Origin of the sequence: Psychrobacter sp. P11F6, assembly GCF_001435295.1 — a bacterium.
Taxonomy (GTDB): Bacteria; Pseudomonadota; Gammaproteobacteria; order Pseudomonadales; family Moraxellaceae; genus Psychrobacter.
The window spans coordinates 2,788,931-2,846,601 of the sequence record NZ_CM003594.1 but is presented as its reverse complement, the minus strand read 5'-3'; the positions used below and the strand labels follow the sequence as shown (position 1 = coordinate 2,846,601).

General features: G+C 42.7%; 49 protein-coding genes (1 of these 49 cut by a window edge). 33 read left to right on the top strand and 16 right to left on the bottom strand.

All coding sequences use genetic code 11. The features are described 5' to 3' along the window. Window positions 1-34 precede the first annotated feature (34 nt). The 10 genes from AK822_RS11735 to lpxC all read left to right on the top strand — a co-directional run bounded on the left by AK822_RS11735 (window position 35) and on the right by lpxC (window position 12,383). Entirely contained in the window at window positions 35-1,033 is a 999-nt protein-coding gene (locus AK822_RS11735; protein ID WP_060491768.1) for a hypothetical protein, read from the top strand. Window positions 1,034-1,094: 61 nt separating this feature from the next. After that, window positions 1,095-1,817 carry an orotate phosphoribosyltransferase gene (gene pyrE, locus AK822_RS11730; RefSeq protein ID WP_372886432.1) on the top strand — a complete coding sequence of 241 codons (723 nt, stop codon included), beginning with the start codon at window positions 1,095-1,097 and terminating at the stop codon, window positions 1,815-1,817. 58 nt (window positions 1,818-1,875) lie between these two features. After that, the gene (gene gshB / locus AK822_RS11725; protein WP_060491767.1) at window positions 1,876-2,859 is read left to right on the top strand and encodes a glutathione synthase; all 984 of its coding nucleotides are present in this window, start codon (window positions 1,876-1,878) and stop codon (window positions 2,857-2,859) included. A 338-nt stretch (window positions 2,860-3,197) separates the two neighbouring features. Continuing rightward, complete coding sequence (gene murG, locus AK822_RS11720) at window positions 3,198-4,283, top strand: undecaprenyldiphospho-muramoylpentapeptide beta-N-acetylglucosaminyltransferase (protein ID WP_060491766.1); 1,086 nt, start codon at window positions 3,198-3,200, stop codon at window positions 4,281-4,283. An 83-nt stretch (window positions 4,284-4,366) separates the two neighbouring features. Then, complete coding sequence (gene murC, locus AK822_RS11715; RefSeq protein WP_060491765.1) at window positions 4,367-5,806, top strand: UDP-N-acetylmuramate--L-alanine ligase; 1,440 nt, start codon at window positions 4,367-4,369, stop codon at window positions 5,804-5,806. Between the two features lie 26 nt (window positions 5,807-5,832). Further along, complete coding sequence (locus AK822_RS11710; protein ID WP_228139023.1) at window positions 5,833-6,840, top strand: D-alanine--D-alanine ligase; 1,008 nt, start codon at window positions 5,833-5,835, stop codon at window positions 6,838-6,840. Window positions 6,841-7,401: 561 nt separating this feature from the next. Then, a complete protein-coding gene (locus AK822_RS11705; RefSeq protein WP_060491764.1) occupies window positions 7,402-8,196 on the top strand; it encodes a cell division protein FtsQ/DivIB in 795 nt (264 codons plus the stop codon). Window positions 8,197-8,359: 163 nt separating this feature from the next. Beyond that, window positions 8,360-9,652, top strand: a complete 1,293-nt coding sequence (ftsA, locus tag AK822_RS11700) for a cell division protein FtsA (RefSeq protein WP_198329470.1) — start codon at window positions 8,360-8,362, stop codon at window positions 9,650-9,652. A gap of 235 nt (window positions 9,653-9,887) precedes the next feature. Next, the gene (ftsZ, locus tag AK822_RS11695; protein ID WP_045454113.1) at window positions 9,888-11,093 is read left to right on the top strand and encodes a cell division protein FtsZ; all 1,206 of its coding nucleotides are present in this window, start codon (window positions 9,888-9,890) and stop codon (window positions 11,091-11,093) included. A 372-nt stretch (window positions 11,094-11,465) separates the two neighbouring features. Beyond that, window positions 11,466-12,383: a UDP-3-O-acyl-N-acetylglucosamine deacetylase gene (lpxC, locus tag AK822_RS11690; RefSeq protein ID WP_055124715.1), complete on the top strand. Its 918-nt coding sequence runs from the start codon at window positions 11,466-11,468 to the stop codon at window positions 12,381-12,383. Window positions 12,384-12,681: 298 nt separating this feature from the next. On the opposite strand, the gene AK822_RS11685 is transcribed toward lpxC, so the two are convergent. Further along, window positions 12,682-13,197, bottom strand: coding sequence for a hypothetical protein (locus tag AK822_RS11685; RefSeq protein WP_060491762.1), 516 nt, complete (start codon window positions 13,195-13,197; stop codon window positions 12,682-12,684). A gap of 263 nt (window positions 13,198-13,460) precedes the next feature. Between AK822_RS11685 and AK822_RS11680 the strand changes: the two genes are divergently transcribed. Next, a complete protein-coding gene (locus tag AK822_RS11680; RefSeq protein ID WP_045444182.1) occupies window positions 13,461-14,189 on the top strand; it encodes a CHAP domain-containing protein in 729 nt (242 codons plus the stop codon). Window positions 14,190-14,303: 114 nt separating this feature from the next. On the opposite strand, the gene AK822_RS11675 is transcribed toward AK822_RS11680, so the two are convergent. Together AK822_RS11675 and AK822_RS11670 are read right to left on the bottom strand one after the other, a co-directional pair. After that, a complete protein-coding gene (locus AK822_RS11675; protein ID WP_060491761.1) occupies window positions 14,304-15,035 on the bottom strand; it encodes a DOMON domain-containing protein in 732 nt (243 codons plus the stop codon). A gap of 223 nt (window positions 15,036-15,258) precedes the next feature. Continuing rightward, complete coding sequence (locus AK822_RS11670) at window positions 15,259-15,567, bottom strand: YhbY family RNA-binding protein (RefSeq protein ID WP_045444184.1); 309 nt, start codon at window positions 15,565-15,567, stop codon at window positions 15,259-15,261. 343 nt (window positions 15,568-15,910) lie between these two features. Between AK822_RS11670 and AK822_RS11665 the strand changes: the two genes are divergently transcribed. The 7 genes from AK822_RS11665 to AK822_RS11635 all read left to right on the top strand — a co-directional run bounded on the left by AK822_RS11665 (window position 15,911) and on the right by AK822_RS11635 (window position 23,551). Next, window positions 15,911-16,543: an RlmE family RNA methyltransferase gene (locus tag AK822_RS11665; RefSeq protein ID WP_045444188.1), complete on the top strand. Its 633-nt coding sequence runs from the start codon at window positions 15,911-15,913 to the stop codon at window positions 16,541-16,543. Window positions 16,544-16,944: 401 nt separating this feature from the next. Further along, complete coding sequence (ftsH, locus tag AK822_RS11660; RefSeq protein WP_060491760.1) at window positions 16,945-18,840, top strand: ATP-dependent zinc metalloprotease FtsH; 1,896 nt, start codon at window positions 16,945-16,947, stop codon at window positions 18,838-18,840. A 171-nt stretch (window positions 18,841-19,011) separates the two neighbouring features. Then, window positions 19,012-19,908, top strand: a complete 897-nt coding sequence (folP, locus tag AK822_RS11655; RefSeq protein ID WP_060492302.1) for a dihydropteroate synthase — start codon at window positions 19,012-19,014, stop codon at window positions 19,906-19,908. Window positions 19,909-19,937: 29 nt separating this feature from the next. Next, window positions 19,938-20,219: an FAD assembly factor SdhE gene (locus AK822_RS11650; protein WP_060491759.1), complete on the top strand. Its 282-nt coding sequence runs from the start codon at window positions 19,938-19,940 to the stop codon at window positions 20,217-20,219. A 92-nt stretch (window positions 20,220-20,311) separates the two neighbouring features. Continuing rightward, entirely contained in the window at window positions 20,312-20,755 is a 444-nt protein-coding gene (locus AK822_RS11645; RefSeq protein ID WP_060491758.1) for a protein YgfX, read from the top strand. A 302-nt stretch (window positions 20,756-21,057) separates the two neighbouring features. Beyond that, window positions 21,058-21,786: a YidB family protein gene (locus AK822_RS11640; RefSeq protein WP_060491757.1), complete on the top strand. Its 729-nt coding sequence runs from the start codon at window positions 21,058-21,060 to the stop codon at window positions 21,784-21,786. 307 nt (window positions 21,787-22,093) lie between these two features. Further along, window positions 22,094-23,551: an anion permease gene (locus AK822_RS11635; protein ID WP_060491756.1), complete on the top strand. Its 1,458-nt coding sequence runs from the start codon at window positions 22,094-22,096 to the stop codon at window positions 23,549-23,551. A gap of 63 nt (window positions 23,552-23,614) precedes the next feature. Here AK822_RS11635 and AK822_RS11630 read toward each other — a convergent pair whose 3' ends face one another. From AK822_RS11630 to trmB, 3 genes are all read right to left on the bottom strand, one after another. Continuing rightward, window positions 23,615-24,733, bottom strand: a complete 1,119-nt coding sequence (locus AK822_RS11630) for a regulatory protein RecX (RefSeq protein WP_060491755.1) — start codon at window positions 24,731-24,733, stop codon at window positions 23,615-23,617. Window positions 24,734-24,790: 57 nt separating this feature from the next. After that, the gene (gene recA / locus AK822_RS11625; protein WP_055124705.1) at window positions 24,791-25,843 is read right to left on the bottom strand and encodes a recombinase RecA; all 1,053 of its coding nucleotides are present in this window, start codon (window positions 25,841-25,843) and stop codon (window positions 24,791-24,793) included. Window positions 25,844-26,873: 1,030 nt separating this feature from the next. After that, entirely contained in the window at window positions 26,874-27,725 is an 852-nt protein-coding gene (gene trmB, locus AK822_RS11620; protein WP_060491754.1) for a tRNA (guanosine(46)-N7)-methyltransferase TrmB, read from the bottom strand. Between the two features lie 298 nt (window positions 27,726-28,023). On the opposite strand from trmB, the gene AK822_RS11615 reads away from it, so the two are divergent. After that, a complete protein-coding gene (locus AK822_RS11615; RefSeq protein ID WP_060491753.1) occupies window positions 28,024-28,953 on the top strand; it encodes a pilin in 930 nt (309 codons plus the stop codon). 79 nt (window positions 28,954-29,032) lie between these two features. On the opposite strand, the gene AK822_RS11610 is transcribed toward AK822_RS11615, so the two are convergent. The 8 genes from AK822_RS11610 to gmk all read right to left on the bottom strand — a co-directional run bounded on the left by AK822_RS11610 (window position 29,033) and on the right by gmk (window position 40,529). Next, a complete protein-coding gene (locus AK822_RS11610) occupies window positions 29,033-30,919 on the bottom strand; it encodes a monovalent cation:proton antiporter-2 (CPA2) family protein (RefSeq protein WP_055124702.1) in 1,887 nt (628 codons plus the stop codon). A 75-nt stretch (window positions 30,920-30,994) separates the two neighbouring features. Next, entirely contained in the window at window positions 30,995-31,699 is a 705-nt protein-coding gene (locus tag AK822_RS11605) for a hypothetical protein (protein ID WP_060491752.1), read from the bottom strand. 575 nt (window positions 31,700-32,274) lie between these two features. Continuing rightward, window positions 32,275-33,465, bottom strand: a complete 1,191-nt coding sequence (locus AK822_RS11600) for a cation diffusion facilitator family transporter (protein ID WP_087945646.1) — start codon at window positions 33,463-33,465, stop codon at window positions 32,275-32,277. Window positions 33,466-33,683: 218 nt separating this feature from the next. Continuing rightward, window positions 33,684-35,969, bottom strand: coding sequence for a primosomal protein N' (locus AK822_RS11595; RefSeq protein ID WP_060491751.1), 2,286 nt, complete (start codon window positions 35,967-35,969; stop codon window positions 33,684-33,686). A 233-nt stretch (window positions 35,970-36,202) separates the two neighbouring features. Continuing rightward, window positions 36,203-36,583, bottom strand: a complete 381-nt coding sequence (locus tag AK822_RS11590) for a RidA family protein (RefSeq protein ID WP_055124699.1) — start codon at window positions 36,581-36,583, stop codon at window positions 36,203-36,205. 250 nt (window positions 36,584-36,833) lie between these two features. Then, window positions 36,834-39,032, bottom strand: a complete 2,199-nt coding sequence (locus tag AK822_RS11585; RefSeq protein ID WP_060491750.1) for a RelA/SpoT family protein — start codon at window positions 39,030-39,032, stop codon at window positions 36,834-36,836. Window positions 39,033-39,444: 412 nt separating this feature from the next. Next, window positions 39,445-39,705 carry a DNA-directed RNA polymerase subunit omega gene (rpoZ, locus tag AK822_RS11580; RefSeq protein WP_045444217.1) on the bottom strand — a complete coding sequence of 87 codons (261 nt, stop codon included), beginning with the start codon at window positions 39,703-39,705 and terminating at the stop codon, window positions 39,445-39,447. 197 nt (window positions 39,706-39,902) lie between these two features. Then, window positions 39,903-40,529: a guanylate kinase gene (gmk, locus tag AK822_RS11575; protein ID WP_055124697.1), complete on the bottom strand. Its 627-nt coding sequence runs from the start codon at window positions 40,527-40,529 to the stop codon at window positions 39,903-39,905. Between the two features lie 482 nt (window positions 40,530-41,011). Here gmk and ispH point away from each other — a divergent pair, with 482 nt between their 5' ends. From ispH to AK822_RS11515, 12 genes are all read left to right on the top strand, one after another. Beyond that, a complete protein-coding gene (gene ispH / locus AK822_RS11570) occupies window positions 41,012-41,968 on the top strand; it encodes a 4-hydroxy-3-methylbut-2-enyl diphosphate reductase (RefSeq protein ID WP_045444223.1) in 957 nt (318 codons plus the stop codon). 52 nt (window positions 41,969-42,020) lie between these two features. Beyond that, the gene (locus tag AK822_RS11565) at window positions 42,021-42,266 is read left to right on the top strand and encodes a hypothetical protein (protein WP_055124696.1); all 246 of its coding nucleotides are present in this window, start codon (window positions 42,021-42,023) and stop codon (window positions 42,264-42,266) included. Window positions 42,267-42,280: 14 nt separating this feature from the next. Then, complete coding sequence (locus tag AK822_RS11560) at window positions 42,281-43,099, top strand: thioesterase family protein (RefSeq protein WP_060491749.1); 819 nt, start codon at window positions 42,281-42,283, stop codon at window positions 43,097-43,099. Window positions 43,100-43,511: 412 nt separating this feature from the next. Further along, the gene (locus AK822_RS11555; RefSeq protein ID WP_205628087.1) at window positions 43,512-45,032 is read left to right on the top strand and encodes a catalase; all 1,521 of its coding nucleotides are present in this window, start codon (window positions 43,512-43,514) and stop codon (window positions 45,030-45,032) included. A 275-nt stretch (window positions 45,033-45,307) separates the two neighbouring features. Continuing rightward, window positions 45,308-47,311 carry a molecular chaperone HtpG gene (gene htpG, locus AK822_RS11550; RefSeq protein ID WP_060491747.1) on the top strand — a complete coding sequence of 668 codons (2,004 nt, stop codon included), beginning with the start codon at window positions 45,308-45,310 and terminating at the stop codon, window positions 47,309-47,311. Window positions 47,312-47,657: 346 nt separating this feature from the next. Further along, window positions 47,658-49,139, top strand: a complete 1,482-nt coding sequence (locus AK822_RS11545) for a C13 family peptidase (RefSeq protein WP_060491746.1) — start codon at window positions 47,658-47,660, stop codon at window positions 49,137-49,139. A gap of 228 nt (window positions 49,140-49,367) precedes the next feature. Beyond that, entirely contained in the window at window positions 49,368-50,258 is an 891-nt protein-coding gene (gene fghA / locus AK822_RS11540) for an S-formylglutathione hydrolase (protein ID WP_060491745.1), read from the top strand. Window positions 50,259-50,561: 303 nt separating this feature from the next. Then, window positions 50,562-50,843, top strand: a complete 282-nt coding sequence (locus AK822_RS15210; RefSeq protein WP_372886402.1) for a TIGR03643 family protein — start codon at window positions 50,562-50,564, stop codon at window positions 50,841-50,843. 110 nt (window positions 50,844-50,953) lie between these two features. Beyond that, the gene (gene rpe / locus AK822_RS11530; RefSeq protein ID WP_060491744.1) at window positions 50,954-51,646 is read left to right on the top strand and encodes a ribulose-phosphate 3-epimerase; all 693 of its coding nucleotides are present in this window, start codon (window positions 50,954-50,956) and stop codon (window positions 51,644-51,646) included. A 120-nt stretch (window positions 51,647-51,766) separates the two neighbouring features. Further along, entirely contained in the window at window positions 51,767-52,144 is a 378-nt protein-coding gene (locus AK822_RS11525; protein ID WP_227676610.1) for a hypothetical protein, read from the top strand. Between the two features lie 120 nt (window positions 52,145-52,264). Beyond that, entirely contained in the window at window positions 52,265-52,576 is a 312-nt protein-coding gene (locus AK822_RS11520) for a hypothetical protein (protein WP_045444243.1), read from the top strand. A 185-nt stretch (window positions 52,577-52,761) separates the two neighbouring features. Continuing rightward, window positions 52,762-53,073: a hypothetical protein gene (locus AK822_RS11515; RefSeq protein WP_045444246.1), complete on the top strand. Its 312-nt coding sequence runs from the start codon at window positions 52,762-52,764 to the stop codon at window positions 53,071-53,073. Between the two features lie 165 nt (window positions 53,074-53,238). On the opposite strand, the gene rpmG is transcribed toward AK822_RS11515, so the two are convergent. Further along, window positions 53,239-53,394 (bottom strand): 50S ribosomal protein L33, encoded by a 156-nt coding sequence (rpmG, locus tag AK822_RS11510; protein ID WP_045444249.1) that lies wholly within the window; start codon window positions 53,392-53,394, stop codon window positions 53,239-53,241. Between the two features lie 133 nt (window positions 53,395-53,527). Then, on the bottom strand, window positions 53,528-53,764 hold the full coding sequence (rpmB, locus tag AK822_RS11505; protein ID WP_010201401.1) for a 50S ribosomal protein L28: 237 nt from the start codon (window positions 53,762-53,764) through the stop codon (window positions 53,528-53,530). Window positions 53,765-54,249: 485 nt separating this feature from the next. On the opposite strand from rpmB, the gene AK822_RS11500 reads away from it, so the two are divergent. After that, window positions 54,250-56,760, top strand: coding sequence for an Ig-like domain-containing protein (locus AK822_RS11500; RefSeq protein WP_060491743.1), 2,511 nt, complete (start codon window positions 54,250-54,252; stop codon window positions 56,758-56,760). Window positions 56,761-56,944: 184 nt separating this feature from the next. Further along, on the top strand, window positions 56,945-57,671 hold the 5' portion of the coding sequence (gene purU, locus AK822_RS11495; protein WP_087945720.1) for a formyltetrahydrofolate deformylase. It continues 203 nt past the right edge of the window; 727 of the gene's 930 nt are visible here — the first part of the coding sequence; its start codon is at window positions 56,945-56,947; its stop codon lies off the right edge, out of view.

The following is a 57,671-nucleotide window of genomic DNA, read 5'->3' as shown; positions in this document are numbered from 1 at the left end:
ATTGTTTTTATATTTTATAGTCTATGGAGATTTCATGACCCAGCCTTCTACTTCTGACACTCATTTACCCAGTGCTGATTTTACAGCAGCAGGCGGTACAATTTCAGAAGGCAATGCTGAGCAGTCGTCTATTTTGCCAGATAGTACCCAACCTGCGATTGTACATCCTAATTTTGACCCGAGTCGCTTGGCACTTGATCCTGCCAGACCCTTGAGCGATATTCCAGAACCTGCTAGGCGCTTAAATGGTCAATTGCAACGACTCTATGGTCGCTCTGCGCGTTTTTATCAGCCTAAAGAACACAGCTTGTCAAAATGGTCGCTGATTGCTTCAGAAGTATTGGGCGAGCATCTGTCATTACTGCGGGCAGCAGAGCTTGTCGAGTTTCCAGACAGCTTTTATCACAATCACAGCACGCAACCATTATTATCATCATTAAATGGTATGACTTTGCTCGACATGGCTGATATTCAGCAGGCGCTTCGTGCTTATCCAAAACTGCATCGTTACGGTTTCATACTGAATGGCTCTTCTATAAGTACCGATACGGGCGTTAGTAGTAATGCTAAAAACAAACAGGCTTCTTTCCGTGCATTGACCAAACGTTATAACCCAGATGAGTTGCTCAACAGTGTTTATGCCGAAGATTGGCAGGTGGTGTTGCAGCCGCAGCAATTTGAGACAGGCGAGGGCAGTTTGGCTACTGACATTATGGCGTGTAGCGTCGCTGTCCATGCATTGAGGCAGTGCGAGACACGAAAAAGTATCAATCACAGCTATAGCGCCGCGCAAATCTGTCAGCACATTCGCAGTTATCTGTTGAGTCAAATCGTTTGTGAGCCATCGCAGCGTCATGCATACCGTCAAATACGCATTTTCACAGGACATGTTATTGTTGCCGCGTATCATTTAGGGTGGGAGATACAAGTGAGTGATGACGGTCAGTGTTATTTTAATCTCTCATCGCGCAGTGGCCTATTGACTCGTTATCCTAACATGCAGGATTACGACATCAATGGTTGGTCAAGCTGATCAATAATGCGTACAATAACGCCAATTTTTTGCTCTTCTTTTTGTCAATAGGAACGCTTCCATGCTTAATGCCTCAATGCCTAATGCGCAACACCCTTCTTTCTCCTCACATCAATTTATCCAACTGGCTTTAGACAATCAAGTTCTCAAATTTGGCGAGTTTGTCCTCAAGTCTGGTCGCATCAGTCCGTATTTTTTTAATGCAGGCTTGCTGGCATCGGGTGAGATGTTGTCGTTGCTTGCGTGTGGTTATGCTGATGCCTTGGCTGAGCAAATGGCTGCTAGTCATAACGGTACAGATGAGCAGGAGCTGGTGATCTTTGGGGCAGCGTATAAAGGTATTCCTTTTGTGGCAGCAACCGCGCAAGCCTTATGGATTCATCATGGTATCAATGCCAAGTGGGGCTATAATCGTAAAGAAGCCAAAACTCATGGCGAAGGTGGCAACTTAGTAGGCGCTGACGTTAGTGGTAAAGCAGTCTGGGTACTCGATGATGTCATTACCGCTGGTACGGCGATGCGTGAAGTGGTTGAGATTTTAGAGCAAGCGGGCGCTAGCGTTGCTGGTATTATCGTTGCCCTTGACCGTAAAGAAAAAGGGCAGGCTGAGCATTCTGCTATTCAAGAGTTGGCGTCGACATTAGAGGTACCAGTGCGTGCACTCGTCGATATCGATGATTTAATCAGTTATTTGGCAGATGACCATGGCGTACAAAGCGGTCAGCATAAAGATGCGACCCAACTTGCCAAGATGCAACATTATCGCGCGCAGTACGGCGTATAGTTGGGCACAGAGTTCGAAGCTGTTCTACATTAATAATATAACGTAAGTGAGCTTTATCATGAGCCAAGAAAATCAAAAAAAATCGTTAAACATACTCGTTATTATGGATCCTATCGAGCAGGTTAATTATAAAAAAGACACGACCCTTGCGATGATGTGGTCGGCACAAGACCGTGGGCACAGCCTTGGCTATTGTCAGATTCATGATTTGTGGTTGGATCGTGGGCAACTGATGGTTGATACGCAGTCAGTGACCGTCAAGCGCGATCCTGAAGATTTTTATACATTAGGGGATAAAGCGACAGCGCCAATCAGCGACTATGACGTGGTGTTGATGCGTAAAGATCCGCCGTTTGACATGCGTTTTATTTATGCCACTTATATGCTTGATCATGCCAAGGCGGCAGGTGTGCTAGTGGTCAATGACCCACAAGCGATACGTGATTGTAATGAAAAGCTATTTGCCACGTGGTTTAGCGATTATATGAGCCCAACGATTGTGACCAGTAAACAGGCGCATATTCGCAAGTTTATCGCTCAGCAGCAAGACGTCATTGTTAAGCCATTAGATGGTATGGGCGGTACGGGGATTTTCCGTTTGACCGCAGATAGTCCAAATATCGGCGTCACGCTTGAGATTTTAACTGAGCTTGAAACCTTGCCGATTATGGCGCAGCGCTATTTGCCAGAGATTAAGGAAGGTGATAAGCGCGTGTTGATCGTCGATGGAGAAGTGGTCGATTATAGCTTGGCGCGTATTCCCACCAAAGGCGAAACCCGTGGTAATCTTGCGGCGGGTGGTAGCGGTGTTGCGATGCCGCTCACCGATATCGAACGTCAGGTGGCCCAAGTAGTCGCACCTATTGTTAAAGAAAAAGGTCTCATGTTCGTCGGGCTCGACTTAATCGGCGGTCGTATTACCGAGATTAATGTCACCAGCCCAACGTGTGTACGTGAGATTGATGATCAATGCGGTACAGATATTGCGACCGATTTTATCATCGCCATTGAGAATAAAGTAGCAGTTTGCGCAACACTGTAAGGATAGAGTGATTTATCACTAAGCTATGAGCACAATACTCAAAAAACAGTGTGCTAAGATAGATTGATAAACAGCATCTTTTCATAGCGCATAAAAAGGCGATAAAACGTCATTTATAAACGATGCTTTTATGATTTTTCGATAGTATTTATAAAAGCCAAGTCGTGATTGCTCGCGGCTTGGATTTTTGTTATTGACAGTGCATAAAGTGCTATATATCAGCCAACGATTTACACTATACTATGCGAGATTTTATAGGGTCATTATTGGCTGATGACTAAGATGATCATAGGATAATAAGTCCTTCATATAAATAAAGAAAAGATAGGCAGGCGTTCATGAAAGCACCGCATATATTAATGATGGCCGCGGGTACTGGTGGGCATGTGTTCCCAGCGCTGGCAGTGGCTGAGGAATTGACTCAGCGTGGTGCGGTTATTCATTGGCTAGGAACGCCAAATGGTATGGAAAACGGCTTGGTTGCACCGACTGGTTATCCTTTTCATGCGATTGAGATGCAGGGTTTACGCGGTAAAGGAATCGGGCGTTTATTGAAGTTGCCAGTGACTTTATTGTCAGCGACGATGGCAGTTATAAAGGTGATTCGTAGTAATCAAATTGACATAGTTGTCGGTTTCGGTGGTTATGTGACTGCACCTGGCGGCATCGCCGCACGTCTGACCAATACGCCTCTGATTATCCATGAACAAAATGCCATTGCAGGCATGAGTAATCGCTACCTATCCAAGATTGCAACCAAGGTGCTGCAAGCATTTGAGGATACCTTTGCCAATAGTGCACAGGATGCTAAGCTTGAAACGGTGGGTAACCCAGTACGCAATGCCATCACTGGTGTCTCTGAACCGACGGTGCGTTATGATGTTAATGACAACTCACCGCTCAAATTGTTGGTGGTGGGTGGCTCACTTGGTGCACAAGCCTTAAACGACACTGTGCCAAAAGCGCTGGCATTGCTCAATCAGCCTTTTGAAGTGCGTCACCAATGCGGGCGTAACAATGAGGCTGCCACACAAGCGGCTTACGATGAGCAGGACTTGAGTATGCACAAATTTGTGGTACAGCCTTTTATCGACGATATGGCTGCCGCTTATAATTGGGCAGATGTTATTGTTTGCCGAGCAGGCGCATTGACGGTTACGGAAATCCAGAACGTTGGTATTGCCGCAATTTTTGTACCGCTGCCGCATGCGGTAGATGACCATCAGACTGCTAATGCCCGCACTTTAACCTCACACGATGCGGCGATTTTGTTACCGCAGTCTGAGTTGACAGCGCAGCGTTTGAGCAATGAGCTTGCTGCCCTTAATCGAGAGAAGTGCCTAGCGATGGCCAAAAAAGGCCATGCCCTTGCCAATCGAAGTGCGAGCAAGCAAGTTGCTGATATTATCTGGCAAACGCTGTAGCCTACATTCTTATAGCTGACTGTTTTTATTACCAATTATTTTGATACACTAAATTTTATTAGCCTTTAATAAAGAGAAGCCCTATGTCTAACCCTGCGAAAGCTTTACCTAAGCGTTTGATTGAAATACCAGAAATGCGTCGTATTCAGCATTTGCATTTTGTCGGTATTGGTGGCTCGGGGATGTGCGGTATCGCGGAGGTGATGAACAATCAAGGATATGAGGTTAGTGGTTCTGATATTGCTGAGAGCTTAGTGACCAAACGTTTGGCACAGATTGGTATTGATATTGCGATCGGTCATGACTCCAAAAATATTGCCAATGCTGATGTCATCGTTGTATCGTCAGCAATTGATCGCAGCAACCCTGAAGTTAAGGCGGCATTAGAAGCGCGTTTGCCAGTGGTACGCCGTGCCGATATGCTGGGCGAGTTGATGCGTTATCGTCATGGTATCGCTGTTGCTGGTGCTCATGGCAAAACCACGACGACCAGTTTGTTGACTACCATGATGGCAGAAGGGCAACTCGATCCTACCTACGTGATTGGCGGTAAGCTGAATGCATCTGGTAAAAATGCTGCGCTAGGTAGCAGTCGTTTCTTGGTGGCAGAAGCCGATGAGTCTGATGCGTCATTTTTATCGTTACATCCGATGGCCGCGATTGTCACCAATATCGATCAAGACCATATGGAAACGTATGAGAATAGTTTTGATAAATTAAAAGCTGCTTATATTCAGTTTTTACAAAACATGCCATTCTATGGTTTGGCGGTGGTCTGCGGTGACGACCCAGAATTGTATGCCATGATTGATGATATTGGTCGTCCCGTACTGACCTTTGGACTTGAGCCTTTTAACGACGTTCAAGCCATCGACTTAGTGACGGAAGGCACGAAAACTCACTTCACGGTACTGCGCCGTGACCGTGAACCTTTACGTTTGACCCTCAACATTCCTGGTACTCACAACGTTTACAATGCGCTTGCTGCTATTACCATGGCGACTGATGAAGGGGTCGATGACGAAGCGATCAAACGCGCTCTGCAAAAATTTGAAGGCGTTGGTCGCCGTTTTGAGCAGCATGCCTCTGTCAGTCTTAATGATGGTAATGTTTTATTGATTGACGATTATGGTCATCACCCAAAAGAAGTCGATGCCACCATTAAAGCGGCGCGTCAAAGTTTCCCTGAACGTCGTTTGGTAATGATGTTTCAGCCGCACCGTTATAGTCGTACCCGTGATTGCTTCGATGATTTCGTTGAAGTACTCTCCAGCGTTGATGAATTATTATTATTAGACGTATATTCAGCAGGTGAAAGCCCAATTACTGGCGCTGATACCAAATCATTGGCACGTAGTATTCGGTTGCGCGGTGAAGTTGAACCGACGATTATTGACAAGGACAATTTAGCTCCTGTCATGCAGCGTTTATTAAAAGCCAATGACATGCTCATTACTCAAGGTGCAGGTAATGTAGGGCAGATCGCTGTCGACTTGGCTGCCAATAACCTTTACATTAAGTAAGCTAAAAAATTCTAGGAACGATCTTCATGACGACTGATACTAAAGAAAATACCAGCACTCAAAATTCAGATAATTTAGAGAGCAATAATACCACTCTAAACACGACGACCAGTGATGCAAAAGATGCCAGACAGTTTGGTAAAGTGGCGGTTGTCTATGGCGGCAGTAGCAATGAACGCAGCGTATCGTTAGACAGCGGTGCTGCCGTATTGCAGGCGCTACAAAACCAAGGCGTTGATGCCACTCATTTCGATCCTAAGCATCAAGACATCACAGAGCTACGCGAGTATGACCGCGTGTTCAATGTGTTGCATGGTCGCGGCGGCGAGGATGGTTTGTTGCAAGGTGTGCTGCAATGGTTTGATATTCCACAGACAGGTTCAGGCATTCTGGCATCAGCGCTGGGTATGGACAAGGTTCGTACCAAGCAGTTGTGGCAGGGTTGTGGGTTAGCAACCGCGCCATTTTCATTGTTAACAGCTGAGACTGACTGGCAGCAAGTGGTCAACATGCTAGGTTTACCACTTATTATCAAGCCCGTTCATGAAGGATCGAGTATTGGTATGACTAAGGTCAACAATCTGGACGAGTTGCCAGCGGCTTATGCAACGGCGGTACAGTGCGGTGACGCGGTCATGGCTGAGCGCTGGATTACCGGTCGCGAGTTCACAATCGTCATTATCGATGATGAAGCCTATCCAGTCATTCGTCTTGAACCTGCTGATATTACCAACTTCTACGATTTTGAAGCCAAGTATAATCGTAATGATACCAGTTACTATATCCCCTGTGGTCTGAGCGCTGCTGACGAAAAGCATTTACAAGATCTGAGCCTTGCAGCGTTCCGTGCCGTTGATGCCAAAGGCTGGGGACGCATCGATGCTATGCAAGATGAAGCAGGTAACTTCTGGTTGCTTGAAATCAATACGGTACCAGGCATGACCAGCCATAGCTTGGTTCCGATGGCAGCCAAGGCTCGAGGCATGGACTTTGATGCATTGTGCTGGCATATTTTAGCGCAGACATTAGAGTGATTAGTGTAGCAGTCATTGCTTAAACAGTGATTTAGCAATGCTACTTTTTAATATTGTTCATTCTTTAGTATTGCTCATTTTTTAGCATTGTTCATAATGCTATTGATATTTATTGAGACAGTTGTCATTGATAAGCTGTCTTAATAAACCAGTGATAAAACTTATGAATGTTTAGATTTGAATTTTTCTTATAGCCTGAGAATACTACTAGACGAGAACGGGTTAATGTATCACTAGAGCTGCTATACCACAGCGTCATGTAAACTTGTGTAAATTCGTTGTCACTAGTAGGGGTTAAGCTATTGTTTAACCATAAAATACGTTAATATTGTAATTATAGGTCTGTTTTAGTGATATTTCTGTTTTCTATGAATTTAGCCCATAAGTTATTCATAAATTAAGAAAAATGTTACGTTTAAATGAGCATAATGTCATCCTATAAATCGTTTTAGTAAAATATTTTGATAACATGTCAACTTAATAGGCCTCTGCAAAAATATGCAGATTTACATTTATAAATAGCATGATCAGTTTTATGCAAATATAGGGACAAAGGTCGTTATGGCTCAAACTGTCAACGAGGTAACTGACTTGATGAGTGATAAAACCCGTCGCCCAAACTCTAAGTTCCAAGTACCGACTTCGCTCAAATATTTTTTTATGGTATTGGTACTAGGGTTGCTCGTACTGATATTGATAATGGGTGGAAAAGCGTTGCGTGATGCACCGCCAGCTTCTATCCATGTGAATAATCAGGGTTTGACAGTTACCCAGTATCGCGCATTGCAACAGGTTATGAATCAACAAAAGGTAAGCAGCTTTTTTACCTCTGATTTGCAAGCGTTAAGAGATATTACGACGGGTATGGCTTGGGTTGATCAGGTCAGTATTTCTCGTGATTGGCAACGGGGCATAGTCGTTACCGCATTACCTAAGCAAGCGGTTGCTAATTTTGGTACAGAGCGTTTGGTGGATGCAAAAGGTGCGGTTTTTGTCCCTGCTGATAGTAAAGATCTGACGCAAGAACGCTTTGCCACCTTACAAGGTGAGATAACGCAAGCCCCAGTTATCATGCAGCAAATGCAGCAAGTTAACGACTGGTATGCGCCACTTGGTATGCAAGTCGAAGATATTATCCTGTCACCAAGAATGACTTGGCTGATTCGTTTTGACAATGGACTGCGTGTGATTGTTGATAACGAGAATACTGCGCAAAAGCTGCTGAGTTTAAGTCAGCTGCTCGGCAATCAGTTAAGTGAGCGTCGAGGCGAAATACAGTCTGTAGATTTGCGCTATAAAAATGGTTTTACCATTGCTTGGGATATGGCACAGCCAAAAATTGATGAAGCAGAATAACGATAGATAGCATAAGCAAAAACTGGTTAGCATTTTAGTTTGAGCTATTTTGATAGCTTGTAGCACGGAATATACAACATCATAGCGTGTTGATAACGCTTTTTTTAATGATCTAATGGAGACGTCATTTGTTCTCCTGTTTAGCGATAATTTGTCTGGTACCATGAAAAATACTGAAAATCTGGTTGTTGTCCATCTAAGTGCCACGGCAGTCTATGTCGTCATTGGTAACGTTGTCTCTGCAAAAGACATCCGTATTCTGGGCGTGGGACAAGTCAAAAATAGCGATTTTTACCAAGGTCAAATAAAACACCGTGAACGTCTACAAGGTGCTATCAAGCAAGCCATTCAAGAAGCAGAAGATACTGCCAATTGCCGCGTGCACAGTGTGTGGTTGACCCTAGCAACACCGGAGTTATCGAGCAAAAATAGTGCAGGCGAGGTACGTGTAGAAGATGAGGCGGTACGTGCCAAAGATATGGTGCAGGCGTTGTCTAATGCCAAATCACGCGATCTATCATCAGACTATTATCTAATGCATTGCTGTCAGCAGGGTATCTATGTTGATGATCAAGATTTCATGGTGGATGATGCGATCGAAATGATGGCGCATAATATTACTGTGATGTACCACATGATGATGATGCCCGTTGCTAGCCGTCAAAATATCCAAAAATTACTGCAAAGCTGTGATGTTGGTATTGACCACATTGTATTTGATGCAGTGACGAGTGCTGAATATAGTTTGATGAGTGACGAGCGCCAGCAAGGGGTTTGTTTGGTAGATATTGGTGCTAGTACGACCAGTATTTGCGTTTATAAAGAAAACAAGCTGATATTTACCCATTGCATCGCGACAGGCAGCCACGAAGTAACGATGGATATCTCAGCTGATTTTGGTATTTCCATGATTGAAGCTGAAAAGCTGAAAAAAACCCATGGTACTGTCGATGTCAATAGTGTCGATCCCAGCTCGTTCTTTATCTTTAAACCACAAGGAACAGGTGACGAGATTAATATTGGTATCTATAATCTAGCCCGTATTATTGAAGCGCGCTATGTGCAGATATTTACGGAAGTTGCTCGTCAATTACATGAGGCTGATCTCATCGGCTATATCGACAAAGGTATCGTACTCACAGGTGGCGGTACGGCGATTAAAGGTATGATACCCTTTACCAAAAAATTGCTCAAAATGCCCGTAGTATTAACCAACACTCATCCTGCTATTAGTGCTCATAATCATTTTGATAATGATGAGTCATTTAAGCAGCTAAACAGTCAAGTAAATGATCGTGCTTATCAAACGGCATTTGGTACACTATTATATAGTCAAAGCGAGCAGTTTCGCCGTAGTGAAAAAAGCGAGCCTGAAGCGATTCAGAAAAATCGAGTCACTGGTGTTTTTCAAAGTGCAGGGCAGCGTTTTGCTAGTGTACTCAAAAAGATATTATAATCTGTTAGCAAAACATACTTATATTAAGCAGCATAAGAGTATGCAGCTATATAATAGGCAAGAATACGAAAAGTAACACCCTATACCATACTGGCATATTTTGGCTAGCACAATTATCTAAGCCATTGCCCTGTTTTATTTAAATACAATTATATATAGTAAGTCGATAGCGCGCCATATAAGTGTGTTACCAAGTATCGACCATCACGCTATCTGCAACTGGAGAAACCTTTTTATGTCAAAATACACCATGCCAGATGATAACCAGCCTCAAAATAACGGCCAAGCAAGCTTCACTGTATTCGGTGTTGGTGGTGGTGGCGGTAATGCGGTTGAACATATGGTACAACAAGGTATTAGAGGTGTAACGTTCGTCTGTGCTAATACGGATAAACAAGCGCTTGATCGTTTAACTGCACCGCATAAATTGCAACTTGGCGCAAAAACGAATCGCGGTTTGGGCGCAGGGGCGAACCCAGAAGTTGGGCGTGAAGCAGCAGAAAGCGAAGAAGAAGCCATCCGTGCATTACTCGAACATTCAGACATGGTGTTCATCACTGCTGGTATGGGTGGTGGTACGGGTACGGGTGCAGCGCCTGTAGTTGCTCGTATTGCTAAAGAAATGGAGGTATTAACAGTTGCGGTCGTGACTACGCCATTTAAGTTTGAAGGTGGCAAACGTATCAAGGCTGCTAAAGCTGGTATTGAGCAATTGACTAATTTCGTTGATTCTATCATTACGATTCCGAATGATAAGTTGATGAGTGTCTATGGCAATATCTCTATGCAAGATGCCTTTAAGAAAGCGGACGATGTGTTATTACATGCGGTTCAAGGTATTGCTGAAACTATCGCTAGTGAAGGTATGATCAATATCGACTTTAATGATATCCGCACTGCTATGACTGCCAAAGGTCATGCGATGATGGGTATCGGCCGTGCTAGCGGTGATGATCGTGCGCGTCAAGCAACTGAGAAAGCCATCAGATCACCATTACTTGATGACTTGCGTTTAGAAAATGCAAAAGGTCTGTTGGTTAACGTAATTTCTTCTGAATCACTCTCATTGGATGAGATGAGCAAAATCAGTGTTATTGTCGAAGAAATTACAGATATTGACGATGCACATATTTTCTATGGTTCAGTGATTGATGAAAAAATGGGTGATGACTTACATGTCACTGTTATTGCAACGGGTCTGACTTTAGATGAAAACGCTGGGCAAGAGCCAGAAGTAGTCGAGGCACCAGTTCCTTCTGTCAATAGCACTCAGCCTGTTGACCCTAACGTGCATACCAGTGCTTTAAACAGCCAGAAGCAATCGCAAGCTCAGATGTATCAAGAAACGGCTAGTGCTACTCGCTCAAGCGCGCCTCAAGAGCAGGCGAAAACCAAAACCAATAGCATTCAAGACTATTTAAAACGTCAACAAAATAAATAATATTTTCAGATGCTTGGAATAAAAAAAGCCAGTACTAAGTTGCTGGCTTTTTTGTGCCTGTAGAAAATGTCCATATATTAGTAAGCTGATTCAGCTATGAGAGCGCTCTATGTATAAGAATCGCCTCTCAATACGAAAGTAATCATTAATAAATAGGCGTATAAAACAATTTATGATTGTAACATTTGGCTGTTATTTCCCTGTGTTAACAGAGGCAGTGTGATCAATAAGACATGAAAACCATCAAAATTTATTGACGATAAGTGTTATCAATCAAGGAGATAAGGAAATTAGCGAGTTTTAACTATGGCGAACTAGGGGCGGGTAATGATACACTATGGCAATTGTAACAAAATATGTGAGAAGACAGCCATGAACCAAAGAACCATAAAAACTGCGATTGCTGTTACAGGTATTGGTCTCCATAGTGGTCAGCCTGTTGACTTAGAGTTTCATCCGCAACCTATTGATACGGGTATTGTTTTCGAGCGTTCTGATATCGAAGGCAGCCAGCCGATTCCAGCCAGTGCTTTTTTAGTGCAAGACACTATGATGTCGTCAAACCTAGTGTTTGGTGGCACACGTGTGGGGACGGTCGAGCATTTGCTTAGTGCCATTGCAGGACTTGGCGTGGATAACCTTTTAATTCGTGTATCGGCCTCAGAGATACCGATTATGGATGGTAGTGCCGCTCCTTTTGTAGCGTTGCTGCTTGACGCAGGATTCTGCGAGCAAGACGCTTTAAAGAAGTTTATAAAAATCGTCAGACCTGTAAGAGTAAAAGTAGACGATAAATGGGCAGAACTGCGTCCTTATGAAGGGTTTGAGCTGAATTTTGAGATTGATTTTGATCATCCTGCTATCGACAAAGATTTTCAGCATGCCCAGTTGCAGTTTTCGACGCAAAACTTCATTGAGCAACTGAGTTCAGCCCGTACTTTTGGATTTTTACGAGATATAGAAGCCTTACGTCAGAATAATTTGGCGTTAGGAGGCAGTATGGATAATGCTATTGTTATTGATGAGGCAAATATTCTTAACGAAGAAGGTCTGCGTTTTAATGATGAGTTCGTTCGCCATAAAATTTTGGATGCTTTAGGTGATTTATATTTGATTGGCTATCCGATTTTGGGTCGATTTAATGCTTATAAATCTGGTCACGCGTTAAACAATTTATTGGTACGTGAGATACTATCTGACCATAATAATTTTGAAATTGTAACTTTTGATGACAATGTAACATGCCCAATTCAGTATTTACCTCTCGAAGGTTTGACTGTTGAAGGATGAATACAGGAATATACACGAAGTATCGAAACATTTACGCAATATTACATAATCCAGCAGTAATTACATTCTAATAATATTCGTTTTTTTGAATGTATTGTTTAGATTATTTTAACAATTCTGCTCTAGAGTAGAGAATATCAAAGCTGTGGATAGTTTTTCAATCATCTGTTGGTGACGTTCATAATGTGAACGGAGCTAGCAGGTGATTTTTTTTGTTTGCGTCATTACAAAATCGCAGCGTTATCAGCTGATTTTTACGGTTTTGTTTACACAACTTTACATAGTAACATTAGTAATTTCAATGATTTGCCAGACGTAAAAGTGCTTTTTTGAGATTTTCATCAGTGGTGACATGCTCTGCGGCCTGTGATATAGTCCGCTTTGTGTTTTGGCTAAGAGCCTGATTTTCATTGGCTTTACTAGATTTCGACAAAGTTGATGATACTGCTAATAGTTGTTTAGATGAATGATTATCAGCTGAATTTTTAGCTACGACGACGCGAATTTGCTTGAGTTGTTTAAATGTAATTGACTGCTCTTTTAAGACTTGCAAATAAGCGCTCTGTAAATAGCGAATATGATTGGCAGCAGTCATTGAGCCCACACTGAGTATTAATTGCTCAGAGGTGAGGCCTACGACCCAACAGGTATTAAGAATTTCTTCAGGTAGACAATCTACCAATAGCTCTTTTACCTCGTTGGTCGCTTCTATGTATAGCCGCATATTGTCAGCAAGCGTTCGGGGTAGTGCGCTACCAGCAAAAGCTTGATGGTCGATAAGTTGGGCAAGCCGATTTGGCTGTTTTTTTGACATCGTGATGACTCATGTAATAGGTGACAAAATCGATATTCATAATTGACATGCTAAAAGCAATTGATACTGAACGATTTGCGAGACAGTGAACTAAGCGGAATAGGGTATTAACAGATAATACCAGCATTAGTCACTACAGAAGAAATAGCGGGCTGTTTTAACAAGGATTTTATCATGTTTTTGTAATGATCATCTCCTCTAAACTAATTGATGCTTTGTCACGGATGACGAGCGGTCTTGTATTAATAATAGGTAGTAAATTTATGAAACAAGCTTTATTAATTTTGTCAGTATTGGGAATGGGTATAGCACAGACAAGTGGTGCTGTCGAAACAACCTTTCAACCAAATAATACCTTGAGTCATACCATCACTAACATCTCTGCTTCTGCGAACTACGGTTCTAGCCGCAATATCTATAGCACTAACAGTGGTGCTCATGTATATAGCAATGATGAGATCAGTCAAGCCATTGACAATTTAAGTGCGCATGCCAAGCAAAAAGAATACCAGCTTGCTTCGCTTACCAGCCGTTTGTCTTATGAGCAGCGTCAGCAGCAATCAAGCCGCGCTCCTGATCGCAATTCTGCTCCTGCTATCGCAGCGGCAAGTGCATCGCGAGTAGCGTTATCTAGAAGCTCTGGCTACTGTGCTCGCTATGTACGTAAAGCGCTACAATCAGCAGGTTACGAATTTACGCCTAACCCTTCAGCTTATCAGTATGCCTCTCGCGGCACACTTGCTCAAGCAGGTTTTACCAAGATTAGTAATGATATGCAGCCACAAGTGGGTGACGTCGTTGTCTATAATCGTACGTCAAACCGTCCACATGGTCATATCCAGATCTTTGATGGTAACGATTGGGTATCTGATTTCCGCCAAAACAGCATTAGCCCATACAGTGGCACTTACAGCTATACGACATGGCGTGATTCGCAATATGTCGATGATGCATCAGACCGCGGTATTTACCTCGCGATGGCTGACAAATAGTAGCCAGTTAGATGTAACCTAAGTTAAAAGTTTTCTCCAAATCCAGTAATGCTCTTTATAGCGTTGCTGGTTTTTTTTGCGCTTTGAGTTGTGATTCTTAAGTTAAAAGTAGAGTTAAAGCTCAAATTTCGACCAGTGGCTACGATTGTGAAAGTCAGGCGGGGAGGCGTGGTTTGGGGCAAAATATAAAGCAATCTCACCAAACCATAAAATAACGCAAGGATGTATTTGCTCAATCACAGTATTTGCGATGGTGTACTGCTTATTGGATCGTTGGATTACTGGTACATTAAAGCTGCGCTCATAATAATGATGAGGTTTATTTGCGACTGATGGATCATTAAATAAAGGATTCTCTACGTACCTTAATGTTGGCTTTACATTATTTATCCAATTAATAGACGCGCGCGCTTGTCCATCAGCTGCATATAAGGGTGTTGGCGGCAAGGTGGCAGGATTACGATAGCTCTCAAATTGATATAGCGCGTAACGACCGTCTGGATTGGCGTTAATCTCGATATAGGGCGTTGCCTTTTGAGCATCCGTTAGATTTTCATCATTTATCAGACGACCAGCGATAAAACACTCAAGGCAAGTCTCTTCCCACAAGTAATCATCGAATTTTACTTGCGCTTGCTGCCACATTGACCAGTTTAGCTGCTTTGCTAGCATTTGGTTGGGCAGGGTGAGTCGATAGGTTAGCTGTAAGTGGAGTGATGGCTGTCTAATAATCTGAGCACTCACATTTATACAGATGCGCTGTAACTCATCCAATGTTACACCCAGTTGCTGTGCATCGTTTGCTATGGTTTCGGTGGCCACACAGAGATTGAATGATTGATTCATAATTTAAGACCCGACAATAAAAATATAGAAGTAACTATAAGAAAAATTGTACCGACTAAGCGAGCTAATATTACACGCTAAGTAAATCTAAAACGAGCAGACAACATAAAAGCCGCGAGCAAGATGCATCGCGGCTTTTACATTTATCGTCGCCATGTGGCTATGATTTGAGTTGATATGGCATACCATACCATCACTCAAACCAGCTGGTCATCACATATTATTATGCATGACGTGCTAAATTAGACAATTTTGGGTTGGCGTTTGGATTTTTACGTAGTAACAATGCCATACGACCAATAGAATGAACCAAAGACGCGTTAGCCGCTTTGGCAAGTTCCGCACCGATGACATCGCGCTCTTCTTTTGTGCCGGCAGGCAGTTTTACTTTGATGAGCTCATGATCTGATAGCGCGCGATCAATCTCTTCAGTAATGGTTGGGGTAATACCTTTATTGCCAATCATGACGATAGGTTTGAGGTCGTGACCAATGCCTCTTAGGCGTTTGATGGTAGCGTTATCGAGTTGCATAGAATTCCTAGGTGTTGGTAAAAATAAAAGACAGTGCTATTAAGAGCAGTTGACGACCATTATAGATAATCTGTGGTCATCTTGCATGAGATCAGCAGGATTTTGCACGATTTTACGTGATGAAAATGTTAAACTGAATGTTTGGGCACATTATAAACGCTACTGTCTGATAAATCAGTGTTTTAACCAATAGAATTTAGTCAGTTTAAGACTGCAAATGTATAAAGATCTTGATTGATAGTATATTCGAATGAATTTAAACCATATCGAAAGTGCTTCATAAATCTTTTAGCTACTTCAGTAATATGTATGAATGTTTTGCAAAGCAATAGGAGCAGGTATTTTGGCCACGCGTATCGAAAATAAAAAACTGTCAAAGAGTAGTAGCGCTTGGATGAAAGAGCATATTGACGATCATTATGTGCAAAAAGCGCAAAAAGATGGCTATCGTGCCCGTGCCGCCTATAAACTATTAGAAATTAATGAAAAGACCAATATTATTAAAAAAGGCATGACGGTCGTAGATTTGGGCAGTGCTCCAGGCAGTTGGTCTCAAGTGGCAGGTCAGCTAGTAGGCGAAAAAGGTATTTTGATTGCCTCTGATATTCTGCCGATGGATACATTGCCTGATGTGACCTTTATTCAAGGCGACTTTCGCGAAGCAGAAGTGTTTGATGCAATCATGGCAGAGGTTGGTGATAGGCAGGTCGATGTAGTGCTGTCCGATATGGCACCAAATACGGCAGGAAACAGCGCAATCGATCAGCCACGTATGATGTATTTATGCGAGCTGGCAGTGGACTTCGCGCTTGCAACCTTACCAGAAGGTGGCGCACTTATTATGAAAGTGTTTCAGGGTGAAGGCACACAAGAATTACGCAAGCAGATGCAGCAGGATTTTAGTAAAATCCGTAGTATCAAGCCAGGTGCATCACGACCACGGTCAAAAGAGATGTTTTGGATAGCGATTAAATAATCATAACGTCGTTATGTCACAGCCATTGTAAGCGAGATAATGTGTCACCATAACATAGTCTCATGAGCGCATTGAACCCGCTACAATCGTTAACTGAATAATAGCGAAACCTGCTTGAATTATGCAGGTTAGCACCACATATCATGGTATATTAACTTTGTTTCAAGCATATGTTTTAGGCAAAGTCGTCTGACAATAAGCGCCTGATGTGCTCATCTACGATAGATATATAGGTCATTGATATTTATAACTTGTGAAAACAGTCCCCATGCAGCATTTGAGTTGTATGAGTCTGAATCATAAATTTTGGCTATCAATATATCTACTAAAAAATGAGCGATACGTTTATAGACGTCACGTGTTTAATAAACACACCAATAAGTAAGGGATGGGAATAACTAGTGAGCGACATGGTAAAAAATACCTTATTGTGGCTGGTGGTAATCGGCGTTTTGGTGCTGGTGTTTAGCGGCTTTGATCAATCATCCGAGCCGGATAGCCTTAACTACTCTGAGTTTGTGACCGCCGTGTCAGAAAACCAAGTAGCCAGCGTTGAAATCGATGGCGAGCAAATCACCGGCGAAAAGAAAAATGGTTCATCATTTGAGACCATTAGACCAGCTGTGTCAGATGATGAGCTCATGCCATTGCTGCGTGAGAACCAAGTCGAAGTCCAAGGGACTGCCCCAAAACGCCAAAGCGTGTTGATGCAATTACTGATAGCCAGTTTCCCAATTCTATTGATTATTGGTCTGTTTTTATTCTTCATGCGTAACATGCAAGGCGGCGCTGGCGGTAAAGGCGGCGGCCCTATGAGCTTTGGTAAGTCAAAAGCTAAAATGCTGACTGAAGACCAAATCAAGGTGAACTTTGAAGATGTGGCTGGTTGTGAAGAGGCCAAAGAAGAAGTGGTTGAAGTGGTCGAGTTTTTACGCGACCCTGATAAATTTACCAAACTGGGTGCGACGATTCCACGTGGTATCTTAATGGTGGGTCCTCCAGGTACTGGTAAAACCTTGTTAGCAAGAGCCATTGCTGGTGAAGCTAAAGTGCCGTTCTTCTCAATCTCAGGTTCTGATTTTGTTGAAATGTTTGTCGGTGTCGGTGCCTCACGTGTACGCGATATGTTCGAACAGGCTAAAAAGAGCGCGCCTTGCATCATATTTATTGATGAAATTGATGCAGTCGGTCGTCATCGTGGCTCTGGTATGGGCGGCGGTAATGATGAGCGTGAGCAGACATTGAACCAATTATTGGTCGAAATGGATGGTTTTGAAGGCAATGAAGGCGTAATCGTCATTGCAGCGACCAACCGTGCGGATGTGCTTGATAAAGCGTTACTGCGTCCAGGTCGTTTTGACCGTCAGGTACAAGTGGGCTTGCCAGATATCAAAGGCCGTGAGCAAATTCTTAAAGTGCATTTGAGAAAGCTGCCGAATACTATCGGTGTGGATGCCAATGCATTGGCTCGCGGTACACCAGGTTTCAGTGGTGCGCAGCTGGCCAACCTTGTCAACGAAGCGGCATTGTTTGCAGCACGTCGCAACAAGACCAGCGTTGATATGAATGACTTTGAAGATGCAAAAGACAAGCTATATATGGGTCCTGAGCGTAAATCAATGGTCATCCGTGAAGAAGAGCGCCGTGCGACCGCTTATCATGAAGCAGGTCATGCCTTAGTCGCTGAGCTACTACCAGGTACCGATCCCGTGCATAAAGTAACGATCATGCCGCGTGGTTTTGCGCTTGGGGTTACTTGGCAGTTGCCAGAGCATGACCAAACCAGTATGTATAAATCAAAAATGCTGAGCGATATTGCTATCTTATTTGGCGGTCGTATCGCTGAAGAAGTCTTTATCAATCAAATGTCGACGGGTGCTTCTAACGACTTTGAACGTGCAACCAAGATGGCTCGCGCCATGGTAACGAAGTACGGTATGTCTGATGCGCTTGGTATTATGGTTTATGAAGATGAAGACAGCTCGCAAGGCTATTTTGGCTCTAGCAGTCGTACGATTTCAGAAGCCACGCAGCAAAAGGTCGATGAAGAAGTTCGCCGTATGTTAGAGGAGCAATATGATATCGCGCGTGAATTGATTGAAGGCAATCAAGAAAAAATGCATGCGATGGTAGATGCTCTAATGAAGTGGGAAACCATTGACCGTGATCAGTTGCAAGATATCTTAGCAGGTGAAGACCCACGTCCACCTAGAGTTTATCAGCAAAATGAAGTCAACTTATCGAAAAATGATATCAAAACAACCAACTCAACACCGCCACCGTTACCAGCGATGTAGTTGTCAGTTGATTCATATCCAATAGAAAAAGCCCTTTATCATAAAGGGCTTTTTTGTTGTCCATATTTCGTGAAGGGTTTAGTACAGAATAGAGTTTACTGGTATCATAAGCAAAGCGCATAACAAGCAAAGCGCAATAATTAGAATGTTTTAATGAGAGATAATTTGGTTATGTCCTTATTTCAGCCCTTACCCAGCTATAAGATATCAAGTCGTGATAAAACACTAGATCTATCGCAGCCTCATATTATGTGTATTCTTAATGTCACACCCGATTCGTTTTCAGACGGTGGACAGTTCAACGTGGTAGATAAAGCAGTTGCTCATTGCCAGCAGATGATAAAAGAAGGTGCGACTATTATCGACATTGGCGGTGAGTCTACTCGCCCCAATGCGGATGCTGTGGGCACTGCTGAAGAGATGCAGCGTGTTGTGCCAGTGGTTCGAGTAATTAGGCAGCAATGCGGGGAGGATATTTGGCTATCCATTGATACCAGTAATCCAGAGGTTATGAAAGCGGCTTTTGACGCTGGTGCTGATATTTGGAATGATGTACGCGCACTCAAACGCGAGGGTGCAGCAGTACTAGCGGCTGAGCTGGATATACCAGTCATGCTCATGCATATGCGCGGCGAGCCAACAACGATGAATAATTTGGCACACTATGACGATGTCATTAGTGACGTAAGGGCTGAGCTATTATCGCGTATTGACGAAGTAACAAGAATCGGTGTTAAGCGTGAGAAAATCATTATCGACCCAGGCTTTGGTTTTGCGAAAGATTATGAGCATCATTGCGCACTATTAAGCCAGCTTAGCAGGCTACAAGTGCTTGGTTTACCGATGATGTTTGGTATTTCACGCAAGCGTTTTTTAGCGGAAGTATTGAGCAAGAGTGGCGTCGAAGTCGTTACTACTACTAACGCGGTAGATCGTGATGTGGTAGGTACGGCGGCTGGTATCTTTGCCCTACAGCAAGGCGCTGGCATTATACGCACCCATAATGTGGCGATGATGCAGCAAGCAGTCGCCTTATGGCGTCAATTATCTGCGCATAATTATCCTTAATCCCAATTTAAAATAATGAGAGTACTTTTATGACCACCCCGATTAAGCCAGAACCAACCAATGAACAGCGCCGCATTATCTATCAAGCACGCCGCGGATTAAAAGAGTTAGACTTTTACATTGACCTTTATGTCAAAGAGATTTACTTAACGGCAGAGCCTGCTGAACAAGAGACGTTTGCAGAAATGCTGACTCATGAAGACCCTGATTTGTTGGATTATTTCACCAATCAAAATCGTCCAGAAAATGAAGAGATATGGGCATTGGTCAATAAAATTAAGACATGGCGTCATACCAAAGATTTGACTTAAAAACTGATTTAGATATAAAAAATGGTTGTCCAGAGCTGGCATAGCTAAGCTTGAGCAACATAATGGTCTGCCGTTTTTTTTGGTGATAAAATATGACCTTGGCAAATTCGTTGCGTATTGATACGGCTATTCGGCCTGCCAGCTATTTTCGTTTGCTGCTTTATAGTGGGTTGACCGCCGTCATGGTTGTACTGGCATGGCTTGCTTCTTTACTGTTATGGCAATATGTGCTTATTTTAATCGTTACCGCCACGGTGATTATTTATTTGACATTATCACGACCCATACTGCTGCACCTGAGCCAACCACCACTTAGCCATCGTATCGATCAACATTGGCAGCTACTGCTCCGTACGGGTCGCGGTGATGAGCTATGGCAGGCACAATTAATCGTTGTCTCTGGATATCGATGGGCGATAAGCTTTGAATTCAATGTTATAGAGCCTTATCAGCGCTCTTTATCAGTGACCATCTTTCGAGATCAAGTGAGCCCTGAACAATGGCGAGAGTTGAATATTTTGGCTAGATTGTATTGAATACTTATAAATAGTGCTTATTAGTACCATGGTTGAATGTTCAATATGCCTAACATAAACGCCGAAAATACGAGTTAAGGAAGTATTTTTTTATAGTTTCCAATGAGAGGTTTTTTCCACGAATTTACGAACGCCTACATGTCATAACAAAACACCTATCTGGATAGCGAAAGAGATTTGTTATATTGCAAAAGAATTGTGAATCGCATAAGTAAATCGAGATGTTACTTACTATATTAAATTAGCAGCGAAGTTTTTAGCGGTTTATAGATAATAAATAATATGACAAAAAGGAATCGAGAATGAGCTTATTAGGGAATTTGGTTAGTCAGGTGGCCCGTCGTGCGATGGATCCTGAAGATGCGCAGCGTAATCCTGTAAATCAACGCATTGATCCACGTCGTACAGGTGGTCTTGGGGATATATTGGGTAGCGTGCTAGGCAGTGGTAGTCAAACTGGTGGCTATAATCCACGCCAGTATGATCGTCAACCAGACAATGGTTTTGGCTTAGATGATATTCTCGGTGGGTTAACAGGCGGTGGACTTACTGGTGGCAATCAACGTGGCGGTGTCAATTCTAATGCTGGTGGTCTGGGCGATATTTTAGGCAGCGTATTGGGTGGTCAGCGTACCAAAGGCGGATTCGGTGGTAAAGGTATGCTAATCGCTGCACTTATGCCAATGGTACTAAGCTGGATCAAACGCAATGGTGGCTTGAGTGGTGCATTATCGAAAATCACAGGCATGGGTTATGAAAACCAAGCGCGTTCTTGGATGAGTAACCAGCAAGACAATGACAACCTTGATCCAAATGATATCAGTCAGTTATTCGATGAAAATGAGATTCAGCAGGTTGCAGCACATACTGGTGCTAATGACGTAGAAGTCCGTCAAGGTCTTGCTGAGTTGCTGCCAGAAGTAATGAATCAGCTGACACCAAGTGGCAATTTGGATAATGAATCTGAAGCCAATGAAGAGATTGATCAAATCATTAATCAACTATCTAGTCGACTAGGTGCGTTAAAATAAATTTATCTTTTAAAGAAAGTCGCAATCGTTAATGCCAAAAAGTTAATACCATAAAAAAGAGTACGTTATCCAACGTGCTCTTTTTTATGGCTGTTAGTTTAACCCTACTATTGGTACTAAATTAGTGAATATTTACTCTTTATTCTAAATAGATATGTTAAAAATGGTGAATAATAGAAAAATAATTCTATAAATCTTATAAGATGGTCATATGATTCATTGAGTCTTTTGTCGCCGTGGTTACTTTGATAATCCGTTATATAATATGACTGCGTGATGGTATAAGCATTTATAAGGATAGTTAATCATGCCATTTAAGCCTATTCAAGCAGCGGTTGCCATTTTGGTCGGCTTGATCATTTGGTTTGTGATACCAGTGCCTACTGGCGTTACGCCTGAAGCATGGCACATGCTGGCGTTATTCATCGCCACTATTGTCGCCATCATCGGCAAAGTATTACCCATTGGTGCCATTGCTATCATTGCCGTCACCCTAGTCGCACTGACAGGCGTGACTAGTGATAGCCCAGCACAAGCCATTAGTGATGCACTATCAAGCTATTCAAGTCCATTGATTTGGCTAATTGGTATTGCAGTCATGATATCGCGTGGCTTGATAAAAACGGGTTTGGGTCGACGTATTGCCTATTATTTTATTTCTATTTTTGGTAAAAAAACCATCGGCGTGGCTTATTCTTTGACTGCGGCTGAATTGATGATAGCACCCATTACGCCCTCTAATACGGCGCGTGGCGGCGGTATTATTCATCCTATTATGAAGTCTATCGCGCAAAGCTTTCATTCGACGCCAGAAGAAGGTACTCAAAATAAAATTGGTCGCTATTTGGCGATGGTGAACTACCACGCCAATCCTATTACCTCTGGGATGTTTATCACGGCTACTGCGCCCAACCCTCTGGTTGTAGATTTGGTGAATAAAGCCACAGGCGGTGATATTCAGCTGTCATGGACTACTTGGGCGGTGGCGATGTTTGTACCTGGTATGCTATGCCTGCTTGTGATGCCGTTAGTCATTTATATAATTTATCCACCTGATGTTAAAATCACGCCCGATGCAAAAGGTTTTGCCAAGGAAAATTTGGCAGAAATGGGAAAAATAAGTAGCCAAGAAAAAATCATGCTCGGGGTATTTGCTCTGATGCTGTTATTGTGGGCGAATATTCCCGCATTGATGTTAGGTGAGCAATATAGCGTCGATGCTACAACCACAGCATTTATTGGTTTGACGATCTTAATATTGACTGGGGTACTGACTTGGGACGATATTTTAAAAGAGAAGTCAGCATGGGATACCATTATTTGGTTTGGCGCCCTTATCATGATGGCCGCTTATCTTAATAAGCTTGGACTGATAAGCTGGTTCTCCGGCAATATCGAATCGATGATTGGCACGACTGGGCTTGGCTGGATAGGCGCTGTGACTATTTTGACCCTAGTGTACTTATATATTCATTATTTCTTTGCTAGTACCACGGCTCATATTACTGCACTATTTGCAGCATTTTATGCGGTGGGTTTAAGCTTGGGTGCACCGCCGATGTTATATGCGCTGATCTTAGCCGCAGCGGGCAACATCATGATGACGCTTACGCATTATGCAACCGGTACTGCGCCAGTCATTTTTAACTCTGGTTATGTGACGTTAAGAGAGTGGTGGAGTATTGGTGCAATAATGAGTGTGGTCAATTTAGTCATTTGGATCGGTGCTGGTTTGATTTGGTGGAAAGTGCTCGGCTATTATTAATAGATCGCTCAAGTCATATTGTCTTATTTACAGATGGATGTTTTTAAAAAAGGTAAGGGTGGGTTAAAAGCGCTCATCTAATGTGTCTAATGTATAATTGAGCGCGGCAAAACAGATATCGCTCTGAAAGCCTCGATATTGCAAAAACCGTAGCTGCTTTGCTTTGTCTTTTTGTTCAGTGGGTATGTCATCGCCGTACTTCTTAGTGCGCGCTGTGACCGCCAGTTTGAGCCAATCGACACCATCTACCAGATTATCTGCACTATCATCTACAAACTCCCTAAACTCTTCTGACTCTGCATTTGCCATATCGATTAACTCATCGATATTACTGGGCAGGGCAATTTTTTTACGATAAAACTCCTGCTTGATACGTCCGCGTCCCCGACCTTTACGGATATTTTCACGAATGAGCATGAGCGTCGTGCGATAATCACTTTGGTAGCCTTTTTCCTCAAACTCATCGAGTAGCGCATCAATTTTATCTGGGGCTTGCTCTTTATCAATAAGCTTTTGCTTCAGCTCAGCCTTGCCGTACTCACGGCGCGATAAATAATAAAAAGCTAACCAACGTAAACGACTTTCGGCTTTGATCTCATCTATTTCTGCTTGTCGTTGTTCAGGCGTGCGCAAATAGGCTTTGAGAGCAGCAGGTAGGTTATCCCTCTGACTGTCGACTGTGCTGTGCGCAGAAGTGTTGGTAATGGCAGTATCGGTTGTATACTGTGATTCTTTGTTAAATTCATCATCAGTAGCCGCGCTATCGTCTGGTTCATCATGAATATTTTGTTTAACTTCAGCCAGCATCTCTTTGATACTTTGCGCTTCGGGTTGCTGATAAGCAGGCACGTCACTAGGCTCAGGGCTAAAGTTAGCTGCTGGGTGAAAACGCTTTTTATATTTCTTGGTTTTAGCAGAATTTTTATTGGTAGAAGAGTGAGCCTCAACGGATTCTACTGAAAAGTCAGCATCGTCAGATAATGAATGGTCTTCACGAGAGTAGGTTGAATGCTTACGTGTCTTAGCCGTTTTTTTAGGATTGCCTTGATAGGAATGCTGAGAAAATTTGGAGGATTCAGAGTGTTTGGAAGATTTGGAAGGTTTTTTTGATTTGATAGTCGGACTACTCGCTGAATCGGCATCGGATTCAGCGAGTATTTCAGCTAAGGTTTTAATGTTCATAACAATTTAATTTTCATAACAAGTCATGATTATTGATAACGGTTAATCATTGCGCCGTTATTGTACAGGGTCAGAGACCAACGCTTCATTGGCTTTATCTTCGGCTTTGGTCTCTTTCTTTGATCCAAGCTTTTCTTCACGGATTTTAGCTTCGATTTCTTGCGCAATCGCAGGATTTTCTTTTAAGAACAGCACAGAATTGGCTTTACCTTGACCGATTTTTTCGTCGCCATAGCTATACCAAGAGCCTGCTTTGCCAACTGCACCAATTTCAACACCCAAGTCAATCACTTCGGCTAAGTGGTTGGTACCTTCACCATAAGTTATTTCAAACTCTGCTTGGCGGAAAGGCGGTGCCATTTTGTTTTTGATGACTTTGACACGGGTTTGGTTACCGATGATTTCATCACCATTTTTGACCGCACCGATACGGCGAATGTCCATACGCACTGAGGCGTAGAATTTGAGCGCGTTACCACCAGTCGTGGTCTCAGGGCTACCAAACATCACACCAATTTTCATACGAATTTGGTTGATAAATACCACCATACAGTTTGAGCGTTTGGCATTACCGGTAATTTTACGTAGGGCTTGGCTCATGAGCCGTGCTTGCAAGCCCATATGTGAGTCGCCCATCTCGCCTTCAATCTCTGCGCGCGGCGTCAAGGCAGCAACTGAGTCAATGACGATCATATCGATAGCACCAGAGCGCACCAACATGTCGGTGATTTCAAGTGCTTGCTCACCATTATCAGGCTGAGAAAGTAATAGCTCGTCAGTGTTTACGCCAAGTTTGCGCGCATAAACAGGGTCAAGCGCATGCTCAGCATCAATAAAGGCGCAGGTGCCGCCCTGTTTCTGACACTCTGCAATAGCTTGTAGCGTCATGGTGGTTTTACCAGAGCTTTCTGGACCATAAATCTCTACGATACGGCCTTTTGGTAGACCACCAATGCCAAGTGCAATATCCAGACCCAACGAACCTGTTGATACTACATCGACATCCATAATAGCTGAGTCGTCACCTAAATGCATGATGGTATTCTTACCAAACTGCTTTTCGATTTGACCGAGTGCTGCTTTAAGGGCTTTGGCTTTATTGTCGTCCATACTGGATTCCTTGTCTTCAATCATTGGTTAAAATTATAAATTTGGTATGATAAATAAAATGTTTGTAACTACGAAGGTTAACGGCTCAATAGTGCTGATGGCTATCTAAATAATAGGCAGCGTTTGTTCAGTGTCTATCTAATATGAATGGGTTAGGGTATCGATGATGTAGACAGTGATATTAGATATATCAGGTTACTATACAGTAAAATCAAATAACGATAAAAGTAAAATTAAGTTCGTAATTAATGGCAACAGGTGTAATTTGTAGGTAAAATTATGCTCGTTAAGCCTTAACTGTTTTCTAAAGTGCGGTTGATTAGATAAGATGATTATAACAAAAACCAAGGAGCATATAGAAGATTAGATGATGCTAAACGACACTAACTGTCGCATTGTATATAAGTGATAACTTGTGTAATCTAGTTGCTGAATACATCCTATTTTTGGATAGGATAATGTCGCCCTTTGTCAATAGCATTAAAAGTTGTCCACAAGAAATAAAGCGTCTAAATTTAGCTTTTGTGAAACATCAGTGAGGATTAATTTAATTTAAAAATATATTAAAAATAAATTACAGTATTATGAAATACCGCTTAACTTACTGATTTAAAAAGTTTTTTAAATTGTATAAAAAATGAACGATTTTACCTCATCCTTTGAGCTATCTAGGGAAATTGTTGTCAAGTGCGTACTTATGCACAGGGTTATCCACAGCTTATGGGGAGAACTCATGAATCCCTTATACTATCAATGTTTGAGTAGGTAGGTGACCTGTGAGTATGGCGCTGGAATATATTTTTTACCCCTATATGTAGCGTTATTTATTTAAAAATTTTATGAAAATAGACGATGTTTCACGTATTAAAAAAAATTTATTATTTTTAACAAAAATACTTATAGCTTGTCTATTAAGGGTTGTAGCTGAAAAAAATCAAATAATATTGTCATTAGATAATTTGCAAGCACAAAAAAGCGGCTAAATAATTTAGCCGCTATGCAGAAGTCACCGAAGATAAGTGAGCCAAATCTAGTCTTTAATATAGATTAAATCCCAAACGCTATGCCCACTATTTATACCGCGGCGCTCAAATTTGGTCATTGGACGAAAGTCAGGGCGGTCGGTGAAGTTACCTGCGCCTGCTTGATTGGTTAAACCAGTAAAACCGTCTAAAACTTCAACCATCCAAAAGGCGTAATGCTCCCAGTCGGTTGCGGTATGGAACCAGCCGCCTTGCTTTAGACTACGAGTCACAATCGCCATACGTTCAGGGCTGACGAAGCGGCGCTTGTGATGGCGCTTTTTTTGCCATGGGTCAGGGAAGTAAAGCTGGATACGATCAATATGGTTTTCTGGTAGTTGCTTGAGCAGTTGAATAGCGTCACCGTTAATGATTTTGACGTTATTTAAATTTTGCGTGCCAGCCATATAAGCGCATTTACCGATACCTGGCTCGTGCACTTCGACGCCGACGAAATTGCGGCTAGGTTCTGCTGCTGCCATCTCAATGAACGAATCACCCAGTCCAAAACCAATCTCTAAAGTAAGCGGTGCCTCACTACCGTTAGGGCTATCAGCGAATAGCGTTCGTAGATTGTCGATACCATCAAGATCGCCATCACCGAAACTGTTATTGACCAGATACTCAGCAAATTCTGGCGCGGTTAGTGCCAGTTCGGCATTTTTATTCATGTGCGTACGTCGTTTCATAAAAGTATTGACGATACGTAGATGTTTGCTTTCTTCAGGCTTACTCTCATTACTAATACTGGCTTCAATGTCAATATCAGTATTGCTTTCGGTGTTAGTGCTGAGGACTTTTTGCTCATCAGTAGTATTCGTACTATCGATGTTATCATTAATATCAGGATGTTGACTCATAGGATTGACAAGGCTTAATAAAATGGGTGATGTATGCTTATTATAAGTTAAATCTATACAGCTGTGAACGCACAATCCTTTTTTAATATTGTTATCGCTGATCCAGCATAAAAGAGTGAAAGCGTTGACCTTGTTTGACGTATCACATATGGATTGCCATTCGGCTGCCTTGACGCTCTTTTACATTGAATTAGCGGTATTTATCTGTCGTTTTACTGTTCTGCACATCGGTTTTGGCGTTATCATATAAAGTGAGTAATGGATTTAAATTTTTCTTCATCGTTAATAGGGGTCATCTATGCTATTTATCGAGACGGATTCGCCGCCCCCTTTTTACCAAGAACAGCTGACTCCTGCTAAGCGTACACAACTTGATAAATGGTTTATCGGTCACCGTAGCCAGCATTATTATCTGAAACGTTTTGAGCAGTTCGATGCGCAAGGTTATCTGTCGCCAAAATGGCATTGGGCAGCATTTTTTGTGACGTTTCCTTGGCTCCTCTATCGCAAACGCTATATGGATGCGATTGTCTATAGCGTGGCTGGCTGGTCGTTTATTCAGCTCAATGTGGCACTGGTATTGGTTGCGTTTGAATTTTTGGCAATGTCCTTCATCCCTGATGCTTACCACATGGCGACACGCATAGGTATTGCCGCGATCATTTGGTTATTTTGGTCGTTCATGGTGGCGCGTTGGACGGATGCGTATTATTACCGCATGGCGCGACGTGAGATTGCAGATGCTATCGATGATTATCCGCGTGATGAAGCAGCGCAAAAGGTGCATCTGCGCCGAGAAGGTGGGGTCAGTTTATTTGGGTTAGGATTGGGGTTTGGTATTTTTGCCTTTGCTTTAATGGTTATTAAGATACAGTTTTTACCAATTATTGCCAAGCCAAAAGCCAATGAAGTACTGTTCGATGCGTATGATACAGCCAAAACGGCACAAAATCGTGTGGCACTGATTTATCAACAGACAGGGCAATGTCCGATTCATTTGCCTATTGATACAGGCACTCAGCAGATACGAATTGATATCGATAAAGAGGCCGCTGGCGTAGTAGAAACGGATTGTGCAGTCATTGCGACCATCCAAAACGTTCAGTTCCCTATCCGCTATCTAAATCAGCAGACACTGGTTTTTTACCATGTGCCAGACAGCGATAGTTGGAACTGTACAAGTTCACTAAATAAGAAACTGGCACCAGCAAGCTGTATGCCCGATTAGGGCATGTTTGATGATCTAACGATGACACTGACAGTGCCTATTTGTGAATCATCAAATACGCTTTAAAATATATAAATATTTAGGTGTTAGAGTCAGTTGCAACGTCGTCCTTTTTATCAACGGGTGTTGCTTTACTTTTCAACGCGTCATAGAAATCCGTTAAGTCCATTTTTCGGGCTTTATCAATGTCTTCATCAAACAAGCTTTCTAGCTCTGCCATCGCTGATTGTGCGGATTCAATCATGCTGGCTTCATCATCATAGATCGCTTGCTGACGTTCAATCAAGTCATCGTCGTAATCGCGGAAAGTTTGCACCGTCTCGCGCGCTTTTTCTGGTGAGATGCCAAGCAGTTGTAGCGATTCACGCGACATATCCAAGGACGATAGGTAAGTCTCACGCCAAATATGACGCACACCGACCTCACGCAACCGATAATAATGCTGACGGTCACGTGCCCGTGCCAAGACAATCAAGTCTGGATAGTTTTTACGTAAGTATTGAGCCGTGGTGATAGAGCGCTCTAAATCATCGATGGCTAAAATAAACACACGGGCTTTTTTAATACCAGCCGCGCGCAATATCTCAGGGTTTTTTGGGTCGCCGTAATAGACTTGGTTACCAAATTTACGAACGAAATCGACACGATTCGCTGAGCGTTCAATGGCGGTAAATTCGATGTTGTGCATGCGTAGTACACGACCGATAATCTGACCGACGCGCCCAAAGCCAGCAATAATGACTTGATGTTCATGATCGGGGATGGCATCGTATTCGCGGCTGGGTTTGCTTTTGGCAAATAACGGCTCACCGATTTTCTCAAGTAACAAAAATGCCAACGGTGTGAGTGCCATGGAGATAGTGACGATAAGGTTCAGGGTGTTGGCAAGCTCAGGTCGCAACACATTTTGAGCAGTAGCAACACTGAATAAAACAAAAGCAAATTCACCACCTTGAGCGAGTGTCACACCCAGTCTGATACTGGTTGGCCAGCGATTGCCTGATATCTTTGCAATGGCGGTAATGACACCAAATTTGATAGCCATCAATGCCATTGCACAGCCGATGATAAAGATAGGTTTTGCCAAAATGAGTTTGACATCAGTCAGCATACCGACCGACATAAAAAACAAGCCAAGTAGCAATCCTTTAAACGGCTCAATACTGGCTTCCAGCTCATGGCGATACTCAGAATCTGCGAGCAGTACCCCTGTCAAAAAAGCACCCAATGCCATCGATAAACCAATTTGGCCCATCAAAATCGATACACCCATCACGATAAATAGCGCAACGGCGGTCAGTAATTCTGATGCACCACTAGACGCTACAAACTTAAAGAAGGGACGAACGACATAACGACTAGCAAAAATCAGTCCAGCAAAAACCGCAAAAACTTTGCCAAAATAAATCAAATCATAACTTTGTTCGCGCACCCCTGATAGGAAAGGAATAACAGCTAACAATGGAATGACCGCAATATCTTGGAATAATAAAATCGTGAACGCTTCACGACCGTGGGTGCTAGAAAGCTGCTGTTTTTCCGTCAGTATTTGTAATACAAAAGCTGTGGATGACAAGGCAAGGCCAAAACCGACGATAAAAGCAGTATCGAGCTGTAAGCCAAAAATTTGATGTAACAGCCCCATTAATAATGTGCCAGTCAGACCGACTTGCAAACCACCGAGGACAAATATCGAACGCCGCAGTGCCCATAATCTTGAGGGTTGCAGCTCAAGCCCGATAATGAACAGTAGCATGACCACGCCAAACTCAGAGAAGTGCAACAAGCTCTCAGCATCGCCTGCGACGTCTAGACCACTTGGCCCCAATATCAATCCTGTAATGAGATAACCTAAGACCGTCGCAATGCCAAAACGTTTACCAAGGGGTACAAAGAGCAGGGCTGCTCCTAAGAAGATTGTAGCTTGTAACATTAAATTTGGTGAGCCGGTGGCGGCAGCGAACATCTGGAATCCTTAGCAATCATGATAAAATAAGCGTTACAATATGGGCATGGCAAAAATAAAAAATCTTAGCATACGTTATTTTTTACGATAAATCTTCCACACACCATTATCGGCAAGTGGATTGTTATAAGCATCGTTACGGCGCTTACGCGGGGTCTGGCGACTGTCTACGATTTTGAAATCGGGCAGCGCATGGACGATAAGCCCCGTTCGATAAAAACGCACGCGTTCAGGCTCCAGCATCTCGCCCTTGCTATCACGGCAAAATACATAGGCGCGCAAATCAATAAATTCACGATGCGCCACCAAACTCGCCTCATCATCATTATCAAATACGGCACTCATACGCGCAATTTCATCAGCACTATAGTCACCGCACTTATCAGTAAGCGCACCGACCGAACCGAAGCTTTTTGATTCTTTTGCACGAGTCTTGGTCAAATGTAGTCTTTGAACATGATAGATAAATTGCGGTATCTCAAGGCTGGCTGGTAGCGGCAGATGATCGGGCGGTAGATTGGCCGCAGGATAAAACGCCATGGCGCGCTCAAGCAGATTATGCCAACGCTGCTGATATGCTTGAACTTCGGCGATATTGCCTTCATAAATTGGCATGTCACGAACTTGACGCAAAATATCAGGCGGAAACTGCTCATCTCGAAAGCTAGCAATGTCTTCTTGCAGCGTCGATAACAATGCTTTGGCATGCTTTTTACCCTCTGCTGAGATAGGGTCATCAATGTGGCTTGGAGCAACAAAAGGAGCTGAGCGTCTCGACATGGCAGAAAATCATCCATTAGTGGTAAATTGGGTGTTTCAGCTTTAAGTATACAGAATTTATATGAAAAATATGGCGGTGAGGCTAAATTTCCCATCATTTTTAACGTGCCATTACAATGCTAAAAATCGGCGTGATATAATCTTATTTAAAATAAAGCCTATTTATGTTGGCGCATAAGAAGTTAAATTCATGCACGATGATTAGCCAACTGATAGTAAGTTGCGCGGATTATTGAAGACTTTTAGCAAAATAATTTTAAGGGTTTTCGGGGCAGGACTGACGCGGTTATTTGGACTTTGGTTGCTAATTGCGTCATATATGGCACCCGCTTATTTGATGCATATCATTACTGGTGCATGAGATTTTTGGATTTGAATCATATTCTTATCGTTGGGGTTAGGTATTTGGTTAATAACAGCGCTTTGGCTAATGTGGTGCATATGACGTTATGATTGCCACCACTTGATAAAACGTCGCCAATCATAGGCGACGTTTAAATTGATATTTGAATGAAGAACGGTCTTTTCAATGTTTAATGTCTGATTTTCAAAGTCTGATTTTCAATGTCTCATGCTTAATGATTGTGACCAATATGATTATTACCCTCTGTTTGTTGTTCTGAGATATCGCAGACCAGCGCATCGCTATGTGCCTCAGTCTGCGGATGTGATGCGCTTTCTACCTGAATGGTCGCATGATGGATACCGAGCTCAAGCAAGCTTTGTTCTAAACTGGCAATCAAGATACTAGACTCATAAATACTGATCTCGCCATCGACGACCACATGGCAAGATAAGGCGTTGAGACCACTAGTAATACTCCAAACATGCAGGTCATGGACTTGTCGTACTTGCGGATGGGCAAGTAATTTATCTTCGACATCCACTAAGGATATGCCTTCTGGCGTGCCTTCCATCAAAATATGGACCGAATCACGCACGACGCGATAACCACTAAATAATATCAGTATCGCGACAATCACCGAGGCTGCTGCATCCGCCCAAACCCAGCCGAAGCTCATCATCAAAAGCGCGGCAACAATAGCGGCAACCGAACCCATTAAGTCACTCAATACATGCAGGTAAGCACTTTGCATATTAAGGTTAACTGGTTTTTTACCCGCATTTTTTCCTTGAGTGTCTTCATGACTGTCTTTGTGACTACCAGTATGACTGTGACCATGCGCATCTCCACCGCGACTGCCTCGATGCATCAGCCACGCAACCAAAATATTGACCAACATACCGATAGTAGCAACGATAAGCATGCCTTGGGTAGCAATTTCAGGCGGTGAATTAAAGCGCTTAATCGCCTCATAAAAAATCATTAGCGCAATAATGACCAGCGTCGCACCATTGACTGTTGCGACTAAAATCTCAAAGCGTTTATAACCAAACGTCTTTTGATGAGTGGCTGCTTTTTCACCAATTTTAAATGCCATCAGAGTGGCGCCAAGTGCGATTGCATCACTGAGCATGTGACCTGCATCAGATAATAGCGCCAAACTGCCAGTCAGCCAGCCACCGATGGCTTCAATAAACATATAGCCTGTGATAATGATAAAGCTAAGCAGCAAGGTGCGCTGATAGCCCTTGGTGTCTCTTGGGGCTGTTGTTTGCTCTAAGTGTTCATCGTGATCGTGAGTGGCTTGATTGTCATGAGTGTAGTTGCTCTCATCATCTTTATGCAGATGGTTAGCCACATTAACAGTATCATTCTGATGAGAATGGTTGCCTTGTTCAGCGTTTGATTTATTTTGACTCATAACAACACTCAGAGTGACAGAAGAGGAAATTTGATTGCTTATAAGGCTAGGCTTGCTGTTCGCGGACTAGCCAGATATAAAGAATTTAGCATATTTAATAAATGCTTGCTGTATTTAGGCAGTAAACGATGAATTTCCTATTTTGAACAACGTTCTTTATTGACGGCGAGCTATAGAAGAGTAATTGGGCTTAAAGAGTGATGGTTAGGCGTTGGCGGCTACCAACCAATAGGGTCGATATCCAAAGTGAGTTTAAGATACTTGGCAATTGGCAAGGTCAATACGGGCTGCCACCAGTGCTGTAATACATGGTGTAATTGCTGTCGATTTTTGCCTAAAAGTAGTAGTTGGACGTGGTAACGGCTATTCTTTTTACTCATTGGTGCATCGATAGGTCCTAGTACGGCGAGATTATGCCCATTTGGCAGAATGGCAATGGCATCTTTAAGGGCTTGGGTCGTGGCAGCAAGGGTTTTGCCTTCACAGCGTATCAGGGCAGCATGACTGTGCGGTGGTAAACGCATCATTTTACGCTCTTGCAATAGCTCGCGAGCAAAAGACAAATAACCATCTTTGACCAGTTTCAATAATAATTCATTGTCTGGTTGCAGCGTTTGAATGAGTACACGACCAGATTTATCACCGCGACCGGCACGTCCTGCGACCTGAATCATCAATTGCGCAGTATGTTCCGGCGAGCGAAAGTCGGCGGACAAGAAACCACGATCGGCGTTTGGTAAGCAGACAAGCGTAACATTAGGGAAATGATGACCTTTGGCGACCATCTGCGTGCCAACCAAGATGGCAGGATTGCCTTGATTGATACGCTGATAGATATTCTCCCAGCTGTCTTTACGTCTGGTGGTATCGCGATCGATTTGGATAATGGGGTAAAGCTCTTTACTGGTTTGCGGATTGGCAAAAATCGCATGCAGGTTTTCGCTAAGCCTCGTCGTGCCCATCCCTTTGGCATCCAAATTTTGACTGCCACAATCAGGGCAAACTGTTGGAATATAGGCTTGCCAATCACAGTGATGGCATTTTAAATAGGATCTACTATAAGCGTTGTGTTGGGACTGGCTATTGTAATGAACGGTTAGATGCGCGTCGCAGCGCGGACAATCTGCTTGCCAACCGCAAGCTTCGCATAGCAAAACTGGCGCATAGCCGCGACGGTTTAAAAATATTAATACTTGATCGCCCGCTTCTAGCGTTTGCCGTATTGCCCCAATTAGCGCATCGGTCAGCCCAGTATCATAGCGCGCGCCGTCGTCCGTCGTTTGCTGATGAGTACTTTGCAGGCGCGCATCAATCAGCTGCATGGTTGCAAGCTTCGCATTACCGGGACGAGTTTGCAGTTGGCACTCCACCAGCTTACCGTCATTGACCAGTTTTAGATGCTCAAGAGATGGCGTCGCCGTACCCAGTACGACAGGGATATTGGCTTGTAGTCCGCGATAAAGTGCCACGTCGGCGGCATGATAGCGCAAGGTATCTTGCTGCTTATAAGAGCCATCATGCGCTTCATCCACGACAATTAAGCCCAAATCTGCAAAAGGATATAGCACCGCTGAGCGCGTGCCGATAATGATTTGGGCATGACCGGTACGGCAGTCTTGCCAGCCGTGCAGGCGATGGGTATTATTTATGCCAGAATGTAGCAGGACAATATGAGCGGCAAAGCGACTGGCAAAACGCGCGCGCGTCTGCGGCGTCAATCCAATCTCAGGTACCAAAATCAATACCTGTTTGCCAGCTTCCAATACGGCTTGCATCGCTTGCAGATAGACTTCTGTCTTGCCACTACCAGTGATGCCATTTAATAAAAACCCCGTGTAGCGATTGGCTTCATGAGCCGCAATAATGGCGGTAACGGCGAGTTTTTGCTCGTCATTGAGATCAAGGGGCATTTTTGCTAATTTAACAGGCGCAGGTGATTGTTTGGTCTGAATATAGCGCTCGATTAAACCTTTGTCTTCGAGCGCCTTTAAAAAACTCCTTTCCATGCCTTCTAGCAATAAAACATCTTCACTCGCGCCACGCTCACCATGCAGCTTAAGCATATCGAATTGTTGTTTTTGTTTTTTGGCATTGGCACGAAAGTCATTGTCGCTTACATGTGGCAAAATTCGCCAATGGGTAATCAGTAAATCCAGCGGCTTACCTTGACGAACGAGAGTTGGCAGCATGACTGCTAAAACGTCACCAAGCGGGTAGTGATAATAACGCGCCAGCCAATGTGCCAGATTTAGCATGCTGGTCTCTAAAATAGGCTCAGCATCCAAGCATTTATTGATAGGTTTTAGCTTATTAAGTGGCACGCTGCTATTTGCTTCTGGAATATGAGCGATGACGATACCGATTAAAGTCTGACGACCAAAGGATACTTCCACACGGCAGCCAATAGGGGGTAAAGAAGGGCTTGATAAGGTGTTTATATCTGCTGGTATGCTATAGTCAAATACCCGATAAAGGGGCACGGGTAGAGCAACTTGTACCAACATAGAATGCGTTCCCAGTTTCAGGTAAATGGTTTTTGGATAAACAGTTTTTAGATAACCAGCTTTTAGATATCTAGATTGTAATATTGATAAGAATAATAGCAATAGGCCCAAATATTGATATTTGGGCTTACTTTGGCCTTACTTTTTAGCAGTGGCTTTTTTGGCGTAATGACTTGAGAATTAAGTGCGTCTATGTATTAAGCCTTACTATTTACATGATGATATGGCTTAAGTTACTCAATATATAAAATTGACTCAATCTCGACCACACCGCCTTTAGGTAACGCCGCTACTTGGACGGCTGCACGGGCAGGATATGGCTCGCTCAAATTGGCAACAAACACGTCGTTTAGTGCCGCAAAATCACTCAAATCAGTCAATGACACGTTGAATTTAACCACGTCATTTAAGCTGCCACCAGCCGCTTCACAGATGGCTTTGATGTTTTCAAACACTTGCTCAGCCTGTGCTTTAAAACCTTCTTTTAATTCCATGGTATCAGGGTCAAAACCCAATTGTCCTGAAATATAGACGGTGTTACCGACTTTGACGGCTTGTGAATAAGTACCAACGGCAGCAGGGGCTTTATCAGTTTGAATGGTTTGACGAGTCATATTATATCCTTTTTATCTTTTTCTGGTTTGGTAGGTAAGGGCGCATTATTCATCATTTACATCTCGTTTTTCACCATAAAAATGATGACACGCTCTACGTTTATTTGCTAAAAATCAAAAAACACAGTTTATCATTGTTTCAGGTCTTTCTAAAATTTTCTAAATCCATTATTCAATGTTCTATTGAGTGAGTGTTGGTGGCAATGTATCACGCGCACTACACCATGCGCACTATACCTTATTACCAGCACTACAGCTGATACAGCCTGATGATGTTTGGGAAACCTAGCAAGGAGCGTAGCTCGCGAATGCCTTGAGCTAGATGATTGCGACTACGAACGATGATATGGATGATGGTGTCACTGCTACGCACATCTACTTTTTCTACCCCTATATTTAATTGGCGTAAATGATAGATTACTTCAGTAATTTGTTCGTCGCTGAGGGCAATAGATAGTTTTAAATAGGCTGGAAAGCGAATTTTTCCGGTATTTTTTATATCATGATCGCCAGCGTCACCTTGTTTTACGGCCTTGTCATTACGCCAGCGCAGTTGTATAACCTGATAAGGATTGTCTTTACGAATATCGTCAAGTGAAAAGCACTTGTGTCGATGAACAACCAGACCGTGACGGGACAAGTGACCGACGATAGGATCACCATAAATAGGATGACAACAATTGGCAAAATCAAGCTCAACCCCAGACGCATTGACTATCAGCTGCTGTGGTTGGGTCATATCATCGCTGTGTTCTTGTGCTTGTAAATCATTGACTTCATCGCTAAACAAGCGAGTTACCACCAGCTGTGGTAGTAACGTACCAGAGCTTATTTGCTCAAATAGTTCGGATTTTTCGGTCAAGCCACGCCATTCAGTGAGGTTTTTCCAATCACTATCGGTTAAGTCATCGAGACTTTTTTGATAGGTTTTTAGCGCCCGATCTAAGGCTTGTTGACCATGGTGTTGCTTATCAGCAGGAGACAAGTCTTTAAACCAACGCAAAATCTCTTCACGTGCTTTATTGGTCACGACAAATCCTAGCCATTCTGCTTTTGGTTCTGAGTGGCTATTGACTTCTATTTCAACCAGCTGCCCATTCTTAACGACTGTGCCAAGTTTGGCTTTTTTACCATCGATATTGGCGCCAACGGCTACATTGCCGACCATCGGTCCGACAGCGTAAGCAAAGTCTAGTGCGGTTGCGCCTTGTGGTAGCTCATAAGCGCGACCCTTTGGACTGTAGCAGATGATTTTACTGGAGTGTAGGTAATCCATCAGCTCATTAATGGTAGAGACTGCCGCTGAAAAGTCTGGGCTATTTTCATCTAAGCTGTCTTCATCGACCAAATCTTTCATATTGCGTAATGAGGCTTGGATAACCGATTGGCTAACGTCTGAGGCATGCTCTGCACCGATAACACCAAGCCGCGCTGCGCTTTGCATTTGCTTGGTCAAAATCGTCACTTTGACGACATCGTTATCGCGCTCATAGATAAGCGTGAGCGACTGATTGCCACCCGGTAGCGGACGACGAATATTATCAGCGATATGAGAGTCATCAATCTGGTATTTTTTAATTAAGTAATAGGCCAGCTTGTCACAGGCTTCGACATTATCGAGGACAATCTCAAAGGCATAATGACGGAGTAGAGCATTGATTTCACCGCGATTGCGGAAAAACTGACGGTAGATGACCACGCGATTGTCTAAAACTTTGACCAGACCATTCAACCCCAAATTATTGAGGACAATACTTAAATAGCGATGGATGGCCTCTCTTTGAAAGTTACGCCCAAGCCCGTGCTGTAGTAGCTTGTCAGACAGTTTGTTGTACATATCAGAATCAAGATTACGATAACAGAGCACCTCGATATAATCGGCAATATCATTAAGACCCATTAGCCGCGCAAACGGCACATAAAAGTCCAACGTTTCTTGTGCTGTAGTGCGTTGTTTTTCGGGGCGTACTGCATCCAGTGTCGACATATTATGTAAGCGGTCAGCAAGCTTAATAATCAATACGCGTGGGTCAGCAAGGGTGGCTGTCAAAATTTTATGAAAGGTAGCTGCTTTGTTTTGCTGTTTATTGTGTGAGGATGATTTTAGCTTAGTCACACCATCGACCAGTCTCGCCACTATTTTTCCATAGCGCTGCTCAATCTGCTCATCGCTCACCTCGGTGTCTTCGACCGTATCATGCAAAATCGCTGCAATAATCGTATCCCGATCCAAACGAAAACCTGCCAGTATCTCGGCCACCGCAATCGGGTGGGTGATATAAGGCTCTCCTGATTTACGCTTATCTTTGATGTGCGCAATATCACCGAACTCACAGGCATCAATAATATCACGGCGTTCAGCAGCAGTGAGGTAACCTACTGAGCGCAGTAAATTATATTGAGCCTCATCGACTAAATGATGGCTGAGTTTGGGTAAGGTTTGACTCATAAAGTAACGATCCTATTTTCCATTACCTGTTTGCCTGACTGTCTATCGGGTAAATGGTGACTGAATAAATGCTGGAATACTATAAATATAAAAAATATCGAGAAAAAAGATAAAAATAGGTAGACCATCCTCTAATTAATCGTAAATCGCATTCAATGTCAACTGCTAAGCGAACAGGTGCTATAAAAATTTAGCAATTCTAACTCAATGGTAGGTTTTCAGGTATAAATGGTGACTAAAACAGTCAAAGCAATATCGCAGCAATCAGCCATTACAACCAAAAAACCACAGCCTATGCTGTGGTCTCTCGTCAATATGTCATCACTGTGTGGATTTGTCTTATAAGGCAGTGGTTAGCTTTATAGGCTTCATACGACAAATCTTCAATGCTGTATCTTAATAATACAGTGTCTTAAAAACCATGATCGCCTGACAGTGCCAAATCTAATGAACTGGTGGCAAAGTTGTGCTCTGGCTGATTTAGGATATCGCGAGTGATTTTACCAGCAGCGATTTCACGCAATGCCAATACCGTAGGCTTGTCATTATCCACATCAACCAATGGTTCTGCGATACCTTTAGCCAATTGACGTGCACGTTTGCTTGCCACTAAAATCAGTTCAAAGCGATTATCAACATTATCCAAACAATCTTCAATCGTCACTCGTGCCATATGTAGCTACCTCGGTTGTTTTTATTAGTCACGGAGCTTGCCCGCTACTCAATAAAAATAATATCAAAATATAAAGGGGGATAGCGAGACATTATAGCATTTTTTGCCCAGCCGCGTAGTTGCTTTTTGCGTGTCTATTAACGTATCTATTAATAAGCGCTCATCGACTGAGTTGACAGTAGTATTTCGTTCTTGCTTTACTCTTCTACTTTATTACTAAGTAAATTGCTGATGGTGCGATGATACCGCTGCTGTTGACGCTTAAGCGTCTGCCTGTCCGCCACGATAATGGCTTTTAGCTCAGTTAAAGCGACCTCAAAATTGTCATTAATAATCACGAAATCAAAATGGACATATTGCGCCATCTCAGTCACTGCGCCAGCCAGACGTTGCTCTATTACCTCCATAGTATCTTGCCCACGCGTCGATAAGCGCTGACGTAAAGTGGCAATACTTGGCGGTAAAATAAAAATCATAATGGCGTCAGTAAAGATTTTTTTGACTTGTAGTGCGCCCTGCCAATCAATCTCTAAAATAACATCGACGCCTGCTTCTAACTGCGTCCGCACGCTTTGCTCCGAGGTGCCATAGTAATTACCAAAGACCTCAGCATGTTCTAAAAACTTGTTTTCACCGATGGCAGTTACAAATTTTTCGACATCGGTAAAATGATAATGGTGACCATCAATCTCGCCGGGACGCGGCGTGCGCGTGGTGTGTGATACGCTGACGGTTAAGTCATTAGTCGTGGCAAGTAGCTGCTTTACCAGTGAGGTTTTGCCCGTACCTGAGGCGGCGGTAATAATAAATAATGAACCTGTCATACAATGTGTCCTAATGGAGTGTGTGCTAGTCAAATCTGTGCGAGTAAAAGAGCGAAAGCTGTTTTAGTAAACAATTCAAAACTGGTAAAAAGAAAAATCGCCATCATGTATGGCGATAGACATTGTCATCGATGCACTATTATAAACTGCTTTTGTGGCTTTTATTTTAATTAAAGCCGCCTTTGACCAGTCGTTATCATCGAAGCGATCTAAAGATGGCATAGGGCAACTTATTATAAATCACATTTTTAGTGCATTAAGTGCAGTTAACGCTGCCACTATGGATAAATACTTTGAACGTATGAATATGTGTGTGCTTCTAGTTAAAACAGCCTCTAGTACCGTGCTATTTTCAAAGGCAATAAAAGTAAATTATGCTAAAGTAGCGTAATGAATTCATCCCAATTTTTGAGTTAAAGCTTTTGACAATAATGTCGTGTATTTAAGCTTTAATAATAAATTATCTAATGATAGGCCCTCTTATGCAAATTTATCTTGCCAATCCACGTGGATTTTGTGCTGGTGTGGATCGCGCGATTGCGATTGTGAACGAAGCATTGACACGTTTTGAACCGCCCATTTATGTCCGTCACGAGGTGGTACATAATAAATTTGTCGTCTCTGATTTGGCCAATCGCGGTGCGGTCTTTGTGGAAGAACTTCATGAAGTGCCAGATGGCTCTATCGTTATTTTTTCTGCTCATGGTGTATCAAAAGCTGTCGAAGATGAGGCTGAACGCCGCGATTTGACCGTATTTGATGCCACTTGTCCGCTGGTCACTAAGGTACATATCGAAGTCGCTAAATTTGCGCAAGAGGGTATGGATGCGGTATTGATTGGGCACGCTGGACATCCCGAAGTGGAAGGCACGATGGGGCGCTTTAACCGTCGCCACGGCGGTCACATTCATTTGGTTGAAAACGAAGCCGATGTGGCAGCATTGAGTGTACAAAATGCCGAACGTTTGGCATTTGTTACCCAAACGACCTTATCTATGGATGACACCGCACGCGTTATCGATGCACTGCGTGAAAAATTCCCTAGTATTCAAGGTCCGCGCAAAGACGATATCTGTTATGCCACGCAAAATCGCCAAGATGCGGTAAAAGACTTAGCTAGTCGCTGTGAGGTGGTCTTGGTGGTCGGCTCGCCCAATTCATCAAACTCTAATCGTCTGCGTGAGCTGGCTGAGCGGATGAATTGCCGTGCGTATTTAATCGACAATGCCAGTGAGATGGATAAAAGCTGGTTGGATGGTGTGCAGAGTATCGGCGTCACCGCTGGCGCATCAGCACCCGAAGTACTGATTCAAGAAGTGCTACAGCAACTGCAAGATTGGGGTGGTGATTTACCGAGTGAGCTATCAGGCATCGAAGAAAATGTCACTTTCAGTCTGCCTAAAGCCTTGCGTATCCCAGTTACCCAAGTGGGTAAATAGATAAGGCTTTGTACAAGACATCTAATAGGTAACGTATAGTAGGTAATGCAAAATGAAAAAGCAAAAAAAAGGATTTGTATTGGCAGAAGCCACTCTCGGTGAGGTTAACAAACAATTGAAAGTGAATCTGTTTGTCATCGTGGTGGTGGGATTCGTGTTAGGCAGTAATATTCTGCATTTTATGCGAGAAAAGAATGTTTTTTATGGCGTATTAATTGCCGCGATGGTCGTTGCATTATTTTTTGTCATTAAGAGTCGACAGGTTCTTAAATTAAAACAACAAGAGCTTATCAAATAAACCATAGGACAGTCATGTCAGCTTATTATAACTTTATCAAACGCGAACAGCGAGAAGACGGCGTCAACGTCGCACATTATCAGCCCACCAAGCATGCCCAAGGCGCTTGGAATGAGCATGAACAGCATATGGCGCCAGCGACAGGATTGCTCACGGCTGAGCTAAACAGTTATGCGCCGCAAGAAAACATGCGTATCGCTCGTATCAGTCTAGATATCTTAGGATTGATTCCACTGGATGACTTTACCATTACCACGCGTTGTATTCGTCCGGGCAAGACCATTGAGCTGATTGAAGCAGTCATGAGCAGTCGCGGTCGTGATGCGATTATTGCGCGGGCATGGCGTCTAATGACCCAAGATACCACCGAGATTGCAGGCATTGAAGACCAAAAAGCGGTACATAAGCCCGAAGAGTTGCCCATTTGGGAAGACATGAAAGGCTGGCCGGGCGGGTTTATTGAAAGTGTGCGCTTGGTCGCTGATGATACGCAGCGTCGCCCAGGACGCGGTATGGTCTGGATTACTAATGATGTGGAGATGATCGAGGGCAAGCCGACTAATGATTTGGTGCATCTATTGGGCATGGTCGATACGGCCAATGGCGTTGTGCCTCGGCTTGGGCTTGGCTTGTCAGAATTAGAATGGATGTTTCCCAATACGGATTTGCAAATTCATATGCATCGCGCGCCCCAAGGTCGCTGGCTTGGCATCGAAGCGGTGCAGCAGTATGGCAATGACGGCATTGGCTTAACGAGCGCCGTGTTGCATGACATCAATGGCCCTTTTGGTCGTAGTGAGCAAATATTGACCATTCGTCCGATGCCGCGTTAATTGCTCTGTGGTATTTAATTAAGCTCTATTTGATATGGTCAATTCGCTTTAAAAAAGTGATAGCAAGGCTGATAGAGAGTGCTTGCACTGTTAATATTTATCGTTGTTAATAACAACCATCCTAAGGAATAAAGTATTTGGATGAGTAGAAAACAAGTTAAGTGGTTCTGAAAAACAAAACGAAAGCATGTAATTAATTAATTATACAAATCAATGGTAATGGGTTGTAATAGTATCTAACCACAGAACATGACTGTCATTAGACATTACTATGAAAAAAACAAACCGTTTTTCGAACAAGCTGACAACTATTCTGGAACTATTAATAGAAGCGTATTCAGAATAGGTTTTGTACTTTAATCCATTTGCTATTCACAGGAGTATGACTATGAGCAACGACATAAACAACGATATGAGCGATAAAAAATGCCCTTACGCACCGACCCAATTGACCATGGGCAATGGCGCACCAGTGGCAGACAATCAAAACAGCATGACCGCTGGCAAACGCGGCCCATTATTGGCGCAAGATGTTTGGCTCAATGAAAAGTTAGGAAATTTCGTCCGTGAAGTGATTCCAGAGCGCCGTATGCACGCCAAAGGTTCTGGCGCATTTGGTACTTTTACCGTGACCAATGACATCACTAATTATACCCGTGCGGATATCTTTAACGAAGTGGGTAAACAGACTGAAATGTTTGCGCGCTTTAGTACCGTCGCAGGTGAGCGCGGCGCGGCTGATGCCGAGCGCGACATTCGCGGCTTTGCTTTGAAATTCTACACCGAAGAAGGTAACTGGGACATGGTGGGAAATAATACACCTGTGTTCTTCTTACGTGATCCGCGCAAATTCCCAGATTTAAACAAAGCGGTCAAACGTGATCCACGTACCAATATGCGTTCGGCGACCAACAACTGGGACTTTTGGACTTTATTACCTGAAGCCTTACATCAAGTTACTATCGTTATGAGTGATCGCGGTCTGCCAGCCTCGTACAGAAATATGCATGGTTTTGGCTCGCACACGTATAGTTTTTGGAACGAAGCCAAAGAACGTTTTTGGGTAAAATTCCATTTCCGCACGCAACAAGGCATTAAGAACTTGACCGATGCAGAAGCGGCAGAGGTGGTTGGTTCTGATCGTGAGAGTCATCAAAAAGACTTGTACGATGCCATCGAAAATGGCGATTTCCCAAAATGGAAAATGTATGTGCAAATCATGCCAGAAGCTGAGGCGGATACCGTTCCTTATCATCCGTTTGACTTGACCAAAGTATGGCCAAAAGGTGATTATCCACTGATTGAAGTGGGTGAGTTTGAATTAAATAAAAACTCTGACAACTACTTTGTCGATGTGGAACAAGCTGCATTTGCCCCAAGTAATTTGGTACCGGGTATCAGCGTTTCACCAGATAAAATGCTACAAAACCGCTTGGTTAACTATGCTGATGCTCAGCGTTATCGTGTCGGTGTCAATCACCAACAGATTCCGGTAAATAAGCCGCGTTGCCCTGTGATGAGCAATCATCGTGATGGTCAAGGCCGTGTCGATGATAACTATGGCAGTCGCCCGCATTATGAGCCAAACAGCTTTAGCCAGTGGCAAGAGCAGCCTGATTATGCTGAGCCACCATTAAAAATTGACGGCTATGCGGCGCATTATGATTTCCGTGAAGATGATAGCGATTATTTTAGCCAACCTCGCGCATTGTTTAATTTGATGAGTGCTGAGCAACAACAAGTGCTATTTGAAAACACAGCGAATAATATGGCTGGTGTGCCGGACTTTATTCAATATCGCCACATTCGCAACTGTAACTGGTGTGATGCCGCTTATGGCGCAGGTGTTGCCAAAGCACTAGGCTTAACGGTTGAAGATGCGATGAATGCTCGTGAGTCAGATCCAGCGCTGCATTTGCCTAGCTGCTTATAATCGATAGATCTATCTAAAAACGTATTACTAAATCTATTTGCTAAACCTATTATCGATATAACGACACCGCCTTAGGAAACTAGGGCGGTGTTTTTGTTGAATTGTGCTTTTTAGCTTGAAATTTTCTGCTGCGCCCCTATTAGTATAAACAGCTTAGCGATATTCGAAATTTTAGCGATATTCGAAATTGAACTGCTTAATTTGTAGCTGAGTAGAGACAGTCAAATGATTGCTATTTTATGATACGTTTTTGACATAAATTAAAGGAGTTTTTTATGAGTGAACAGACCCCAGTTGACAACCAAAAAGTTGATAGCATCAATGTTAATAAAAGCAGCCCTGAATTAAAAAAACATACCTTTGAGGCGGAAGTAGCGCAACTGCTACATCTAGTGACCCATTCGCTTTATTCTAATTCTGATATCTTTGTGCGTGAGCTGGTTTCAAACGCCTCTGATGCCTGTGATAAATTGCGCTTTGAAGCGACCAATGATGACAGTCTTTATGAAGACGATGGCGAGCTAAAAATTCGCATTGCTGTCGATGAAGATTCCAAAACCATCACCTTTACCGATAATGGTATCGGCATGAACGAAGCTGATGCCATCGAAAACTTGGGTACGATTGCCAAGTCCGGTACCAAAGCATTTTTAGACAAGCTGTCTGAATCACAAAAGCAAGATGGTCAATTAATCGGACAGTTTGGGGTTGGCTTCTATTCAGGTTTTATCGTTGCTGACACGATTAGCGTCGAATCACGCAAAGCGGGCGAACCTGCGGATAAAGGTGTACGCTGGGTATCTGATGGTACCGGTAGCTTTACCGTTGAGCCTATCACGAAAGAAACTCGTGGCACCGCCATTACTTTGCATTTAAAAGAGCAATATAGTGAGGGTGAAGACAGCTATTTAGACCGTGGCAAAATTAAGCGCTTGGTCAATAAATACTCAGACCATATCAGCTTGCCGATTCAGATGCGTAAAGAAGTTTGGCAAGAAGATGTCAAAGAAGATGAGAACGACGACGCACCTGCTAGTGGCGAGATGGTATTGACCGATGAATGGGAAACTATCAATAAAGCCAGCGCGCTATGGACACGTACGGCATCTGAGATTGAAGATGAAGAGTATATCGATTTTTATAGAAATATCACCTATGACATGGATGCGCCACTAGCATGGACGCATAACCGTGTCGAAGGTCGCGTTCAGTATACGCAGTTATTGTATATTCCGAAAAAAGCCCCTGTCGATTTGTACACTCGTGAGCAGCAGCATGGTCTAAAGCTATACGTGAAGCGCGTCTTTATTATGGATGAAGCTGAGCAATTATTGCCAATGTACCTGCGTTTCGTGAAAGGGGTGATTGATTCAGCAGACTTGCCATTGAACGTCAGCCGAGAGCTATTACAAGAGTCGCGTGATGTAAAATCAATCCGTGATGGTAACGCGCGTCGTATTTTGACTTTGCTAGCCAGTCTAGCCAACAGTGAAGACAGTGATAAGCAAGAAAAATTCGCGCAGTTCTACGCTGAATTTGGTGATGTCATCAAAGAAGGCGTTGGCGAAGACATGGGCAATCAAGAACGTATTGCCAAATTGCTCCGCTATGCGACCAGTACTCAGGATAGTGTGACGACCAGCTTTGAAGACTATAAAGCGCGTATGAAAGAGAGTCAAAAAGCCATTTATTATCTAACAGCTGACAATCTAGCGGCTGCTAAAAATAGCCCACAACTTGAGCTGTTCAAAAAGAAAGGCATCGAAGTTATCTTGATGACTAGCCGTGTTGATGAGTGGGCGATGAACTTCTTGACCTCATTTGATGAGACACCGCTACAAAACATCGCCAAAGGTGCCGTTGATTTGGGCGACTTGCAAGACGAAGCCGAAAAAGCGGAAGCTGAAAAAGCGCAAGAAACCATGAAGCCAGTCGTTGATAAACTTAAAGCAGCGTTAGGCGAACGTGCCAAAGACGTTAAAGTATCGACGCGTTTGGTTGATAGTCCTGCCTGCCTAGTCGTTGGGGAAGGTGAGCTATCACCACAAATGATTCAGATGCTGAAGCAAATGGGTCAAGATGTGCCAGAGAGTAAGCCGACGTTAGAGGTCAACCCTGATCATCCATTGATTAAAAAGTTAGAGACTAGCGAGCAATCTGACGTCGATTTTGATAAATTGGCGCAAGTAATTTTTGACCAAGCGTTGTTAGCAGATGGCGGTCAGTTAGATGATCCAGCCGCTTATCTAAAACGTGTGAATGAGCTTTTGATGAGATAGTAGTGAGTCTTTGATACAGTCATTATTGAGAAAAAAGGAGGTCTTGGATTCAAGATCTCCTTTTTTATATGTTCTTAGCCAAATTTAAGCGAATTTTACAAATCAGCCTTATCCTCTTGACCGACAATCCGTTACAATCGCGTTATATTAGCGAGCTAAACTGTTTAGTCATATTTTTAGTCTTTGCTATTCGTCTCTTAAAATCATCTCATTGTGAATTGCATGTAATCTTGATGTCCATATGCTATATAAAAAATGTGAATTAATGACATTTCGTAGGTAGCTGCCACACCAAAAATCATCATCAACTCACTTTCTTTTCTCGACTGGCTAGAGGTTTAAGTCTTTGTCACTTGCGTCGTTAAAAACCGTATCGCTTCAGCGTTTTTCGCTCAATTTCGCTGCCAATATTATTGCAACCTTGTGGATGCTAGTGGGGTCGACGCGCGCGTTTTCTTGGGTAAAACCTACCTTTATCCAGTTTGCCGTATTTGCACTATTGGCACTCGGTAGTAATGTACTGTTTTCTTGGTTAGCCGCGGAAAATGGCAGTATCTTTAATGAGCAAGGGTTGGTCAGCTACTTGATTTGGCCGATGATAATTTTATTGGGCGGCATCATTTTGGCACGGCGTTCTGGCAATCAAACGTTGGTGTTTGTGCCCGTGGTATTGTGGTTAGTGGCTGATACCTTATCTGCATTATTACAAAGTTTGGTGCAGTTTTTGGGCAGTTATGGTTGGTTGCCAGATTGGAGCTATTCACTTTTACCCATACTGTTTTTGGTGCTGTTTTTATGGCAGACCTTGGCGTTATTATGGATTTTTTCTCGTCGTCTACGCATACCGTGGTGGGAGCGGGTCATTGTATTGGTAGGTGCAGTCGCACTGTTGACGATTTGGCAGCGTAATGTCGCGGACCAGCCTATATTTAAGCAGATTCCTGTAGAGCCTGTTTTAGCAGAAGCAGCATTATATGAGCAACCTCGTTTGTTACAGCAAGCATTAAATAGTATCGATCCCAGTACTTCAGGCAAGACCGACTGGTATTTTATGGGTGTGGCAGGATTCTCTGGCCAAGATGTTTTTCGCTCTGAGATTAATAAAGTGCGTGAGCTATTCGATGTGCGTTTTGGCACTAGTGGACATTCACTCTCGTTGATCAACAATACTTATAGTTGGCTTGATGAGCCAATCGCTACCAAAACCAGCATTCTGCGTGGATTAAAGAAAATTGGTCAGCAGATGAATGCCGATGAGGATGTGTTATTCCTAACCTTGTCTTCACACGGCAACGAAAATATCATTCAATTAGCAAATCCACCATTAGCAATGGAGAATCTAGACGCCGCATGGTTACGGGAGGCGCTAGACGCTTCAGGTATTCGCTGGCGGGTGATTGTGGTATCTGCCTGCTATTCAGGCTCATTTATCGATGAATTGGCCTCTCCAACCACGGTGGTGATTACCGCATCAGCGGTGGATAAGGCATCGTTTGGCTGTACCAATACTGCTGAGATGACCTATTTTGGGCAAGCGTTTTTTGCTGAAAGCCTGCGTAGCAATACTAGTTTTGAATCTGCCTTTAAAGATGCCCGTTTGCGTGTGAATGAGCGTGAAAGTGCGATGGGTTTTGAACCATCAGAGCCGCAGATGGTGATTGGTAGTCTGATGGAGACTGCTTTGCCAGCATTTGAACAAGTATTGTTTGATAAAACTCGACCACCAGTCGCCAGCATTATTAATGACAGTGATTCTATCGCCATTAATATCGCAGAGGATAGTGCTTCTGGTCAGCCAGTGGCTAATACTGCGATCACTGCCAATTAACAACTAACAGTAAATCCAAAACCCGCAACCCAAAAATCACGATGAGCCGTATTAAGCTCGTTCAGTCTAGAATCTGTAATACTGACACTCGCTTTCCTTACTACTTTAATTCTTGTGAATGGTATAATGATTGAGTACTAAGTGAGTTTGGAGAAGTACTAGTATTACTTTACCAATGCTTTTTATAAGTCATCGTGTACTTTACTTTGGATAAAAAGGATGTCGCTTATGAACAACTCTTATAAACACAGTTTATCTACCAACTCAAAAATCACGCAGATCAGCGTCAACCGCTGTTTCGATGGTGAGCAGCATTACTATAGCCATCAATCATTATCGACCAAAACGCCGATGACCTTTAGCATTTATCTGCCAGATGAAGCGCTTGCTGGTCGTCGCTGCCCTGCGATTCTATACTTATCAGGTCTCACTTGTAATGCTGATAACGTCACCCACAAAGCGCATTTTCAGCAAAAATGTAGCGAGCTTGGTATGATATTTATCGCCCCTGATACATCACCTCGAAGTAGTGATGACAGCGATGTGCCAAACGACGACCGCTATTTTGTCGGTCAGGGTGCCAGCTATTACGTCGATGCGACGCAAGCACCTTGGTCAGAGCATTTTAATATGCAAAGCTACATCGTTGATGAGTTATATGACTTGTTACGCTCAGAATTTCCTATTGATAGTATCGGCGTGACAGGGCATTCGATGGGCGGTCACGGAGCATTACTATTGGGCTTTAAGTTTCCAGGCAAGTTTGTGAGTGTCTCAGCTTTATCGCCTGTGTGCGCGGCCAGTGAGTCGGCATGGGGGCAAGCCGCTTATACAGAATACTTCGGCGATGATAAATCTCGATGGGCGCAGGCAGATGCTGCGCAGATGATTGAAAAATCAGGGCAGCAGTATGCAAGTATCTTGGTGGATCAAGGCGCGGCTGATAATTTTTTAGCAGAGGGTCAACTGCAAACCACCCAATTGCAACTCGCTTGTGACAAAGCCAATCAGCCCTTAACCTTGCGTTATCAGGCAGGTCACGATCATAGCTACTATTTTATTCAAACGGTGATTAACGATCATATTGAACATCACTGGCGTATGGCGCAAATGAGCTAAGTCCAGTATTAGAATGATGATCTGATCGATAAATTGACAGACAGTTACGCTGATTATTTAGTCAAGCGTACTTATTGATATAAAATGAAAGTTGACTGAATATCTGTTAAGCATCTTTAAAGGTAAGGTTTTATGGTAAGTAATCTGACAGCATTAGTAGTCGATGGTTTGGCTTGTAAGCAGCAAACCGTTCAGTCATCGCTTGCGACCATGCAAGCCGATATGACCGCGGCTCTAAAAAATAATCAGCATGCTGATATTAGTACTGAATCAAATGACAGACAGACACGTTCAGATGAGCTTATCGCAACTGTAGTCAATGAGTCGGGTGATAAAGTGCTAGATGACGCGCAAATCTCACGAGTAATAGAAATGGCGTGGGAGGACAGAACACCGTTTGCGGCGATAGAGCATAGCTATGGTCTCAATGAAGCAGGCGTGATTAAGCTGATGCGCCAAACGCTAAAGCCGTCATCTTTTCGCTTATGGCGTCAGCGTGTCAGTAATCGCGCGACCAAACATCAAGCTAAGCGAGGCTTCGATGTCGGTCGTGCTTATTGCAAAACCCAGTATAAGCAGCGCTAGTGGTTTGAGTTCTTAATATTATTGCTTTAAAGGCTCAGTTTTTTAAGCCAGTCCTTAGTTTCTTTTTATTTTATTCGTATTTTATTTCAACAGAATCAGGTAGCTTAACTATGATTATTCCTTCTAAACCTTATCTTATCGCTCCATCAATACTCTCAGCTGATTTTGCACGTCTAGGTGAAGAAGTTGAAAGGGTGTTGGAATCAGGTGCTGATGTGATTCATTTTGATGTAATGGACAACCATTATGTACCCAATCTCACCTTTGGCAGTATGATTTGTAAGGCGCTACGTGATTATGGGATTGATGCACCAATCGATGTGCATTTGATGGTCTCGCCAGTTGACGGCATGATTGAGCAGTTTTTGGAAGCAGGTGCGAGTGTTATCACTTTTCATCCAGAAGCCAGTGGGCATATTGATCGCTCTTTACAACTGATCAAAGATGGCGGTGCTGAATGTGGTTTAGTATTGAATCCAGCAACGCCATTACATTATTTAGACTATGTGATGGACAAGGTAGATCAAATTTTATTGATGAGCGTCAACCCAGGTTTTGGCGGTCAGTCATTTATTGAAGGGACGTTAGAAAAAGTGCGCCAAGTCCGTCAGCGCATCATCACCAGTGGTCGTGATATCAGATTAGAAGTAGATGGCGGTATCAAAGCCAGTAATATCCGAGCCATTGCCGAAGCGGGTGCTGATATGTTTGTGGCAGGGTCGGCGATCTTTAGCCAAGATGACTATAAAGTGGCTATTGATGCTATGCGTGCTGAGCTGGCTTTGGCTAATGGTAACGAATAACCTCAGTCTTATGTGATTGGTAAATACGTTGATCAGTCATTTTCGTCATAAAAGAATAGTAGCAAAATGTGCTGTATAACGGATAACGATGCATAACGGCAAGTTACGTAAAGGTGAAATATGGACACAAAAAACTCAATCAATTCGTCAGAATCACCTGAGTCAGAGCAAAGCACTGAGCAGCCAATTCAGAATGAGACACAGCAACGCAGCTTGGTGCCAAAGGGTATTACTATTGGCTTGGCTGTATTTGCCTTGGTTCTAAGTCTGGCGGGTTACGGCTTTCGCCTAATGGTCGGTGATGATACTGGTGAAGTATTACGTCATGCTGCGGTCATTGTGCCTGCATTTATGTTGGGCATTCCCCTGTTTTTTTGGCTAGGTTCGAAAATACTTAACAAAGTTAAAGGCATGCATATAGAGAGCTGGAATGCTATTAGCTTGGGCTATTTGACATCTTGTATATCGATGCTATGGTTGATGGGTACTTACAGTTAGAGTCTTATGAGCAGAGATAAAGCTGTTTGGTAAATAGTGCATTGCAATATTTATGATAGGCTATTTTTATACAATTTTTAATTATTAAGTCACGCGCTACAAGCGTGACTGGAATTTTACATGAGAATCATACCGACCAAGATTGCCAATATCATCTATCCAAAAGACCTACCCAATGGCTTATTCACCAGCTTAATTATCGCCTGTTTGCTGCTAGGACTGGCATCATTACGTAACGGTACTGATTTACAAGGCTGGCTCAATGTCATCGAAAACTGGCTGCTTATGCTGTTGATATTTCCGACCGCCACCGCCACTGTAGCCTTACCGTTTAAATATCGAGATCCGACATTAGAGTTAAAGCTCATGTACTATCTCGGTATGTTTGTTGCCTTCTTATTTACTGTGGCAAAATTACGCTACTGGCGCTAATACTATCAGTGATAGCACACCCAAAGAGCCTTTATGTAGAAGACTTATGTGACAAGCCTTGAATTTCAAGACCAAAGCGTCCATTGTATGACTAAGATAGTTTTACCCGTATTACTGTAAAACAATAATGTTGCGGTGCGCGATTTTTCTTGCAAGTATTAGACGGGACAATGAGGAACCAATTCATGCCATACGATATCGATAATGATATAGAAGTAGATAACGAAAGTACGGATCAATTTGCAGGATTTGCCAAAGAGACTACCCTTGAGTTGGTAGAGGCAGAAGATGGTCGCTTATTGTTACGTGACGCGGAACAAGACGAAGCGCCGCTGATGACCATTGATTTTTCTGAAAAGCTTAAAGAGCTGCTCGGTAGTGACACCCAAGCGATAGGTCAGCATATGATTCATGCCGCGATTCAGGTCATTATGCAAAAGCAGATGAGCCAATGGCATGCGCATGTTTATGACAAAGAGCCGACGCACTATAGTTAGTGATGAGCTGGGTTACTGTTAAGCTGGTTAGTAGTAGTCAATTAAAATAATCATCATAAAAAGTAGCAAGCATAAAAAAGGGTATATCAATTGATATACCCTTTTTTTTCAAATAACTTCTATATAGAAAGTATTTATGAAAATATATTCTATAAATTATAGCAATTATTTGATCTTAGCTTCTTTAAACATCACGTGCTGGCGAATTTTTGGATCGAATTTCTTCATTTCCATTTTGCCAGGCATAGTGCGTTTGTTTTTAGTAGTGGTGTAGTAATACCCAGTACCAGCTGTTGATACTAATTTAATTTTATCTCTCATGATAGCTTTCCTGTAAATGAGGGGTCTTCAAACGATAGGTACGGATCTAAAATATTAAGTAGCTACATAAGATGCAGCAGAAAAGCAGCTTAAATGACGAAAATTATCGAGATATTAAGCTGCCAGTCTTAACTTATACTTTTTGACCTTGTGCGCGCATATCTGCTAACACTTTATCGATACCAAGTTTGTCAATAGTGCGCATACCTTTGGTAGACACACGTAGACGTACAAAACGATTTTCAGACTCTACCCAAAAACGATGGTTATGAAGGTTTGGTAGAAAGCGACGACGGGTTTTGTTGTTTGCGTGCGAAACATTATTACCCACCATAGGGCGCTTTCCAGTCACTTGGCAAACTCGAGACATGGCGAACTCCTAATCTATGAGGTATGAGTTTTTCTCATACCAGTCTGGGCAAGTTGCACGTTTTTGCGGCATGGACACAGCAAGCGGCAGCTTTGCACCAAACAAAACTATATGAATGTTGAGTTGATATTGCTGTTATCTAAAGGCAAATAACAAGCGTACCAATTCAGAAAATTTTAAAGCCGACATTTATACCATAAAAGTGATGAATACTCAAATATTTTTATGATTATTGTCGATCTAAAGGATGGCTATTATACCCTGAAATTCACTGGCTATGTTGTTGATTATTTAATAGTAAAAATTAATTTTTAGTTGTAAGTTATGACAAAAGTCAGTAAAGTTGCTGTTATATATTTAATACAATCTGTTAATACAACGAGTGTTAATGTAAATCTATGTATCATTACCAATCTATTATGATTCTGTGTAATGATTTTTGTTTATTTGCTCGAATAAATTACTGCTGACGCGGAGTCCAAAACATGTCATATAGCTCATTACCTTTTACCTCTAAATTATTTCAGCTTACGGCGTTAACAATATCACTAACTCTAGCTGGATGTGGTGGTGGCGGTGATACTGTGGATTCTGTTGCACCAGCGCCTGATATTGGATTGGTTCCAGTAGTTCCTGATAATCAAAATCCTGGTGATCAAGGTTCAGGCGATCAAGAAGAGTCAACGATTAAAGCAAGCGAAATATACATATTATCTAACTATACTAGTATTAACGTAAATATGGCAAAAGACACTTCTATAAAAATAGAGGCGCTTATACTAGATGAGAATAACGGTGTGTTAGACAATAAGACCGTTACCTTTAAGATCACTGATCCTAAAGCTACAGGGCTGTTTAGCACTTCTAGCTCTAGAGTTGTTACTGACGAAAAAGGTAGGGCAGTTATTGAGCTGCAAGCAACAAATAAGTTGACTGCTGCTCAAAGTGATTTCCTTATTAAAACTGGTTTAACAGTAGAAGTTAGCGTTGATGGCATTCAGCAATCTATCACCCTATTCGGAAAAGAAAATAATACCAATACTCAAAAAGATGATGTTTATGATGTGTTTATTTCATCTGATAAAACTGAGTTATTGACCGGTGCAGATACAGCAACAGTAAATATTAGAGTTACTGATAAAAAAGGCGGTATTGTTGCAGGTGTTCCTGTGATTATAGGCATCACTGATGCTGCATTATATGGTTTGTCTCTAAGCAGTCCTTCTAAGCAAGTCACTAATGAGCAGGGGCTTATCGCTGTTCAGCTAGTACAGAGCAGAGTAAGTATCGACGCTCAATTAAATCATGAGAGTCTACTAACCATCGTTGTTGATGATGAAAAGAATAGTATCGTTGAGCAAAGTTTTCCTATTATAGTGTCAGGTACTCGTGCGAGTAATGTGGTGTCTTCCAAAAACATAGTAAGTACAGGAGAGAATTTCTCAGTATCTGGGCAAATTCTTGACGGTGCAGCGAAGCCTATCAATCGTGCAAATGTAGTGTTATATAATAATAACGTAGAAGTAAGTACTGGTAGTACTGACAATAATGGTAATTTTAGATTTGATTTAAACTCTGCTACGTTAAAAACTTCAGATGATGACAGTTATGTATTTAGTCTTGAGATTAAGGGTACTGAGAGTAGTCAGCGTATTTCTAATATATTGACGGTAGGATCTACTGTCAGCTCAAGTATGAATTTTGAACAAATTACTGATATTAAAGTTAATAATAGAACGAAAGTAACGCTTAACGTCCCAGATGGAGCGAATGGCGAAAGCGTAGTTATCATCACCAATAAAGGTAAGGTTTTTGCAAGTATGGGAGAAGCGCAGACTGCAGGTAGCTCTCGTCGCATATTAACCGTAACGAATAAAAAGGTTGAGTTCTTCATCGAATCAAGTGTGCCTGATAGCGCCACGATAACAGCAACACATAGAAGTGTAGGACAGCCAGATAATACTAAGCAAACTGTACTAAGCTTTGTATCAGTTAGCCCAACTAAATTGCTATTACAGACTGAGCGTTCTGTTCTTAGTGTTGGCGGCGCTACTGAAGTCATTGCTCGTGTATTGGATGCCAATGATGCGCCAGTCAAAAACGCCATCGTACAGTTCACGACGATCAAAGATTCTTCTGGCGGTAGCTTAGGCCAAGGGGTTGCTTATACTGATGCAAGTGGTTTGGCAAGGGTGACCTATAATGCCGGCCAGAATCCAACTCAGACCGATGGCGTAATCATTGAAGCCGAGGTAAATTTCCTCCAATTGCCAGACAAGACTGAACTCAAAGTAAACGACCCAGACAAAAATCTTAGAAAGACTACAGAAATTTCTGTACAAACGAAATCAACATTTATCAGTTTTGCTTTTGCGGATAAGGTTTCTGCTGGTGAGCGTCAGGTCTATTATTTCCAAAAGGGTTCAATCAGTGTCCTCAACAGTACAGGTAAGCCAGCAATTAATCAGCCAGTATCGATCAACTTGAACCCTAGCAGCTACATAAAAGGTGAGTTTTTTGTTGGTATAAATCAAATACTTGATAAAGTTTGGGATCGTCGTGCTCTTTTGTTCCCTATAGTTACTGATCCAGCAGCTGACAGATATGGCTTTCCTGTTTCTTGTAATAATGAAGACACCAATAATAATGGTATCTTAGATATTGGAGAAGATGTTAATGGGAATGGTCAATTAGATCCTATCAACGTCGCAGCAGTGCTCGATAAAGATGGCAATGAAGTAAACTCTAGCCAAAACTTTAATTTTACTACTGACCAATTTGGTAAAGTTGATTTCTCGATACGCTATCCAAAAGAGTATGCAGAATGGTATAAAGCAAAAGTTACCGTTAATACTAGCGTAGATGGTAGTGAGTCACAGCAGTCTCGTACTATAGGTTTCCCAGTTCTAATAGATGATGTTGATATTAGTGAGCCAATACGTCCTAACTGGGTTAGTCCATTTGGGATTTACAATACTTGTTTTGAAGCCAACTAGTAGTCTTTTCTAGTATTAAAAACCCCCAACCACGCGTTGGGGGTTTCGTATTTATAACCTCAATAACGAAATACAACCAACTCAATCAGCAAAGTTAGGTAAAAGCGATTAGAATAGTCGGTTTCCTATGCTAATGACCGTATTGAAAGTCAGTAGCAAGTTTAATTTTTTGATTGGGCGCACTATGTCAGACACTGCAACGATTACTTCAGCAAAAAACTCATCTCATAAACTATCTAATAACCTGTCTAATAAGACGACAATCGATACTGCCACGCTATTGATTAAATGCCGTGATCAAGCCGGTATTGTCCAAGCGGTATCTGAGTTTATCCATCGCTATGGCGCTAATATCATCACTCTCGATCAGTATTCAACTGCTCATGAGGGTGGTCAATATTTTATGCGTTTAGAGTTTGCTTTGGCAGGATTGAGCGAGATTATTGAGAATTTTGAAGCCAGCTTTGGGCATACGGTAGCCAAGCGCCATAACATGGCTTGGCGTTTACATGCTAATGCGATCAAGACGAAAGTTGGCATTTTAGTGTCGAAGTTTGATCATGCATTGCTGGATTTGTTATGGCGACATCAGCGCGGTTTACTTGATTGCGAGATTACCTCTGTCGTTAGTAATCACGAAGACTTGCGCCAATCGGTAGAGAACTTCGGTATTACTTTCCATCATGTGCCAGTGACCAAGGACAATAAAGCTGAGGCAGAAGAGCAGATTCATACGCTGATGGAAGGTAATGATTTGCTAGTGTTGGCGCGTTATATGCAGATATTGTCGTCTGATTTTGTCAAGCGTTGGCCGATGCAAGTCATCAATATTCACCATTCATTTTTGCCTGCATTTGTGGGAGCTGACCCTTATCGTCAAGCTTATGATAAAGGTGTGAAACTCATCGGCG

Coding starts and splice junctions, on each gene's coding strand:
- AK822_RS11685 (WP_060491762.1), bottom strand. CDS start 13,197: ATGTCAAAAAAACAGCCAAATCGGCTTGCCCAACTTATCGACCATCAA.
- AK822_RS11600 (WP_087945646.1), bottom strand. CDS start 33,465: ATGAGTCAAAATAAATCAAACGCTGAACAAGGCAACCATTCTCATCAG.
- AK822_RS11605 (WP_060491752.1), bottom strand. CDS start 31,699: ATGTCGAGACGCTCAGCTCCTTTTGTTGCTCCAAGCCACATTGATGAC.
- ispH (WP_045444223.1), top strand. CDS start 41,012: ATGCAAATTTATCTTGCCAATCCACGTGGATTTTGTGCTGGTGTGGAT.
- gshB (WP_060491767.1), top strand. CDS start 1,876: ATGAGCCAAGAAAATCAAAAAAAATCGTTAAACATACTCGTTATTATG.
- AK822_RS11610 (WP_055124702.1), bottom strand. CDS start 30,919: ATGTTCGCTGCCGCCACCGGCTCACCAAATTTAATGTTACAAGCTACA.
- AK822_RS11590 (WP_055124699.1), bottom strand. CDS start 36,583: ATGACTCGTCAAACCATTCAAACTGATAAAGCCCCTGCTGCCGTTGGT.
- AK822_RS11585 (WP_060491750.1), bottom strand. CDS start 39,032: ATGAGTCAAACCTTACCCAAACTCAGCCATCATTTAGTCGATGAGGCT.
- lpxC (WP_055124715.1), top strand. CDS start 11,466: ATGAACCAAAGAACCATAAAAACTGCGATTGCTGTTACAGGTATTGGT.
- trmB (WP_060491754.1), bottom strand. CDS start 27,725: ATGAGTCAACATCCTGATATTAATGATAACATCGATAGTACGAATACT.
- murG (WP_060491766.1), top strand. CDS start 3,198: ATGAAAGCACCGCATATATTAATGATGGCCGCGGGTACTGGTGGGCAT.
- AK822_RS11615 (WP_060491753.1), top strand. CDS start 28,024: ATGCTATTTATCGAGACGGATTCGCCGCCCCCTTTTTACCAAGAACAG.
- AK822_RS11680 (WP_045444182.1), top strand. CDS start 13,461: ATGAAACAAGCTTTATTAATTTTGTCAGTATTGGGAATGGGTATAGCA.
- recA (WP_055124705.1), bottom strand. CDS start 25,843: ATGGACGACAATAAAGCCAAAGCCCTTAAAGCAGCACTCGGTCAAATC.
- AK822_RS11640 (WP_060491757.1), top strand. CDS start 21,058: ATGAGCTTATTAGGGAATTTGGTTAGTCAGGTGGCCCGTCGTGCGATG.
- gmk (WP_055124697.1), bottom strand. CDS start 40,529: ATGACAGGTTCATTATTTATTATTACCGCCGCCTCAGGTACGGGCAAA.
- AK822_RS11635 (WP_060491756.1), top strand. CDS start 22,094: ATGCCATTTAAGCCTATTCAAGCAGCGGTTGCCATTTTGGTCGGCTTG.
- rpmB (WP_010201401.1), bottom strand. CDS start 53,764: ATGTCTCGAGTTTGCCAAGTGACTGGAAAGCGCCCTATGGTGGGTAAT.
- AK822_RS11555 (WP_205628087.1), top strand. CDS start 43,512: ATGAGCGATAAAAAATGCCCTTACGCACCGACCCAATTGACCATGGGC.
- AK822_RS11565 (WP_055124696.1), top strand. CDS start 42,021: ATGAAAAAGCAAAAAAAAGGATTTGTATTGGCAGAAGCCACTCTCGGT.
- fghA (WP_060491745.1), top strand. CDS start 49,368: ATGAACAACTCTTATAAACACAGTTTATCTACCAACTCAAAAATCACG.
- AK822_RS11645 (WP_060491758.1), top strand. CDS start 20,312: ATGACCTTGGCAAATTCGTTGCGTATTGATACGGCTATTCGGCCTGCC.
- AK822_RS11525 (WP_227676610.1), top strand. CDS start 51,767: ATGGACACAAAAAACTCAATCAATTCGTCAGAATCACCTGAGTCAGAG.
- rpmG (WP_045444249.1), bottom strand. CDS start 53,394: ATGAGAGATAAAATTAAATTAGTATCAACAGCTGGTACTGGGTATTAC.
- folP (WP_060492302.1), top strand. CDS start 19,012: ATGTCCTTATTTCAGCCCTTACCCAGCTATAAGATATCAAGTCGTGAT.
- AK822_RS11515 (WP_045444246.1), top strand. CDS start 52,762: ATGCCATACGATATCGATAATGATATAGAAGTAGATAACGAAAGTACG.
- ftsZ (WP_045454113.1), top strand. CDS start 9,888: ATGTCAAAATACACCATGCCAGATGATAACCAGCCTCAAAATAACGGC.
- AK822_RS11520 (WP_045444243.1), top strand. CDS start 52,265: ATGAGAATCATACCGACCAAGATTGCCAATATCATCTATCCAAAAGAC.
- AK822_RS11710 (WP_228139023.1), top strand. CDS start 5,833: ATGACGACTGATACTAAAGAAAATACCAGCACTCAAAATTCAGATAAT.
- murC (WP_060491765.1), top strand. CDS start 4,367: ATGTCTAACCCTGCGAAAGCTTTACCTAAGCGTTTGATTGAAATACCA.
- AK822_RS11735 (WP_060491768.1), top strand. CDS start 35: ATGACCCAGCCTTCTACTTCTGACACTCATTTACCCAGTGCTGATTTT.
- AK822_RS11560 (WP_060491749.1), top strand. CDS start 42,281: ATGTCAGCTTATTATAACTTTATCAAACGCGAACAGCGAGAAGACGGC.
- htpG (WP_060491747.1), top strand. CDS start 45,308: ATGAGTGAACAGACCCCAGTTGACAACCAAAAAGTTGATAGCATCAAT.
- rpe (WP_060491744.1), top strand. CDS start 50,954: ATGATTATTCCTTCTAAACCTTATCTTATCGCTCCATCAATACTCTCA.
- AK822_RS11670 (WP_045444184.1), bottom strand. CDS start 15,567: ATGCAACTCGATAACGCTACCATCAAACGCCTAAGAGGCATTGGTCAC.
- ftsA (WP_198329470.1), top strand. CDS start 8,360: ATGAAAAATACTGAAAATCTGGTTGTTGTCCATCTAAGTGCCACGGCA.
- AK822_RS11675 (WP_060491761.1), bottom strand. CDS start 15,035: ATGAATCAATCATTCAATCTCTGTGTGGCCACCGAAACCATAGCAAAC.
- AK822_RS11630 (WP_060491755.1), bottom strand. CDS start 24,733: ATGAACATTAAAACCTTAGCTGAAATACTCGCTGAATCCGATGCCGAT.
- pyrE (WP_372886432.1), top strand. CDS start 1,095: ATGCTTAATGCCTCAATGCCTAATGCGCAACACCCTTCTTTCTCCTCA.
- AK822_RS11500 (WP_060491743.1), top strand. CDS start 54,250: ATGTCATATAGCTCATTACCTTTTACCTCTAAATTATTTCAGCTTACG.
- AK822_RS11650 (WP_060491759.1), top strand. CDS start 19,938: ATGACCACCCCGATTAAGCCAGAACCAACCAATGAACAGCGCCGCATT.
- AK822_RS11595 (WP_060491751.1), bottom strand. CDS start 35,969: ATGTTGGTACAAGTTGCTCTACCCGTGCCCCTTTATCGGGTATTTGAC.
- rpoZ (WP_045444217.1), bottom strand. CDS start 39,705: ATGGCACGAGTGACGATTGAAGATTGTTTGGATAATGTTGATAATCGC.
- AK822_RS11705 (WP_060491764.1), top strand. CDS start 7,402: ATGGCTCAAACTGTCAACGAGGTAACTGACTTGATGAGTGATAAAACC.